This window comes from Brevundimonas aurifodinae (assembly GCF_040195595.1).
GTDB lineage: Bacteria > Pseudomonadota > Alphaproteobacteria > Caulobacterales > Caulobacteraceae > Brevundimonas > Brevundimonas aurifodinae.
Window position 1 is genome coordinate 1 of record NZ_JBEGDD010000011.1, and the last position, 54,891, is coordinate 54,891.

Consider the following 54,891-nt stretch of genomic DNA (forward strand, 5'->3'; position numbering starts at 1 on the left):
CTGCATCACCAGCCGTCCCCACCCGGTCTCCGCTCCGCGTCGACCACCCTCCCCCGAGGGGGAGGGAGAAGCGCCCGCCTCGCCCTCCGCCCCTTGACCCCACCCCCTCCCCGTCGTGATCTCCGTCCATGTTCACGCGCCTCGCCATGACCGCCGTCCTCCTCGCCGCCACCCCGGCCCTGGCCCAGGAGCCCGCGCGCGAATCCTCCGCCTTCACCCTGCGCAGCGACCAGCCGCGCGCGCCCGAACAGGAGGCCGTCACCTTCGACCTCGCCGACCTCGCGATCCGTGTCCTGCCCGAGACGAAGTCGATCGACGCCGTCGCCACCCTGACCTTCACCGCGACCGCCCCGGTCGAGCGGTTGGTCGTCGAGCTGGACGGACGTTTCACCATCTCGGGCGTCCAGGTCGACGGGGCCGAGGTGCCGCCCGACGCTTGGGCCAATCCCGACGGCCGTCTGTCGGTCGAGATCGGCCGTACGCTCGTCCCCGGACAGTCGGCCGTCCTGCGCGTCGCCTATTCCGGCCTGCCGCGCGTCGCGCCCCAGGCGCCGTGGGATGGCGGCTTCGTCTGGTCGACCGCCCCGTCGGGCGAGCCCTGGATCGCCACCGCCGTCCAGGGCGAGGGTTGCGACCTGTTCTGGCCCTGCATCGACAGCGCCCTGGCCGAGGTGAAGCGGGTCGATCTGCACATCACCGTCCCCTCCGCCCTGTCGGCCCCGTCGAACGGACGGTTCCTGGGCATTGTCGATCACGGCGATGGCTGGACCACCTGGAACTGGTCGGCGCGCGACATCAATCCCTATGCGATCGCGCTCAACATCGGGCCGTACGCCAAGGTCGAGGCGACCTATTCCAGCCGCTTCGGCAACGCCTTCCCCATGGAATACTGGCACCTGAAATCCGACGACCCGGCCAAGGTCGCGGCCCTGTTCGCCCAGTTCGCCCCGATGCTGGACTTCTTCGAAGCCACCGTCGGCCCCTATCCCTTCGCCGACGAGAAGATGGGCGTGGTCGAGACCCCGCACCTGGGCATGGAGCACCAGACCATCAACGCCTACGGCAATGGCTACCGCATCGACCTGCGCGGCTACGACTGGCTGCTCCAGCACGAACTGGCCCACGAGTGGTTCGGCAACCAGATGACCAACGCCAACGCCGACGACTTCTGGCTTCATGAGGGGCTGGGCACCTATATGCAGCCGCTCTACGCCGGCTGGCTGAACGGCGATCGCTACATGCAGGTCGAGTTGGGCAAGCTCCACGCCGACCTCGCCAACCGCTATCCGGTCGTCTCGGGCCAGCCCCGCTCGGCCGGCAGCTATCTGGACGACGCCGGCCCCGGCAACGACATCTATTTCAAGGGGGCCCTGACGGCCCACACCCTGCGGATGCTGATCGGCGACGAGGCCTTCTTCCGCTCGATCACGACCCTGGTCTACGGCCGCCCCGACCCCGCCCCCGGCAACTTCACGACCGTCCGCCGCTCGACGCAGGATTTCATCGACATCGTCGAGGCCGAGACCGGCCGCGAACTCGACTGGCTGTTCCGGGGTTATCTGATGAACGCCGCCCTGCCCGTCCTGAACCAGAGCCGCGAGGGCGATCGCCTGGCCCTGTCCTGGACCACCGGCGACGGCGCGCCCTTTCCCATGCCGATCGAGGTTTCGGTAGACGGCGTCGTCACCACCCTGCCGATGACCGATGGCCGGGGCGAGATCGCGGTGCGGCCCCACGCCCACGTCCTGATCGACCCGGACAACAAGGTGCTGCGCCGCCTCGACCTGATCGAGACATACCGCAACCGGTCGAACTGAGGCCTACGCCGCCTGGGCGGTCTCGTCCTCGGCCTCGGCCGTGATCGACTGGCGCACCAGCTCGCAGGTGCCCTGGGTGGACAGAAAGGCGATGTCGGCCGCGTCCCGCCCGCAGGCGATCCGCACCAGCCCCTCGATCGGGGCCAGCCCGGTCGGATCGACCAGCCACCAGCCGTTCGACAGCCAGATCTCGAAGATGGCGTGAAAATCCGGCGGGTTCAGCTGATGGGCATAGGCGCTGACTGCCCGCGCGGGAATGCCCGACGCCCGGCACAAGGTGATCCCCAGATGGGTGAAGTCGCGGCACACCCCGGCCCGATCGATGAAGGTCCGCGCCGCCGTCGTCTCGGAATCCGAAACCCCACGCTCATAGTCGATGTTGGCCGTGATCCAGTCCAGGATGGCCAGCACCCGCTCGCCGCCCGTCGTCTCGCCGAACTGACGCTCGACGAACCGCCCGAACTGGTCCGACGGGCAGTACCGGCTGGGCCACAGATAGGTCAGCACATCGGCCGGCAGGTCGTTCCAGTCATGCTGGGTCGCCCCGGGCGGCAGGCCCATCAGCCGACCGTTGTCCACCAGCGCCTCATAGGACACAGCGACCTCGCCGCCCAGACGCGCCCTCAGGGTCCGCGCCCCGAAGTCGGCGTCGACATCCTCGTGGAAGCTCAGTTCGGGCGTGACCTTCAGCCGTTCGCTCAGGATCGTCTGCCCCGGCCAGCGCGCAGCATGGATCTTGTAGATCGCATCCGTCGGCGGATCGAAACGATAGACGAGCTCGGCGCGGACGCGGATCTTCATGGACGGCCTTGTCTGGGAGAAGCGAGACCGCAACGCCGCGCATCGGGCGGCCGTTCCGGATGACGCCGTCTAGCAGCTTTCGACGGACGGAAAAGGGGCAGGGCGATCCGGGTTGTCCGCGCGGCACCGTGCGCCCATCGGTGGAAACGCGACGCTTCTCTGACCGTTGCTTGCAGCTTCCACGAAGCTGTGACGACGTTAAATTGAAATATCGGCGGCCTTTGTCTTCCACTGTTGAAGTGTGGCGAATGCATGACCTAGACGTCGGCCTTAAATCTGTCAGGTGGGGTCAGTACGATGACTGTTATGCACAAGTCTATCCGCACGCGGTCGATCCACTTCATTGCTTCGACGTCAGTACTCGCGCTGCTCGCCGGGCCGGCGCTGGCCCAGGAGCGACAGGAGGATCAACTCGACGAGATCGTGGTCACGGGCCAGGCCCGGGCCGTGCAACAGGCCATCGCCGCCAAGCGCGAGACCTTTCAGGTCTCGGACGGCGTCTCGTCCGACGACATCGGCCGCCTGCCCGATCACAACACCGCCGCCGCGCTCCGCCGCATCCCCGGCGTCTCGGTCCAGGAAGACCAGGGCGAGCCGCGCTTCCCGGTTCTGCGCGGTCTGCCCTCGACCTACAATCGCACGACGATCGACGGCGCCGTGGTCGCTTCGGTCGGCAACGGCGACCGCACCGTGCCGCTGGACATCGTGCCCTCGACCCTGGCCCGCCGCCTGGAAGTCGTGAAGACCGTCACCCCGGACATGGACGCCAACGCCATCGGCGGCACCATCAACATCCTGAGCCGCAGCGCCATCGACGAGGGCCGCCCCTTCTTCGCGGGCACGGCGGCGCTGGGCTTCTACGAGCAGTCGGGCGATCAGCGCGACGAGCAACAGTCCGGTCGCGCCAACTTCACCGCCGGCACCGTCTTCGGCGACACCGACCAATTCGGCGTGGTTCTGTCGGCAAGCTACTACCTGCGCGACTCCGACATCCCCCAGGTCGAGGTCGCCTCGCCCAGCTATCGCGAATACACCGCCGCCGGGGCCCCCGCGAACTTCGGAACGGGCAATGGCATTCTGGTGCCCATCCAGCGCAGGCTGTTCTACTACAACAACAACCGCGAACGGATCGGCGGCCGCATCGCCTTCGAATGGCGTCCGTTCGACGGCCTGACCCTGGTCGCGGCGGGCCTCTACAACGCCATGAAGGACGACGAGGAGCGGATCGAGAGCCGCTACGAGCAGGTGGGCGCGGTCACCGCCCAGACGGACACCACCGGCACCTTCGCCTCGGGCCGCAACATCCTGGGCCTGGGCCGCTTCCAGATCGACCGCTCGGTCTGGGCGGGCACGCTCGGCGCGGACTGGGATCTGTCCGACACCCTCACTTGGACCGGCGATTTCGTCTATTCGGGTGCCGAGCTCGACAATCCGGAATCCACCGAGGAGTTCCGCACCTCCGACGCCTTCGGCTTCCGCTATGACACCTCCGGCTTCTTCCCCCGGTTCGACGCGATCAATCCGGCGGCGCTCGGCGTCGCGGGCAACTACAACTTCACCAATCGGTCCGAGCTGCTGCGCTCGTCCCAGGAAGACATCTACGAGGCGCGCTCGGATCTGGCGTTCCGCACCGACGCGCTCGGCGACCGGCTCGACCTCAAGGTCGGCGGCGTCATCCGCTCGACCGAGCGGGTGTTCGACCAGAACACCGGCTCCTTCTCCCAGCAGGCCGGCCTGAACTACACCCTGGCCCCGGTGGCCCAGCCCGGACCGACGCCGCTGGTCCAGGGCATCTATCCCTTCGGCCTGCGGATCGACTCGGCCGCCGCCGAGGCCTTCTTCCAGGCCAACCGCGCCCGCTTCAACGGGACCTTCAACACCCTTTCGGCCGACTATGAGGTGACCGAGGACGTCTATGCCGCCTTTGCCCAGGCGACGCTCGGCCTCGGCACCCTGACCCTCGTCGGCGGCGTCCGCTACGAGGCGACCGAGGTCGAGAGCCAGTCCGTCCGCATCAACGGCGCGACCATCACCCCCATTTCGGCCGAGGGCGACTACGACCACTGGCTGCCCAGCCTGCACGCGACCTGGGAGATCGGCGAGGACCTGATCGTCCGGGGTGCCTGGACCAACACCATCGGCCGGCCGAACTTCTCCAGCATCACCGCGCGCGAGCAGATCAACCTGACCGGCACCGTTCCCTCGCTCAGCCGGGGCAATCCAAACCTGCAGCCGCGCGAGAGCGAGGGCTTCGATCTGTCGGTGGAATGGTACATCCCGCGCGGCGTGCTCGCCGCCGGTGTCTTCTCCAAGGACATCGAGAACGAAATCTTCTCGCTGAACACGGTCGAGCAACTGGACCTGGGCCTCGGTCGCGGCGTCGAGACCGTCAACGTGTCCCAACCCACCAATGCCGAGACGGCCACCATCCAGGGGCTGGAACTCAGCTATCAGCAGTCGCTGTTCTTCCTGCCCGGCTGGCTCGACGGCTTCGGCGTCGGGGCGAACGCCACCTTCCTGGACACCGAATTCCGCTTCCGCACGGCGGCGGGCGTCCGCACCACCGGGTTCGTGCTTCAGCCCGACCAGACCTACAACGCCCAGGTCTACTACCAGCGCGGACCGTTCGAGGGCCGCGTCAGCTATAACTACATCGGCCGCTTCCTGGAGGGTGCCAACGCCAGCCAGCCCGCGGCCGACCAGTACTGGAAGAGCCGGGGCACCTTCGACGCCCAGGTCAGCTGGCGCTTCAACGACGCCGTCACCGTCTTCGCCGAGGCCGAGAACCTGACTGACGAGGGCCGCCGCGAGGTCACCGGGCCCAACGCCGATCTGCTGCAGGAATCCGCCGAGTATGGCCGGGTGCTTTGGATCGGCGTGTCGGGGCGGTTCTAGGGTTCACTCGAACCGTCATCCTCGGGCTCGACCCGAGGATCGGATTTTCGGCCGCTCGTGCGGGTGGATGAGGCGCGATCTGGGGGCGCCTCCACCAATCGAGTGGCAGCCAGTCCGATCCTCGGATCAAGTCCGAGGATGACGGAGCAAGATAGGATGGAGTGGGTCATGCTCAGACGTTTCCTCGCTGGAATGGCGCTCGCCACCCTCGCGCTCGACTGCTCCACCGCCGCCCTCGCCCAGGAACGCCCCTCGGTCGCCGAGCCCGCCGAGGCCCGCGCCATCCCGCCTCTGGCCGACTATCCGAAGCGAGAGGAGCGACCTCTGCCGCAGCCGCCCTATCCGCCGACCTTCGCCTCGGTGGAGATGCGCCGCTACGCCGACATTCGCGAGGCCGGCCAGGGCGCGGCGGCCGCCGGCGACGATTTCTACGCCGTCGTCAACACCCGGCTCGGTCGCTACGCCAAGGCGGACGGTGCCAAGCTGGCCGAGTGGGCGGGTGATCCGACCCTGTTCGTGCACCTGAATGCCTGCCTGGTGCACGAGGCGCGGCTGATGTGCGCCCACTCCAACTTTCCGCATGTGCCGATGGTCTCCTCGATCGAGGTGTTCGATCCGGAGACCCTGGAGCACCTCGACTCCGTCAGTCTGGGCCACCAGATCGGCTCCCTGACCTGGATCGACTTCAAGGACGGCGCCTGGTGGGCCCTGTTCGCCCACTATGACGGCCGGGGCGGCGAGGACGGCCGCGATCACCGCCACACCACCCTGGTGCGTTTCGACGACCAATGGCGCCGGACCGAGAGCTGGGTCTTCCCGCCCTCGGTGCTGGAGCGGTTCGCGCCCACGTCCTCGTCCGGCGGCGGCTGGGGCGACGATGGCCTGCTGTACGTCTCGGGCCACGACGCCCCCGAACTTTATGTCCTGGCCCTGCCTGAAGCCGGTTCGGTGCTGCGCCATGTCGCCACCGTGAATGTCGGCATCGAGGGCCAGGGCTGGGCCTGGGACCGCACCGCCGACCGCGAGATCTGGGGCATCAGCCGCCAGGGGCGATCGGTCGTTCAAATCCATGTGCCGCCGTTGCCTCTGCAGCCCTGACAGGGCCACCAGGACCACCTCTCGTTGACGAGCCAGGGCGGGGGGCGCACTATTCTCCCATGGCTCGATACACCGTCACCGCCGTCTGGGACGCCGAAGCCGGGGTCTATTGGTCGCAGAGCAACATCGTCGGCCTGAATGTCGAGGCGGAGACGCTGGGCGAATTCGTGGACCTCGTCGAGACCTTGGCACCGAGCTTGATGCGCGACAACGACCAGCAACCCGGACCCATCACGATCACGGGCGAAACGGCGATGAAAGCCGCATCCTGACGGCGTGCCGAAAGACTTCTATCCCGAACTTGAACGCAGACTGCGCGACGCCGGCTGCCAGTTCGTTCGCGCCGGCAAAGGCAGTCATGAAATCTGGTTCAGCCCGGCCACCGGCAAGACCTTCGCCGTCCCCCGGACGAAAAGCCGGCATATGGCGAACGAGATCTTGAAGGATGCCGGACTGCCCAAAGCGTTCTGAGTGACAACAAGACGCCCGCCGGTCTCCCGGCGGGCGTTTCGATGATCAGCGTTTGAGCGGTCTTCAGGCCGCGGCGCTGACCGCCGCCGAGCCTTCGGATGGGTCTCGCAGGACATAGCCCCGGCCCCAGACGGTTTCGATGTAGTGCTTGCCGCCCGCCGCCGTCGCCAGCTTCTTGCGCAGCTTGCAGATGAAGACGTCGATGATCTTCAGCTCCGGCTCGTCCATGCCGCCGTAGAGGTGGTTGAGGAACATTTCTTTGGTGAGCGTCGTGCCCTTGCGGAGCGAGAGCAGCTCCAGCATCTGGTATTCCTTGCCCGTCAGGTGGACGCGGTGACCGTTCACCTCGACCGTCTTGCCGTCCAGGTTCACCGCGATCTCGCCGGTGTGGATGATGGCCTGGGCATGGCCCTTGGAGCGACGGACAACGGCGTGGGTGCGCGCGATCAGCTCGTCCTTGTGGAAGGGCTTGGTCATGTAGTCGTCGGCGCCGCCGCCGAAGGTCTTGACCTTGGTCTCGATCTCCGTGGAGCCCGACAGGATCATCACCGGCGTGTTGATCTTGCCGACTCGCAGCTGACGCAGAACCTCCAGGCCGCTCATGTCCGGAAGGTTCAGGTCCAGCATGATCATGTCGTAGTCATAGATCTTGCCCAGATCGATGCCTTCCTCGCCCAGGTCCGTGGTATAGACGTTGAAGCCCTCGGATTTGAGCATCAGCTCGATGCTTTGCGCCGTGGCGTGATCGTCTTCAATCAGCAGAACACGCATTGATGCCCCTCCAGGCAAAACTTGACCATATGACCCGATGCACACGCACGGGTAACCTTGTTCGAGAGTTAACCGGCCAAAACCTTAAGAACGGTTAATGGCACCCCGATGTCCGAATCGTAGGCTGATTTGCGAATCGACGTCGAGGGCCACGAGTCAACGATTCTAATTTTCTCGTCCGTTCATCCCTACGTCCGCTTCTGACGCACCTTAGGATTATCTTCCTGTCTCGGTTTGGACGGGAGGTGGACGGTGAGGGAGCCCTATCGGGTTGCGGTCAACGAACGGGATCGGCTGCACGCCGATCTGGTGATGCAGCTGGTGGCGGTCCGGCTGGGGGTGCCGACCGAGGTGATCCGGCGCACGAAACGGCTCGCCGCGCCGGCGCTCAGGGCCCGGCGGGTGTCGATGTATCTGGCCCACGTCGCCCTGGGCTGGCAGTTGGAGCGGGTCGGCCACGCCTTCGGGGTCAATCGCCAGACCGCCGCCAACGCCGCGACCCGCATCGAGGAGGCCCGCGATCACGAGGCCCTCAATCTGCTGCTCGAGGAACTCGAGGACGCGATCCACGCCATCGTCGACGCGCCGCCGCCCAATCTGTCGGACCTGGGAGAGGTGGCATGAACGCCCCCGTCGCTCGCGCGCGCCGGTTGATCGGTCGCCCCGGGGCCTGGATCGACGCCGTCGTCCCGGACCGGACCTATGCGCTCAGGCTCGGCCCCGGCCGCGCCCATCGCGCGATCACGACCGTGGACGAGGCCGTCTTTCGCGCCCTGGTCGAGACGCCGGGCCTGCGCCGCCGTCCGAACGGCGGGTGGGAGGCGCGCGACGCGCCCGGTCCCGAACGCCCGGTCACCGTGGGCGCGCCCGGCCGGATCGAGGGCGAGCGCGTTCTGATGGAGGCCGACGGCCGGCCCCGCCGCGTCCGCGTCAACCTGGGCCAGAGCCCGATCCAGCGCCTCGCCGTCCGCTGCGACGCCGAGGGCCGCCCGTTCCTGACCCCGGCCGAGGCCGCCGCCGGCCTCCGCCTGGGCCTGGACGCCGAAAAGGCCCTGTCCGGCCCTTCGCTCACCATGCGGTGGGATGCGCTGCCTCGTTCGGGCACAGGCTCGGCCGCCCGCGTCGAGCCCGGCGACCGCGCGCTCAACGCCGCCGACCGCGTCCGGCTCGCCCTCGCCGCCTGCCCACCCGACACCCGCGCCGTTCTGGACCACATCTGCATCCGGGGCGCGACACTCGGCTTAGCCGAGGAGGCGTTCGGGCTGCGGCGGACGGAGGGACGCGATGTGCTGAGGCGCGGACTGGCGGCCCTGGCGCGGTACTACGGGGTGGGGTGAAGCGACCTGTGAGCGGACGTTGCGGAGATCAGTGATCGGTGGACAGCGGACATTCAGGCGTCAGACCAATCGATCCAGCGGTATCGACAGGCTGACATGAAGCCCTTCAGCGAGCCATTCACGCTCGATAGTGCCTGATAGCTGCGCCCTAACCGTCCGGTTCAATAGCATCGTGCCAAAACCGGGTGTAGGATCGCCTGAGGGAGTGAGCGCCAGGCCGGTTTCAGTCCAGTCGATGATAAGGCGGTCAGCGGATTGGTTCAGGTGTATGACGAGTTCACCGGACGCGTCCTTGATCGCCCCATATTTTACAGCATTGGTCGCGAGTTCGTTCAGCACCAACGACAGGGAGGTGATCACGTCCTTGCCGATAACCGTGTCATCGCCGGTCAACGTGACGTTTGCGCCCGCATCCCGGTAAGGCACCAGTAGCGCGGTAATGAGCCCCTTGACCGTTTTCGGGGCGGTTTCCAGATCAGCATCATCCATCGGACAGATGAAGGAGATCGCCCGTCCCAACCCGTCGAGGCGCTGGCGGAGAGTTTGGACGAAGGGACGCACTTCAGGCTGTGACCGCGCCGACAGGTGGATCAAACTGTCCACGACCGCGAAGAGGTTCTTTATGCGGTGGGAAAGCTCTTTAGAAACCAGAGCGGTCTCTCGGCGGTCATGCTCGCGCCGGCTTATATCCTGCGAGATCGCTTGGAGGGCATAAACGTCGCCTAGAGTGTCGCGGATTGGTGTGACGCACACGTCCCACGTCTTCGTCACTCCTTTGGCGGTGGGGCACTCAGCAGTGAAGCGCGCAACTTTGCCGCTTGCCGCTTGGCGGATTGAACCTTCAACGAGGGACTGACTGACGGAGGGCCACAGGAGTTTCCAAGGCTGGCCAACCACCGACCCGAAGTCATCGATTTCAAGGAGGCACAGGCCATCTGGATCGATGTTCCGCAGTGTTCCGTCGAGACCAATCGTCTTGAGACAATCAGTGATGTCGACGACGGTTGCTGCCGTGCTGTCGGTCATTGATCCACCGGCGACCCCATCGCAGATGGGATGCCAAAATGGCGATTGGTCACGCCCTAACGTCCAAAGCGCAGTGTTGGGTCGCTAAGTCAACCACGACTCCTTCGGCCCGCCTAGGAGCGTGGTTTGACCGCTGTGTGCGGAGCCGACAGGCTAGATCTGCTTGTGAGGCGGGCGTCCGCTTTGGGTCGGAAGGAGTCCCCGCCTACCCCGCCGCCATCGCCTCCGCCCGGATCCGCCCCACCATGGCGTTCAGCCCGTTCGCTCTCTGACGCGTCAGGGCCTGCGGCAGGCCCAGCCGGTCCAGGGCCGCCCTGGCGTCGAAGGCCAGGATGTCGGCGGGCGCGCGCCCGGAATAGAGCTTCAGCAACAGCGCCACATTGCCCTTGGAGATCGCGCTGTCACTATCGGCGCGGAACATCAGCCGGTCGTCCTCGCGGCCGCTCGCCAGCCACACCTGGGCGGCGCAGCCGGGCACCTTGTTGGCCGGGGTCCGGTCCGCGTCGGGCAGCGGCGCCAGGTCCTTGCCCAGGTCGATCACATAGGCGATGCGCTGTTCCCAGTCCTCCAGCACCTCGAAATCCTCGATAAGTTCATCCAGGGTGCGGTCGATCGGAGTGGGCGCGTCGGTCATGGTCGCCAGATAGGCCCCGGGCCGATTAACGACAACCGCCCCGATCCTCCCCAGGGCGCGGCCCTTCGCCCACCGCTGCGAATCCCCATTGGCGGGAGCGGGCTTTTGGCGACTCGTGCACAAGGCTACCCTCCACTGTTGGGCGCTCCTCCTCAGCCAAGCCACCGCCCCGGCTTTTCGGACTTCGCTTGACGCAAGCTCCCGCACATTCGCCAGAGGACGCGGCCGGGCAGGTCCGGACCCCCGCGTTCGAAGGGCGTGGCGTCCTGATCGCCTGGCACGGAGGCTGGGCGGCGGCCATGGTCGCCGGCACGATCGTGGCCCTCTGGCTGGCCGGCCTTCGCGGTCCTGCGGCCTTCGGGGCCCTGGCGATGGTCGGCCCGGGGCTGGCGGGCCTGGCTCTGCTCCATCGCGACGGGCCCGGCGAGCGCGCCCTCGTTCTGGTCGGATGGACCCTGGCCAGCCTCGCCGCCCAGGTGCTGTCTGGCGGCCTGTCCGGCCCTCTGGTCGGGCTGGTGGTCATGCCCTTCGTGGCGGCCCTGGCCCTGGGCGGTCCCCGGCACGGCGTGCGCATCGCCCAGGCCGGAGCGGCGGGCTCGGCCCTGGCGGCCCTGGGCGGCCAGTTGTCCGCCTGGTGGATCGGTTCGCCCCGCGCCGAGATCGCCACCGCCGCGCTGTTCGCCCTGCTGGCGGCCGGCGCGGCCGTCCTCGCCGTGCACCTGTCCTGGCGGGTCCGCGAACGACGACTGACAGAGGCCGAGGACGAGACCGCGCGCGTTCGCGCCCTTCTGGCCAGCCTGCCGGGTCTGACCCTGGTGATCGAGCCCTCGGGCCGGATCGTCGCCGACTATGGCGCGCCTCACGACGCGCTGGATCTGGAGGCGCTGAAGCTTCAGGGCCTGATCGCCGCCGTCCATGCGCCCGACCGCCCCGCCGTCCTCGCCGCCATCGACGCCGCCCTGGCGGGTCAGGAAGCCCAGACCACCTTCGCCCCGCGACAGGCGCTGGACCGCCGGGTCAATCTGGTCCTGCGCCGTCTCGACACCCCCGCGACCACGCCCCTGCTGGTCGCCCAGGCCTTTGACGCCACACGCCAGTTCGCCGTCGAAGTCGGCCTGGAGGCCGCCCGCGCCGAGGCCGAGGCCCGCGACGTCGGCAAGACGCGCTTCCTGGCCAACATGTCCCACGAGCTGCGCACGCCGCTGAATGCCGTGATCGGCTTCTCCGACATCATGCGTCAGCGCCTGTTCGGTCCCCTGCCCGTCCGCTACGCCGAATACGCCGACAGCATCCACGAGGCGGGCAACCACCTGCTGGAACTCATCAACGACGTGCTGGACGTCTCCAAGATCGAGGCCGAACGCTACGAGCTGTCGCGCGAGGTCTTCGACGCGCGCGACGCCGTCTCGGCCGCCGTGGCCCTGGTCCGCGTCACGGCGGCCGAGAAGGGCGTCACCCTCAACAGCCTCCTGCCCGACGAGGCGCTGAGCGTCGACGCCGACCGCCGGGCGCTCAAGCAGATCACGCTGAACCTGCTGTCCAACGCCATCAAGTTCACCCCGGTCGGCGGCTCGGTGACCGTGACGCTTGAAGCCATCGGCCCCTATCTGGAACTGGTGGTCGCCGACACCGGCGTGGGCATCGCCAGGAAGGACCTGAAACGTCTGGGCCGCCCGTTCGAACAGGCCGGTGCCGCCGACCAGCGCGCCCAGGGGACCGGCCTCGGCCTGTCGCTGGTGCGTGCCCTGGCCGAACTGCACGGCGGCCGCATGAACCTGGAGTCCACGCTCGGCGAGGGCACGGCCGTCACAGTCCGCCTGCCCGTCGCCCAGGTCGCCCGCCCGGCCCCCGAAGGCGGCGCTGAGGTCGTGCCGCTGAACGTCCACTGACGCGCGGTGTTCTTTCCGCGCGAAACGCGAGGTCGAAATCGTGCGCGTGGCCAAGGCGACGCAATTCGATGCTATGCGTTACACCCGCTGATATGCTGAAGCTGGAGCGCTCCCCCGTATGCGTCGCTTTCTGATCTGGTCGGCCCTGGCGGTCGTCATCGGCCTGGCCATCGCCGGGATCGGCTATTGGTCCTACTGGAACTTCTACGCGCGATTCCAGCCGGTCACGGTGACCCGCAACCAGGCCGAGATCCAGCGCCTGCTGGACGAGGCCTCCTGGCTGTCCGGCGGCGGAGGCGGAGAGCCGCTTTACGTCATCGGCTATCGCGACTCGGCCTCGTTCCAGCGGTATCAGGCCCAGGAGGGCGACCGCCTGCGCGCAGGCGGCATCGAGATGCGCGTCATCGTCTTCGCCCGCCCCGACCGCGAGGGGGCCCCGCAGTCCACCCCGACCGAACGCTCGACCATCGCCGAGCTTTGGCTGACCCGCGACTGGAGCCTGTACGAACGCTGGACGGCGACGCCCTCGCGCAACTGGACGGCGGCGGGCATCCCCGTCGCGGACGGCAATCTGGCCCGCTCGGCGGTGGTCGAGGCCGGCCGCCAGTTCACGACCCGGCTGAATGATCTCTTGCGCGACGCCGGGGTGGCGACGGGCTACCCCCTGGTGATCTGGCGCGACCGCGAGGGCTTCCTGAAGGCCTGCGCCTGCTCGGACAGCCGGTCCTGGGCCTTCGTCCGCGACGACATCGGCGCGCCCGACACCCTGTCCGCGCCGACGCCGCCCGAGCCGATGGATACGGTGCCCGTCGCGCCCGGCAGCCTGCCCTATCCCAACCTGGGACCGATCCCCCCGGCGGACGGCACCGTCGCGCCCGCCGATCCGACGAGCCCGGGCGCGGCGACCCCGTCCACCCCGGCACGGCCGTCCCCGACGCCGCGGACCGAGCCCGGCCGTCCCTCCACGCCCCGCCCGCCGCCCGAGGCGACCAGGCAGGACGACACGACCTTCTTCTAAAGCGTCAGCCGAACCGTCGGCCGCAGACCGCGATCAACGTCTCGACGTCCTCGTCGTCCTGATAGAGGCCGAAGCCGAAGCGGATCACCTCGTCACGCACATCGGTGACGACGTTGGCGGCCAGCAAATCGGCCCGCCAGGCCTGGGCGTCCTTGTGCTTCAGCGCCAGGAACCGCGCGCGGGGCCGGTTGTCGCCCGACGGGGGGTTCAGCACCGCCGCCTCACCCAGTCGGCCGCATTCGCCGCCCTGCAAGGCCTCGAAGAAGCGCGACGACAACTGGTCGGCATGGGCCGAGACGTCCGCCGTCGTCAGGCCGTTCTCCTCCAGCATCCGCCGCACGCCGTTGAAGCGATACAGCGGCGTGGAATCGAACGTCGCCCCCCAGAACCGCCCGGCGTCGCCCCGGTACTGCACGCCCTCCGGCGGCCCCATCAGATTGCCGAACTCGGCGAACCAGCCCGTCACGACCGGCCGCGCGCAGAAGCCGTCGGGCGCGTGCAGGAAACCGGCCCCCTCGCCCGTCATGGCGTATTTGTAGCCGCCCGAGACGTAGAAGATCCGGTCCGCGACCGTCGACAGGTCCGTCGGCGTGGCCATGAAGCCGTGATAGCCGTCCACGACCACCCACGGGCCCTCGGGTCTGGCCAGCGCCGCCAGATCGTCGATGCACCCTATGGCCTGGCCCGTCTTGAAGAAGACCTGGCTGACAACGATGGCGTCGAAGCCGCCGCCCGCGGCCGCCGCCACGAAGCGCTGATCGAACGTGTCGAAGGGTTCGAGCGAGACGCGTGTGACGACCGCCTCGCCGGCCTCCTCCCACCGCTCGGCCTGGCGTCGGAAGGCGTGGAACTCTCCGTCCGTGGTCAGGATGTGGATCGGCCGGGTCTCAAAGCCCGAGAAGATGCGGATCAGAAAGTCGTGGGTGTTGGGCGCAAAAACCACCGTCTCCGGATCAGGCAGACCCAGCTCCTTGGCGACGTGCCGCTGCGCCTCCGGCACGACCTCGCCGAACACCAGGTCCCATTTGCGATCCGCGAAATGGTTCGCCTCGACCCAGGCCCGCACCTGCCCGTCGAACGAGGCGTCCGGCCACAGGTGATGGCTATGCGCCGCGAAATGCAAACGCTCGGGATCGAGCGCCAGGGCGCGGGAGAAGAGGGGTTTGTGAGAGGTTGTCATCGTTTGAACATCGCTGCCGAAATGTCTCGCGAAGCGTCCAGAACACGTTCGATCAAAACATGATCTCGCTGCACCGAATAGAATATGTAGTGGCGACCCAGCGTTCGCTGGCGCACCGGTGGATCCAACCTGTAGGCGATCGGAAATCGCTGCGGCATCCGGTTCAGCGCGCGGCAGCGTTGCTCGATCCGCAAGACATAGTCGAAAGCTGCCCGACGGCTGTCGCAGGCGATAAAGTCGGCGATGTCCTGAATGTCCGCGCGGGCTTCCGCCGACAGTTCGACCCTCACGCAGGATCCGAGTATCGCGCGCGGAGCTCTGCGAACACGACGTCTGCCGGAATGCTTGGTCGGGGATCCCGGCGGGACTCCTCGATCAAGGCCTTGGCATAGGCGATGAACTCCGGCGTTTCGACCGAACGTTCTTCGGCCCGGCGTTCTGCGGCCCATTCGCTGACGATCATCGTCAGCGCCGCGCCAACCGACGCGAACTCGCCCGCAGCCACGGCCGCCTCGACATCCGCGTAGATGTCTTCGCCGATCTCGGCCGTGATGGTCTCGTGCTTGCCCATTGCGTTCCTCGTCAGACGAAGACTACCACACGGCCGACTTGAGGCCAGCGCTCAAGCACCGAGCAACTGCGTCGCTCGGCGCAAGCCTCAGACCAGCGCGCCGTGGCAGTGCTTGAACTTGCGGCCCGATCCGCACGGGCAGTCGGCATTCCTCGGCGTCCGTTCCCAGCCGGCCGGCAGCATCTCGACGGGCAGCCGCGCCCGGGCGTCGCCCTGCAGTTGGCCTTCGGGGTTCTGCGCCATCGGGTCGGCCATCTCGTTCACGCCCGTGCCGGGGTTCAGGTGGATCTCCTGGAACTCGGGCAGGTCCATCGGCGGCGGGGCCTCGAAGCGGAACTCCACCGTCATCAGCCAGCGCGTCACATTGTGCCGCAGCTCGTGCAGCAGGGTCTCGAACAGGCTGAAGGCCTCGGTCTTGTATTCGTTCAGCGGATCGCGCTGACCGTAGCCGCGCAGGCCGATGACGCCGCGCAGATGGTCCAGGTGCATAAGGTGCTCGCGCCACTGCATGTCGATCATCTGCATCAGGAACTGCTTCTCCAGCCCCCGCATCTGACCTTCGCCCAGCTGTTCCAGACGCTCGGCGGCGCGGGCGTCGGCGGCGGCCTGCAGCCTCTCCTCGACCTCCTCGTTGGACACGCCCTCCTCGGCGGCCCAGTCGTGCAGCGGCAGCTCCAGCCCCAGGGTTGAGCGGACCTTCTCGTCCAGCCCGTCGATATCCCACTGCTCGGCATAGGCCTTGGGCGGCATGAAGCGGTCGACCAGGTCGGTCACCACGTCGTGGCGGAACTCTCCGACCAGTTCGGACAGGTCGTCGGAGTCCATGAATTCCTGGCGCTGCTCGAACACGGCCTTGCGCTGGTCGTTCACGACGTCGTCGTACTTCAGCAGGTTCTTGCGGATGTCGTAGTTGCGGGTCTCGACCCGCTTCTGCGCCGTCTCGACCGCCCGGTTCAGCCACGGGTGGCTGATGGCCTCGCCCTCGGCCACGCCGAAGTTCCTCATGATCGCGTCCAGCCGGTCGCCGGCAAAGATGCGCAAGAGGTCGTCCTCGCAGCACAGGAAGAATTTCGACGTGCCCGGGTCGCCCTGACGGCCGGTCCGGCCACGCAGCTGGTTGTCGATGCGGCGGCTTTCGTGGCGCTCGGTGCCGAGCACGAACAGGCCGCCGGCGGCCAGGGCCTTTTCCTTCTGCACGGCGATGTCGGCCTTCAGCCGCGCCTCTTCGGCGGCGAGCATCTCGGGCGTGACCTCGACGGCCAGATTGCGCTGGTCCTGCCGGTATTTCTCGAGCCGCATCTCCAGGTTGCCACCCAGCTGAATGTCGGTGCCCCGGCCGGCCATGTTGGTGGCGATGGTCACCGCCCCCGGCAGGCCCGCATCGGCGACGATATAGGCCTCCTGCTCGTGCTGGCGGGCGTTCAGGACGCTGTGCGGGATGCCCTTGCCCTTGACGGTCTGGATGTCATAGGCGGCGTCGCCGATCTTCTGGGCGTCCTTCTCGCGGCCCGCATACTCGGGCTTCAGCGTGCGCGAGACCTCGACCTCATAGGCATAGGTCCGCAGCATCTCGGACAGTTGCTCGGACTTCTCGATCGACACGGTGCCGACCAGGATCGGCTGGCCCTTCACATGGCATTCGGCGATCTGCATCGCGATCGCCTGGTTCTTTTCCTTGTAGGTCCGATAGACTTCGTCGTCATGGTCGATGCGCTGGACCGGACGATTGGTCGGCACCTCCAGGACGTCCATCTTGTAGATGTCCAGGAACTCCTGGGCCTCGGTCGCAGCCGTGCCGGTCATGCCCGACAGCTTGTCGTAGAGGCGGAAATAGTTCTGGATCGTCACCGAGGCCAGGGTCTGGTTCTCGGGCTGGATCTTGACGTCCTCCTTGGCCTCGATGGCCTGGTGCAGGCCCTCGGACAGGCGGCGGCCCTGCATCATCCGGCCGGTGAACTCGTCGATCAGGATGATCTCGCCACCCTTGATGATGTAGTCCTTGTCGCGCTGGTACAGGGTGTTGGCGCGCAGGGCCTGATTGGTGTGGTGCACCAGGCTGATGTTGGCGGCGTCGTACAGGCCGGTGGTGTCCTCGGCGAAGTGTCCGCCCTCTTCCAGCAGCTGCTCGATGCGTTCCGAGCCCTCCTCGGTCAGCAGGGCCTGGCGCTGCTTCTCGTCCAGATCGAACGTCGCCGGATCCTTGATCAGCTCCTTCACGATGCCGTCCAGCACCTTGTAGAGCTCGGAGCGGTCCTCGGTCGGACCCGAGATGATCAGGGGCGTCCGCGCCTCGTCGATCAGGATGGAGTCGACCTCGTCGACGATCGCGAAATGGTGGCCACGCTGGACCATCTCGCGCCGGTCATAGACCAGGTTGTCCCTCAGATAATCGAAGCCGAACTCGTTGTTGGTGCCATAGGTGATGTCGGCCCCGTAGGACGCCTGGCGCTGTCCGGACGACAGGCCGTTGACGATCACGCCCACTTCCAGACCCAGGAACCGATAGACCCGGCCCATCCACTCGGCGTCGCGTCGCGCCAGATAGTCGTTGACGGTGATGACGTGGACGCCCTTGCCGCTGAGGGCGTTCAGATAAACCGGGGCCACGGCGACCAGGGTCTTGCCCTCGCCGGTCCGCATCTCGGCGATGCCGCCCTCGTGCAGGATCATGCCGCCGGTCAGCTGCACGTCGTACTGCCGCTGGCCCAGCACCCGCTTGGAGGCCTCGCGCGCCACGGCGAAAGCGTCGTTCAACAGCTTGTCCAGGCCCTCGCCCTGGGCGACCCGGTCGCGGAAGGCGTCGGTCATCATCCGCAGCTCGTCGTCGGACAGGGCGGCGTATTTGGGCTCCAGCGCGTTGATCTTCTGGACCTGGCTCATGAAGTCCTTGACCTTGCGGTCGTTGGAAGAGCCGAAGAATTTCTTGGCGAAGCCGAGCATGGATGATCCGGAAACGGACGAGCGGTTCAGAGCTCAGGAATGCCCCGGGAGCGATCCCGGGGAGGGCGGCGATCAACGCCGCGAGAGGGGCCGCCGGACGGGGCGGCGCCGGGGCCGCGCGAACGCTCGAAAACCCCTCGACTTGGGCGCAGGCGGGACTTAAGCACCGGCCATACCCCTGTCAACGCGAGGGGCTTTTCCCGCCCTGCGTTTGGCCCCTCTTTCAAGCGGGACGGAGCGCGCCATGCGGCACTTTCGCCACCCCCTGACCCTCCTGGCCTTCGCGGGGCTCCTGGTCCTCGCCGCCTGCGGACGCGGCGGGGGCGACGAACGTCCGCCCGAACCCGGCGACCGCGCCGTCGCCCGCGTCCAGAACCAGACCATCTGGGCCTCCGACGTCAAGCGCGAGGCGGTGGCGCAGGGTCTGGTCGGCGAGGGCGAACCCCTGGACGTGACCTCGGACCTGTTCCGCCGCGTGCTGGACGAGGTCGTCGATCAGAAGCTTCTGGCCCGCGAGGCCGAACGGCGCGGTCTCGACAACTCCGCCCTGGCCCAGCGCCGGCTGGAGGCGACGCGCGAGCGTATCCTGGGCGACATGCTGGTCGAGAACGTCGTCAACGGCGCGATCTCGGATCAGGCCGTCCAGACCCTGTACCAGGAGCAGCTGCGCCTGGCCCGCACATCGGAGGAGATCCGCGTCCGCCTGATCCTGTCGCGCACCCGCCAGGAGGCCGACGCCGTCATCGGCATCCTGGGACAAGGCGCGACCTTCGAGGCCGTGGCCCAGGAACGGTCGATCGACGAGGCGACCCGCTATTCCGGCGGCGACCTGGGCTATTCCACCATCGACGTCATGCCCCAGGCCTATGCCAACGCTCTGCGCGACGCGCCCGCCGGCACCACCGTCGGCCCGTTCCAGACCGAGGGCGGCTGGGCGGTCCTGCGGGTCGAGGATCGCCGCCGCGAAAGCCCGCCGACGCTCGAACAGGCCCGGCCACAGATCGTGCGCTATCTGACCTACGAAGGCGTCCGGCAGTTACTGGAGGAGTTGCGCGGCAAGGCCGAGGTCGAGGTCCTTCTCGCCGCCGACGACCGTCAGGCCCAGGAACCGGCCTCCGCTCCGGCCGTCGCGGCACCGGCCCCGGCGGCGGCTCCGGCCACCCAGCCCGCCGCGCCCGCGCCCGCGTCGAAGGCGGCTCCGTGAGCCGCGCACCGCGCGCTCCGGGCGCCACCGGCAAGGCCATCGAACAGGCGGTCGGCAAGGCGCTGGACCCCTTCGCCACGGCGATCCGCAAGGCCACCCAGGGCCCGGCGACGCTCGCCACCCCCGCCGCGCCCGGCAAGCCCGGCCTGAAGGTCTCGCCCCTCGCCGTCCCCTTCCCGGCCATCCCCGGCGTCGGCGGCGTCGAGATGACCACCGCCCGCGCCGGCTTCTACAAGCACGAGCGCGACGACCTGGTGGTGTTCCGCTTCGCCCGGGGCACCAGCTGCGCCGGGGTCTTCACCCGGCACAAGGTCGGCTCGGCCCCCGTCGACTGGTGCCGCCGCCACCTCGACGCGGCGGGCGGCGGTCAGGACGTCCGCGCCCTGGTGGTCAACGCCGGCTGCGCCAACGCCTTCACGGGCAAGGCCGGGGCCGACGCCGCCCGACGCACCGCCTCCGAGGTCGCCAAGCGGTTCGGCTGCCGCCAGCGCGACGTCATGCTGGCCTCCACCGGGGTGATCGGCGTCCTGCTGGACGACCGCAAGATCGTGGCCCGCCTGGTCGAGGTCGAGCAGCGGCTGGACGGCGACACCCCCGCCTCCGAGCAATGGGCGGCCGCCGGTCGGGGCATCATGACCACCGACACCTTCCCCAAGGGATCGTTCGCCGAGTGCAAGGTCGACGGCTACACCGTCCGCATCGCCGGCATCGCCAAGGGCTCGGGCATGATCGCGCCGGACATGGCGACCATGCTGGCCTTCATCGTCACCGACGCCGACATCCACCCCACGGTGCTCAGAGCGCTTCTGGGCCTGCACGTCCGCACCACCTTCAACAGCGTGACGGTGGACGGCGACACCTCGACCAACGACACCTGCCTGCTGTTCGCCACCGGCACCTCGGGCGCGCCGCGCATTGGCCGGGTGGGCGACCGTCGCCTGAAGGCGTTCTCCGCCGCGCTCGACAAGGTCATGCTGGACCTGGCCCATCAGCTGGTCCGCGACGGCGAGGGCGCGTCCAAGTTCGTCAGGATCACCGTCGAAGGGGCCGCGTCGCCCGCCTCGGCCCGCAAACTGGCCAAGTCCATCGCCGACAGCCCCCTGGTCAAGACCGCCATCGCCGGTGAGGACGCCAACTGGGGCCGCATCGTCATGGCCGTCGGCAAGACCGAGGAGCCGGTTGACCGCGATCACCTGGCCATCCGCTTCGGCCCGCATCAGGCCGCCGTCGACGGGGCCGTCTCCTCGACCTACGACGAGGCGAAGATGACCGCCTATATGAAGAACGCCGAGATCGACATCGTCGTCGACGTCGGCATGGGCCGCGCCTCCGCCACCGTCTGGACCTGCGATCTGACCAAGGGCTACATCGAGATCAACGGGGATTATCGGTCGTGAGGCTAGGCCGGGCGTGGTGAAGTCTCCCGCCCGTCTCGCCCGTCAGATGGCCGCGCGTGGCTGGACGGCTGCACAGATCGAGGAGGCGGTTCGCGACGGGCAATCCGTCGCCACGGTCAATGTTGAGACAAGCGGCCCCGCAACGCGCTATACTCATCCTCGAACAGGTCGGTCCGTTGTGATCGACGATGTCACGGGAGACGTGATCCATGTCGGCGGCGACGGCTTCATCTACTGACCTCGCGACGGTCTTCGTCCGCCTGCTGGACGAGGGCACCGACGTCTGGCGGCCGGTGCAGGCGCATCGGCTTGGTGAAACGACCTACCGGCTCGCGGATGAGAGCGTGCCTGAGGATGAGGCCTGGAGCTTCCAGCCTGGTGACATCGTGGTCGTGGAGCAGCGTCAGGATGGTCAGTCGCTGATCGCCGTCGCCCGCGCCATGGACTTCGACGAGCGATCCTGGGCATCGCGTCGGATGGCGAGCTGAGCCTCGTGCACTCTAGAGTTCAGCGTTAGACAGTCGTCGCCTGACCCAAAGGACGGTCGGCACCACCAAGATCGAGAAAACCAAGGCGGACCCCAACAATCTGCCTCCAAATCGCCATGCAATGAAGGCACAAAAGGCCAACCAAACGACCCAGCTATACCAGTAGCGGGTGAACGATCGAAGCATCAGGCCGCCTCTACCGCCGCCTGCTCCGCTCGCCTGAGCGCGCTCGCCCGGACCTTCTCGCTCTCGCTCTTCAGCTGGCCGCAAGCCGCGAGGATATCGCGCCCCCGCGGCGTCCGGATGGGGCTGGCATACCCCGCCTTGTTCAGGATCGCCGCGAACCGTTCGATCGTCTTCCAGTCCGAGCATTCGTAGTCTGTGCCGGGCCAGGGGTTGAACGGGATCAGGTTGATCTTGGCCGGGATGCCCTTGATCAGGTTCAGCAGCGCGCGGGCCTCGTCGGGGCTGTCGTTGACGCCTTTCAGCATGACGTATTCGAACGTCACCCGGCGCGCGTTCGACAGGCCCGGATAGGCCCGGATGCCGTCCATCAACTCGGCCAGGTCGTATTTCTTGTTCAGCGGCACCAGCACGTCGCGCAGCGGATCGTTCGTCGCGTGCAGGCTGATCGCCAGCATGGCCTGGGTCCGTTCGCCCAGCGCCTGCAACTGCGGCACCACGCCACTGGTCGAGACCGTGATCCGGCGACGCGACAGGGCGATGCCCTCGTTGTCACTGATGATGTCGATGGCATCGGCGACGTGGTCCAGATTGTAGAGCGGTTCGCCCATGCCCATGAACACGATGTTCGACAGGCGGCGGTCCTCCTTGGGCGACGGCCATTCGCCCAGATCGTCGCGCGCCACCTGCACCTGGGCCACGATCTCCGCCGCCGTCAGGTTGCGGACCAGCTTCTGGGTGCCGGTGTGGCAGAAGGTGCAGTTCAGCGTGCAGCCCACCTGGCTGGACACGCACAGCGCCCCCGCCCGGCCCACGTCCGGGATATAGACCGTCTCGATCTCGATGCCCGGCGCGGTGCGGATCAGCCACTTCCTCGTGCCGTCGTTCGACACCTGCCGCTCGACGATCTCGGGCCGGGCCAGGGTGAAGGCCTCGGCCAGCCTGGCCCGCGTTTCCTTGGCGACGTTCGACATGGCGTCGAAATCGGTGACCCCATAGTGGTGGATCCAGCCCCATACCTGGCTGGCGCGCATCTTGGCCTTCTCCGGCGGACAGATGTCGGCGTCGATCAAGGCCTGGCGCAGGCCCTCGCGCGTCAGACCGGACAGGTTGACGGGGGCGGTCGGCGCGGGGCGCGAAAGATCGAGCGTCAGGCTCAAGGCAGGGGTCCTAGCAGGGGGTCCCGGGGGGCGGGAGGCGCGGCTTATAGCACGGATCGCGCTGGTTTTAAGGCGGGCGAGCAAGGCTTCTCCCTCCCCGGCACGGGGAGGGTGGTCGAAGCGAAGCGAAGGCCGGGTGGGGGCGGCCGATGGTCCAGACGACGAGCAGGAAAGGGCCGCCCCCACCCGGTCGCTTCGCGACCTGCCCTCCCCTGAAGTGGAGGGAGAACATCGCGGGTCAGAGGATGAACCGGCTCAGGTCCGCGTCCTTGGCCAGTTCGGCCACCCGCTCGCGAACCGCGTCCCCGTCGAACGACACCGTCTGGCCCGACAGGTCCGAGGCCTTGAACGAGGTCTCCTCCAGCACTCGCTCGATCACGGTCACCAGCCGCCGCGCGCCGATGTTCTCGACCGCCGAGTTCGCCGCCACCGCCGCGTCGGCCAGAGCCTCGACCGCGTCGGGCGTGAAGACCAGATCCACCTTCTCGGTCGCCAGCAGGGCCTGGTTCTGGCGGATCAGATTGGCCTCCGGCTCGGTCAGGATGCGCACGAAGTCATCCCGCGTCAGGGCCTTCAACTCCACCCGGATCGGCAGCCGCCCCTGCAGTTCGGGCAGCAGATCGCTCGGCTTGGCGACGTGAAAGGCGCCGGACGCGATGAACAGCACATGGTCGGTCGTCACCGGCCCGTATTTGGTCGAGACGGTGGTGCCTTCGATCAGCGGCAGCAGGTCGCGCTGCACGCCCTCGCGCGACACGTCGGCCCCACCCCGGTCCTGGCGCGCCGCGACCTTGTCGATCTCGTCGATGAAGACGATGCCTTCGTTCTCGGCCAGGGCCACGGCCTCACGCGCCAGGCTGTCCTGATCCAGCAGCTTGTCGCTCTCCTCGGTCATCAGGGGAGCCATCGCCGCCTTGACGGTGGTCTTGACCGCCTTCGTGCGCCCTCCGCCCAGCTTGCCCAGCATCTCCGACAGATTGATCAGCCCGACGTTCTGGCCGCCCAGGTCCATGCCCGGAATGGCCGGAGCGCTCTCGGCCATCTCGACCTCAATCTCCTTGTCGTCCATCTCTCCTGCGCGCAGCCTTTTCCTGAAGGCATCCCGCGTCGCCGGCTGCGAGCCCGGCCCGACCAGGGCGTCCAGGATGCGCTCCTCGGCCGCCGCCTCGGCCTTGGCGCGGACGCCCGCCCGACGCTGATCGCGCACCATCACCAGCGCCGCCTCGACCAGGTCGCGCACGATCTGGTCGACGTCGCGCCCGACATAGCCGACCTCGGTGAACTTGGTCGCCTCGACCTTCAGGAACGGACTGCCCGACAGCTTGGCCAGCCGCCGCGCGATCTCGGTCTTGCCGACGCCGGTCGGTCCGATCAGCAGGATGTTCTTGGGCGTGACCTCGTCCCTCAGGTCGTCGGGCACGCGCTTCCTGCGCCAACGGTTCCGCAGAGCCACGGCGACGGCGCGCTTGGCGTCATCCTGTCCGACGATGAAGCGATCGAGCTCGGAAACGATCTCGCGGGGGGAAAGGTCTGTCATGGGGCTCAAATGGGAAGTCGGTCAGGCTTTGGGAGAGGAGTTCATCACCAAGGTCACCAAGGATGCACCAAGGACACCAAGGCATCAGAGCACGATGCGCCGCAGGCCATCCTTCAGCAGGACCGAGTTGAAGTTGATGAGATAGCCGAGGCGCACGCCTGAAAACCGAAGGTAGGTCAGCACCTGAGCCGCATGGATCGACGCCAAGGCGTCGATCGCCTTGACCTCCACAATCACGACTCGTTCGACCAGCAGATCGAGGCGATAACCCACATCCACTCGCACTTCGCCGTATGTCACGGGAATCCCAACCTGACGCTCGACGCTCAGGCCGGACTTGCGCAGTTCTTCCGCGAGACAGGCCTCGTACACGGTCTCGAGTAGCCCAGGCCCCAGGGTCTTATGCACGGCGAACGCCGCATTGAGGACGGCCCGTCCGATCTGGTCCACGCTCTCGGGGACGGGCTCGGTCCCTTGGTGTCCTTGGTGCATCCTTGGTGCCCTTGGTGATGAACCTTGTCCCCGCGACCTAAACGAACCCTATCCCAGCGTCTCCACCGTCAGGTTCCCGTTCGTATAGACGCAGATCTCCGCCGCGATCGCCATCGCCCGGCGCGCCACGCCTTCCGCGTCCAGATCGGTGTTGTCCACCAGGGCCCGGGCCGCCGCCAGGGCGAAGTTGCCGCCCGATCCCACCGCCGCCACGCCGTGTTCGGGCTCCAGCACGTCGCCCACGCCGGTGACCGTGAAGATGCTGTGCCTGTCGGCCACCAGCAGCATCGCCTCCAGCCGCCGCAGGTAGCGATCGGTCCGCCAGTCCTTGGCCAGGTCGACACAGGCGCGCGCCAGCTGGTCCGGATACTGCTCCAGCTTGGCCTCCAGCCGCTCGATCAGGGTAAAGGCGTCCGCCGTCGCTCCCGCGAAACCCGCCAGCACCTTGCCGCCCGCCAGGGTCCGCACCTTGCGCGCCGCGCCCTTGACGATGGTCGGCCCCATTGAGACCTGGCCGTCGCCGGCGATGACGGTCCGGCCGTCCTTTCGCACCGCCAGAATGGTTGTGCCGTGCCAGTCGGGAAAGGTCGTCGTGCGCTCGCTCATGGGCCGCAGATGGCGACCGAAATGGGGCGCGGCAAGCCCCGCCGACACGAAACCATTGCAAATACAACGCCTCGCGAAAGACACAATAAAACCACTGTAACCCGTTACATTGACAATATCACACCGCTACGTCGCCAACTTGAGGTTATGTCGTGCTCTATAGGCTGATCTATGCCAGCGAGGCTGTCGGCTCCACCGGGGCATCGACCCTGTCCGTCGCCCAGATCCTGGGCGCGGCCATCACCAACAATCGGCGCGACAACCTGACCTCGGCGGTGATGTTTCACGAGGGCTGGTGCCTGCAGGGCATCGAGGGCTCGCGCCAGGACATCGACCGCCTGATGCGCCGCATCCGCGAGGATCGCCGCCACCAGAACGTCCGCGTCCTGTCCGACAAGCCCATCGCCAGCCGCAGCTTCCATGAGCCGATGGCCCTGTGCGACGATCCCGCCGCCATGCTGCGCGCCATCGGGGCCACCGACATGTCCCGCATCACCGCCCATGAGGCGGACCGCATCGTCGAGCTCAAAAAGGCCGCGTGACGCCCGGCTCGCCTGCGCCTAACTGAGGGCGCATGGAATTCTCTCCGGACGAAGTCGAACGCTACGCCCGCCATCTGGTCCTGTCCGAGATCGGAGGACCGGGACAGCAGCGGCTCGCGGCCTCCACCGTCGCCGTCATCGGCGCGGGCGGCGTCGGCTCACCGGCGGCGATGTATCTGGCGGCGGCGGGCGTCGGCGCGATCCGCGTCATCGACCCGGACACGGTCTCCCTGTCCAACCTCCAGCGCCAGATCCTGTTCGCCGCCACAGACGTCGGCCGACCCAAGGTCGCGGTGGCCGCCGGTCGCCTGACCGCCCTCAACTCCCATGTCCGCATCGAACCGGTCGCCCAGGCCCTGAGCCCGGCGAACGCCGCCGCCCTGATCGCCGGGGCCGACGTCGTCCTGGACGGCACCGACGACTTCACCGTCCGCCATGCCGTGAACGCCGCCAGCGTCGCCGCCGGCATTCCACTGGTCTCGGGCGCGCTCGGCCGCTGGAACGGACAGGTCGGCGTCTTCACCGGCCGCCCCTGCTACCGCTGCCTGGTGCCCGACCTGCCGCCCGACGCCGAGACCTGCGCCCGCGTCGGCGTGGTCGGAGCTCTTGCGGGCGTGATCGGCTCGATGGCGGCGCTGGAGGCGATCAAGCTGATCACCGGCGCGGGCGAGCCGCTGACCGGGCGTCTGCTGCTCTACGACGGCCTGTCCGCCACCAGCCGCACGGTGGCGGTCACGGCGGATTCGGCGTGTGCGGTCTGCGGCGAGTAGGTCTTTGGGCCTAGGTCTTTGGGCTTAGGTGTCGCACACCTGCCCAAGCCCTAAGCCCTAAGCCCCAAGCCCTATTCCGGCCGCTGGCGCTTCTTCCTGAAGCTCGGGTTCAGCGTCTGCTTCCTCAGCCGGATCGACTTGGGCGTCACCTCGACCAGTTCGTCGTCGGCGATATAGGCGATGGCCTGTTCCAGGCTCATGACCCGCGGCGGTGTCAGGCGCACGGCCTCGTCCTTGCCACTTGCGCGGACGTTGGTCAGCTGCTTGCCCTTGATCGGGTTGACGTCCAGGTCGTCCCAGCGGCTGTTCTCGCCGATGATCATGCCTTCATAGGTCTTCTCGCCGGCGCCCACGAACATCACGCCGCGATCCTCCAGGTTCCACAGGGCGAACGCCGCCGTCTCGCCGTCGGAGTTGGAGATCAGCACGCCCTTCAGGCGGCCCGCGATCTCGCCCTTGTAGGCTTCGTAGTGGCTGAACACGCGGTTCAGCACGCCCGAGCCGCGCGTGTCGGTCAGGAACTCGCCCTGATAGCCGATCAGCGACCGCGACGGGCACTTCAGCTGGATGCGGGTCTTGCCGGCGCCCGACGGGCCCATGTCGGTCATCTCGGCCTTACGCGCCGACAGCTTCTCGATGACGATGCCCGAGAACTCGTCGTCGACGTCGATCATGACGTCCTCGATGGGCTCCAGCTTCTCGCCGTTCTCGCCTTCCTGGAACACCACGCGCGGGCGGCTGATCGAGACCTCGAAGCCCTCGCGGCGCATGTTCTCGATCAGAACACCCAGCTGCAGTTCGCCTCGACCCGCGACCTCATAGGCGTCGCCGCCCTCGGTCGTGGTGACCCGGATGGCGACGTTGGCCTCGGCCTCCTTCAGCAGGCGATCGCGGATCACCCGCGACTGGACCTTGTCGCCCTCGCGACCGGCCAGGGGGCTGTCGTTGACCGATACGGTCATGCTGATGGTCGGCGGGTCGATCGGCTGGGCCGGCAGGGCGTCGGTCACTTCCATGGCGCACAGGGTGTCAGCCACGGTCGCCTTGGACATCCCGGCGATGGCGACGATGTCCCCGGCCTCGGAGCCCTCGTCCAGCGGTTGGCGCTTCAGGCCGCGGAAGGCCAGGACCTTGGTGATCCGGCCCCGCTCGATCTCCTTGCCGTTCCGGTCCAGGGCGTGGATCGCCATGCCGGGGACGGCCTTGCCGCTCTCGATGCGGCCGGTCAGGATGCGGCCCAGGAACGGATCGCTCTCGATCAGCACGTTCAGCATCTGGAACGGCTTGTCGCGGTTGTCCTGCACCTTGGGCGGCGGGACGTGGCGCACGATCAGGTCGAACAGGGGGTTCAGATTGTCGTTGGGCTGGTTCAGATCCAGCGTCGCCCAGCCGTTGCGGCCCGAGGCATAGATGTGCGGGAAGTCCAGCTGCTCGTCCGTCGCGCCGATGGCGGCGAACAGGTCGAAGGTCTCGTTGTGGACCCGGTCGGGATCGGCGTGGGCGCGGTCGACCTTGTTGATGCACAGGATGGGACGCAGGCCCATCTTCAGCGCCTTGGTCAGCACGAACTTGGTCTGGGGCATCACGCCCTCTTCGGCGTCCACCAGGATGACGCAGCCGTCCACCATGCCCAGGATCCGCTCCACCTCGCCGCCGAAGTCGGCGTGGCCGGGGGTGTCGATGATGTTGATGCGCGTCTCGCCCGCCTCGCCGTTCCAGAGCACCGAGGTGCACTTGGCCAGGATGGTGATGCCGCGTTCCTTCTCCTGGTCGTTGGAGTCCATGGCGCGCTCGGTCGTCGCCTCATTGGCTCGGAAGACGCCCGACTGGGCCAGGAGCTGGTCGACCAGCGTGGTCTTGCCGTGGTCGACGTGGGCGATGATGGCGACGTTGCGTAGGTTCATGGTGGGTTCTGGGTCGTTCAATGCGAAAAGGCGGCCGACAGGTTCGGAGGCCGCTGGATAAGGGGCGTCATTGCGGGGAGCGCGCGCCTCCTACACCGCGACCGCCGAAATGGCCATAGCCGCCCCGTTTGACAGCGTCACGGCACGGGCGCAGCCTCGTCTTCTATCCATCGGAGGCGGGTCGATGAAGCGGGTTCTGATCGCGGGGGCTCTGTCCCTGATGTGCGTGGCCGGTGTCGCCGGGGCGCAGGACGAGGTTCTGCCAGAGGACGCCGCCAAGATCGTGGCGGTGCGCCAGGCCTCCTTCGCCATGTCGGCGGCGACTTTCGGCGGCATCAAACAGGGTCTGGACGCCGGGGTTCCGCTCCAGCAGCTGGCTTTCGCTTCGAACGGCCTGTCCCGCTGGGCGGCGTCCATGACCGTCGCCTTCGTGCCCGGCACCGGCCCGTCGGCGGTTCCCTCGACCAAGGCGAAACCCGAGATCTGGACCGACTGGACCGGCTTCCAGGCCAAGGCCGCCGACTATCAGTCCGCGACCGCCCGCCTTCGCGACGCCATCGCCGCCGGTGACGCCGCCGCCGCGAATGAGGCCTGGGCCGCCACGCGGGCCACCTGCGGATCGTGCCACGACGCCTATCGGTCGTAGCGACCGCCACTCCGACCAGGTCGATCCTGATCAGGCCAGGGCCGTGCCCAGGGACGGTCGCGCCCGACGGCGGCGGCGCGCCCGTCGCGCCGCGACGGGGCAGTGGAGCATGAAGCGATGCAACAGGCAGAGAACCAGCGCGGTGATGGCCCATGACAGCACGATATCCGACAGGAAATGACCGCCGAACAACAGGCGGTTGAACGACAGGGCGGCGGCATAGGCGAAGACCGCCGGGATCAGGATGGCGCGCCACGGTTGCGGCGTCATGACAACCGCCACCGCCGCGATCCAGGCGGCGGAAGACGCCTCGCCCGAGACGAAGGAACAGTTCGAGGCGCACTGGTCGGTGATCGCCCAGGCCCGCGTGAACTCGGCCTCGCCGCCGAAGGCCTCGATCTGGATCGGACGTGCCCGGCCCCAGCTCGACTTGAACACGCCGTTGACCACCAGCCCCGACGCCAGCGCGAGGCCGGAGATCAGAAACAGCGCCTTGCGCGCCTCGCGCCAACCCGTCCACCACCCGCGCACGGCGATGACGATGAGAGCCAGCAGCGTCAGCCCCATGACCCAGCTCGACGACTTTCGCAGCGCCCTCAACGCCGGGTCCGTCGTCGCCACGAAGCCGAGGGCCGGATCGTGGAACAGGTCGCTCACCGTCAGATCGACGCCGGGCAGCAGGGCGAAATAGGCGGACAGCGCCAGCGCCAGGACCAGGGCAGCGGCGATCGGTGAGGCCGCGTCAATACCGGCCGCGAGCGATAGACGCAGTTTCAGGAAACCCCGACGCAGAGACCGCCCCGTCCCGGCCAAGCGGTCGCCTCTGCGGCTTCCCGCGAGCGTCTGCACGAACGTCATCGATTCCCCCAAACCGAGCGGCGTCTGGAAGGACGCATGCCCGACTCGTGCGTCGGCCACGTCACGGAAACATGGGTATCTGGCGGCGGTTCGGCGCCGTTTTCCGATGCGGTTCGTCCGGAACCGGAGATCCCCTGCCAGACCCGCTTTGCGCTACGTCGCGGCCGCCGCTAGACCCGCCTCATGCCCGAGCTTCCCGAGGTCGAGACCGTCCGGCGCGGCCTGGAGCCCGTCCTGGTCGGCGCGCGCCTGACCCGCGTGCGCCAGAACCGGCCGGACCTGCGCTTTCCCTTCCCCGACCGCTTCGTCGAGCGGCTGGACGGCGCGACCGTCCTTGGCGTCCAGCGCCGCGCCAAATACCTGCTGGCCCCCCTGTCGACCGGCGACACCTGGGTCACCCACCTGGGCATGACCGGCCGCTTCACGATCGACGGCGAACAGCTGGGCGAGTTCGAGGAGGCCGCCCCGATCGCCGGCAAGCACGAGCATATGAGCCTTTGCGCGATCCGGGACGCCGCCTCGACCCGCGTGGGCTTCGCCGACGCCCGCCGCTTCGGCTTCATGGGCCTGATCGCCTCTGACGCGGTCGAGACCCATCCCTGGTTCGCCGCCATCGGCCCCGAGCCGCTCGGCAACGCCTTCTCCGCCGCCCATCTCGCCGAGGCCTTCCGGGGCAAGGCGCAGAACATCAAGGTCAGCCTGCTGGACCAGCGCATCGTCGCCGGGCTGGGCAACATCTATGTCTGCGAAGCCCTGTGGCGGGCGAGGATCTCTCCCACCCTGCCCGCCGGCCGCGTCTCCCGCCCCCGGCTGGAGGCCCTGACGGTCGCCATCCGCGACGTCCTGACCGAAGCCATCGCGGCGGGCGGCTCGACGCTGCGCGACTTCGCGAACGCGGAAGGGGGGCAGGGCTATTTCCAGCACGCCTTCGACGTCTATGGCCGCGAGGGTCAGGATTGCCGCCGCGACCCCGCCCATCCCGTCATCCGCCGCATCGTCCAGGGCGGCCGCTCGACCTTCTACTGCCCGGCGTGCCAGAGGCGATGAAGGGGCCATCGGCTACGTCCGCTTCTGACGCAGCCATCCCCTAGACTGCGCCGACAGTCCCGAACCGGGCCAAGGCGGGAGGCCGATTTCGCACTATTCAGACGCTTCGCACCCATTTTTTGATGAACGGGCCACGCGCCCGGTCCTTTCGCCCCACCCGGGGCCTTGGTAAGCCCGCGCTGGAGGAGACCCCCATGGCCGATACCTACGACACCCTGCTGATCGAACGTCACGCCGACGGCTATGCGGTGGTCACCCTCAACCGGCCCGAGGCGCTGAACGCCCTGAACTCGGCCCTGTTCACCGACCTCGCCGCCTTCCTGGACGCGGTCGAACATGACGACACGGTCCGCTGCCTGATCCTGACCGGATCGGGCGACAAGGCCTTTGCCGCCGGCGCCGACATCAAGGAGATGGCCGACCAGACCTATGCCGAAATGTACCGGGGAAATTTCTTCGCCCACGGCCACGACCGGATCGTGCGGTTCCGGAAACCCATCATCGCCGCCGTCAATGGCTTCGCTCTGGGGGGCGGCTGCGAGCTGGCCATGCTGTGCGACTTCATCGTGGCCTCGGACAAGGCGAAGTTCGGCCAGCCCGAGATCAACCTGGGCGTCGCGCCGGGCATCGGCGGCTCCCAGCGCCTGACCCGTCTCGTTGGAAAGTCCAAGGCCATGGACATGGTGCTGACCGCCCGGATGATGGACGCCGCCGAGGCCGAGCGCGCCGGCCTGGCGTCGCGCGTCTTCCCCCATGACCAACTGCTGGACGAGACCCGCAAGATCGCCGCCAGGATCGCCGCCCAGAGCCCCCTGGCCGTCATGGCCAACAAGGAGATGGTCAACGCCGCCCTGGAGACGACCCTGACCCAGGGCGTCCAGTTCGAACGCCGCCTGTTCCACTCCCTGTTCGCCTTCGAGGACCAGAAGGAGGGCATGACGGCCTTCATCGAAAAGCGGAAACCGGATTTCAGGGGCAGGTAGACTCTTCGTTGACCCTCCCCGCCCCTTCCGCTATACGCCCCGGCTCTTGAAGATTTCCGCGCCGTGGACGGGGTGTCCGCGGCGTTTCCGTTGATAGGTTCTGACGAATGGCCAACAATGCCGGCGCCAAGAAAGCGATCCGCAAGATCGCCGCGCGCACCGAAGTGAACAAGTCGCGCCGCACCCGCGTCCGCACCTTCCTGAAGAAGTTTCAGGAAGCCGTGACCGGCGGCGACGCCGACGCCGCCAAGGGCGCCTTCGTCCAGGCCCAGTCCGAGCTGATGCGCGCCGTCACCAAGGGCGTGGTTCACAAGAACACTGGCTCGCGCAAGGTGTCGCGCCTGGCCGCCCAGCTGAAGAAAATGTCGGCGGCCTGACACGGCTTCCGATCGGCCGTCATCGGCCTGTCACGCGAAAATCAAATGATTTCAACGGCGAATAGGCACCTGCTTATTCGCCGTTTCGCCGTATGCGGATAAGTGATCACAGGGGAAACGGGGCTCGCCGAACAGGCGAAACGCTCATTTTCCCAAGCAGGATTTACACTTGGCGGAGTCAACGAATTTAGTTGCCGTCACGCCAACGAATCAGCGTTGACCCTCGCCGCCCCGGGCGTAAGTTTTGGCTCCTAACGCACTTCCATCCCTTCACGGATGAAGACGGAGCGGGGCCTCAAACCCCTGCGCCGGCGGGAGATGTCTGTTCGCCAGGTCGGCCCCCCTTTTCGAAGCGCACGCTTCGAGAGGCAGGTGAAGTCGTCCCTCGATCAGACCGTCCCGGCGAAGGTCCGGAACCGTACGGTTCCGGAGTGGCATGACATTTTTGAGGCGGGTGAGGAAACCATGGGGGGACTGGCGGCGGCGTCGACGAACATGACCGATCCGGAGCGGATCTGGACCGAAGCCTCGCTGCGACTTCGCGCCGAGATCGGCGAGGGTCCGTTCAGCTCCTACATCGCTCCCTCCGCCGTCCGCGCCGACGGCGCCGGCCAGCTGATCCTGGTCACCCCCACCGGCTATGCCCGGGACTGGGTCCGGAAGAACGCCCTGCGTCGTCTGAACGAGCTGTGGCTAGGGCTCGACGGCCTGTCGCGCCGGCTGGACGTCCGTTGCCGCGCCGAAGTCGCCTCGGTCACCCCGGCCTCCGCCGTCGCCGTCCAGGCGCTTTCGACGGCCGGGCTGGAGACACCGGTGGCACCGACCGTTCCGCCCGTCACGGACGGCGCCCGCGCGGTCCGCGCCGCCGGGCTGCAGGAGCGACTGACCTTCGACAGCTTCGTCGAGGGTCAGGGCAATGCCTTCGCCCTGGCCATCGCCCGCCAGACGGCCGCCTGGGCCGACGGCCATTTCAACCCGATCTTCTTCTGCGGCCCCTACGGCTACGGCAAGACCCACCTGCTGAATGCCATCGCCTGGGAGGCGCAGCGCCTGCGCCCCGACGCCAAGGTCGTCTATCTGACCGCCGAACGCTTTCTTTCGACCTTCGTCAAGGCGATGCAGGACCGCTCGACCGCCGCCTTCAAGGAGAGCCTGCGCTCGGCCGACATGCTGCTGCTGGACGACGTCCAGTTCGTCGGCGGCAAGGCCTCCACGCAGGAGGAGCTGCTTTCGACGCTGACCGCTCTGATCGAGGACGGCAAACGCATCGTCCTGTCGGCGGACCGCCCGCCCATGGCCCTGACGGAGGTGGAGCCGCGCCTGCGCAGCCACCTCGCCGCCGGCCTGACCTGTCCGGTCGAGCCCGCCGACCGGACGCTGAAGATCGCCGTGGCCCAGAACCGCATCGCCGCCTTCGCCCGCATGGGCTTGGTCTCGGGCGAGGCGCCGCGCGACGTGCTGGAACAGCTGGTCGACCGCACCCCCGGCTCGGTGCGCGAACTGGAAGGCGCCATCAACACCCTCGCCGCCGCCGCCGGTCCGCGCCTGACCACCCTCGGTGCCGACGAGGCCGTGGCCCTGCTCGGCTCGGCGCTCCGCGGCGGCCCCGAGCGCCGCATCACCGTCGACGAGATCCAGAAGACCGTCGCCGAGCACTTCAACATGAAGCAGGCCGACCTGCTGAGCGAACGCCGCACCCGCGCCGTCGCCCGCCCGCGCCAGATCGCCATGTGGCTGTGCAAGCAGCACACGACCCGGTCCTATCCCGACATCGGCCGTCGCTTCGGCGGGCGCGACCACACCACGGTCCTGCACGGCGTGCGCAAGATCGAGGAGCTCATGCCCCAGGACGACCAGATCGCCCGCGACGTCGAGGCCTTGACCCGCAAGCTGCGGGGCTAATCGGAAGGCGGGGGCGTTGCCCCCCGCCGCCAATCCGCTAGTGTCCGAAGTCCTTACCCGCGACCTCGTTTGAGTCGCCGCCGGACGCCCAAGAAGACCCCATGCAGCTGACCATCGAACGCTCCGCCCTTCTGAAGGCCCTCGGGCATGTGCAGAGCGTGGTGGAACGCCGAAACACCATTCCCATCCTGTCCAACGTCCTGCTGTCGGCGGGCCGCGACAAGCTGAGCTTCGCCGCGACCGATCTGGACATGGAGATGGTCGACGAGGCCGAGGCCACCGTCCAGGTCGAGGGCCAGATCACCGCCCCCGCCCACACCCTGTACGAGATCGTCAGGAAGCTGCCCGACGGGGCCGAGGTTGCCCTGATCTACAACGGCGACGATCCGCGTCTGACGGTCCAGGCGGGCCGGTCCAAGTTCAACCTGCCGGTCCTGCCGGCCGGCGACTTCCCGGTCATGTCGACCGATACCTCCGGCGTCCGCTTCACCCTGATGAAGGAGGATCTGGCCCGTCTGATCGACAAGACCCGCTTCGCCGTCTCGACCGAGGAGACGCGCTACTATCTGAACGGTCTGTACCTGCACACGGTGGCCGAAGCGGGCATCCCCCTGCTGCGCGCCGTCGCCACCGACGGCCACCGCCTGGCCCTCGCCGAGACCCCTGCGCCCGAAGGCGCCGCCGGGGGCCCCGGCGTGATCGTGCCGCGCAAGACCATCGACCAGGTCCGCCGCCTGCTGGACGACGGCACCGGACCGGTCGAGATCCAGGTCAGCCCCCAGAAGATCCGCTTCGAGTTCGGCCAGGCCAGCCTGACCTCCAAGGTCATCGACGGCGCCTTCCCCGACTACATGCGCGTCATCCCCAAGGGGAACGACAAACAGGCCGACATCGATAACTCGGTCTTCGCCTCGGCCGTCGACCGGGTCGCGACCATCTCGGCCGAGAAGAGCCGCTCGGTGAAACTGGCGTTCGAACTGGACCGCGTCACCCTGACGGTCCGCAACATGGAGGCCGGCCAGGGCGTCGAGGAGGTCGAGATCGGCTATTCCGAAGCCCCCTTCGAGATCGGCTTCAACGCCCGCTACCTGCTGGACGTCGCCGGCCAGATCACCGGCGAGAACGCCACCTTCATGTTCGCCGACCCCGCCAGCCCGACCCTGGTCCTCGATCCGGGCGACCCGGGCGTCCAGTATGTGCTGATGCCGCTGCGGGTGTGATGTCCGCGAACGGGCAGACCCAAACAGTCAGCGGAAGTCGAAGCAGTGCTTTGCTCTCACTCGGACTGGCCGCTGGCTTGTTGGCGCTCACCGTGCCGGTCGCATTTTCAGAGTTGGACTACGCTGGACGCCCGGTCACGGGAATTGCGCGCTTCGTGCTGCTTTTCATAGGCGGCACGATCCTCTTGGCGATGGGATTTGTCTTCCGAGAGGTGATTGCTCCCAACAACTTGGAGATGACAAGCGACGGATTTCGGCTGAGCCGCTGGAAACATCCGGTTCGCTGGAGCGACGTTCATGAGTTCAAGATCATCTACTGGAGGCCCCGCTTGGTCGGCGTCGGTATTCACTACAGCGATCGCGGCTTCGGTTTCCCGACCATAGCTTGGACTTTGAAAGCTGGCCCGGCCGCTGAGAAAGGCTCGGATCCGATTGGAACTTGGCATCGCAGGACCGCCGCCGGAACCGACGGAACACTCGGCGGACTACGATTATCGGCAAAAGACGCGGTGGCGCTGCTAGAGGGTTGGCGAATACGCTACAGCGCCTCGGGCAAACCAGATGACCTCTAGCGACAGGCTCGAACGGTTCGAGCGTGTTGAGGTCACCACCCGCGACGACTGGCGGGCCTGGCTGAGCGCCCACCATGGGCAAGCCGACAGCGTCTGGGTCGTCACATACAAGGTCGGCGCGTCCCAGCCCCGCGTCCCCTGACGACCTCGTCGAGGAGGCTCTGGCCTTCGGCTGGGTCGACAGCCTACCGAGGAAGCTGGACGACGAGCGGACCATGCTGCTTGTGTCGCCCCGAAAGCCCGGCTCCAACTGGTCGGCGGTCAACAAGGCACGGATCGACAAGATGGCGTCTGCGGGCCTGATGCATCCCGCTGGTGTCGCCAAGATCGAACAGGCCAAGGCGGACGGATCGTGGACCGCGCTGGACGCCGTCCATCGGCTGGAGGTGCCCGACGACCTCTCAGCCGCCTTCGACCGGCACCCCGGATCGGCCGAGGCCTTCGCCGCCTTCCCGCCCTCGACCCGGCGCGGCATCCTGGAGTGGATCGGCAACGCCAGACGGCCCGAGACCCGCGCCGCCCGGATCGCCGAAACCGCCGACAAGGCCGCACGCGGCGAACGCGCCAATCAATGGCGCGGCCGGGGATGATCCCTCAGTTCATCCGGTCCAGGCGCGCGGCCCGGGTGTCGTACATGATCTCCAGGCAGCGACGGCTGTCGCAGTCGTCGCGGCGGCGCAGCCATTCCAGCTGTTCGGCGCGCAGGTCCGCCGCCGCGCGCGGACCCAGCCCCGTCTGGGCCTCGGCATAGCGCCGGGCCATCCGCACATCGAGCCGCGCCAGCCGGTCGTCGCCGCAGATGGTGCGCTCGGCGGCGTTGCGGCTGAGGCGGCAGTCGAAGCTGGGGCCGGAGGGTGGCGGCGGTGGCGGACGGTCAGGCGCGCGCGACGAAACCGGCACCGGGTTGGCCTCTCGTCCCTCGGACCGGGCGACGGGTACGTTGAGGCGGTTGGTGGTCGAGACGCCGGTGTTCAGCTGACGGGTCGTCGACGACGGCGCACGGGTCACGGGCCGAGACGGCGCGGCCGGGCGGGCAACGGGAGCTGCAGGCGTGGCGACGCGGATCGGCTGGCGCGGGGCCGGCGCGGGTTCAGCCGGTCGGGCGGCGCGCCGGGGTTCGGCGACCTGGGTCGGGCGCGTCGGAACCACCGCAGGAGGCGGCGGGACCGTCGGCTCCGGCTTTGCCTCGACCGTCCCCTCGGAAGAGAGCCCCTCGACCGAAGCCTGGTCACCCTCGACATAATCGGCCCGGAGCAGGTCCGGCGGCGGCGGCGGCGCGGGCGGCGCGCCCAGCCAGTCGGCGATCCGGTCCCCGCCCCCGACCAAGGCCACCACCGTGCCCGATCCGCCCCGGCCCGGCTCGATCATGAAGCGCACGGGGTCCGACAGTTCCGACACCCCATCCAAGGCCGCGCGGCGATGCTCGGGCACGGCCCAGCGGGCCGTGCCGCCACAGACGGTCCGCTCGGCCACATAGTCCACGGATTCCAGCCGGGGCGTGTCCAGCGACAGGGCATAGCCGACATCGACCTCGCCTCCCTTGGCCGCGATCCGGGTCAGGATGGCGTCGCGCAGTCCCGCCCGCGCCGAGGCGCTGGTGCAGGCATCCAGCCCTTGCGGCCGCTTCGCCGCCATGGCCGCGCCGAGGGTGGCGACCCCGCCGACGCCCGCGACCGCCACCATGGCCGCCGCCACAACCCAAAGCCTGTTCATATCGCGCGCCCCGACGTGCGAACCGCCCCCACGGTCGGTCAAATGTGACCCTAATCCGGCGAGGGGTCCAGCGTAGCCATACGGAAGCTGACCACGGCCGGTCGCCCCACCCTTTCGACCCTCGGGCAAAGCGGGCTATCACCGGGCGGCCTTGATCCGTTCGCTGACCCTGACCGACTTCCGCTCCTACGCCTCCGCCCGGCTCGACGTCGGTCCGGGGCCGGTGGTGCTGCATGGGCCGAACGGCGCGGGCAAGACCAATGTGCTGGAGGCGCTCAGCCTGTTCACCCCCGGCAAGGGGCTGCGCGGGGCGACGGCGCAGGAGATGGGGCGGCGCGAGCCCGGCGAGGCCGGCGGCCGGGCCTGGGCCGTGGCCCTGACGCTGACCGGCCCAGACCCTCACAAGGATGGCGGCGACGAGATCCGGCTGGGCACGGGCGTCCAGGTCGCCGGGGCCGGGCGGCGCCTGGTCCGTATCGAGGGCGAGACGGCCCAGCCCGGCCGGCTGCTCGACCACCTGCGCCCTGTCTGGGCCACGCCAGAGCATGACCGGCTGTTTTCCGACGCCCGGGCCGATCGGCTGAAATTCTTCGACCGCCTCGTCTTCGCCGCCGACCCAGGCCACGCCGCGGCGGTCGCGGGATACGAGAAGGCCCTGCGCGAGCGACTGCGTCTGCTGGTCGACGGGGCGGAAGGGCGCGAGGCCGATCCGCTGTGGCTCGATGCGCTGGAAGTCCGGCTTGCCGAGACCGGCGCGCGCGCCACCGTCGCCCGAGCCCAGGCCCTGACGGTGCTTCAGGCCGCGATCGACGGGCGCTCCGACCGTCCCTTCCCCCAGGCCGATCTGGCCCTCGCCGGAGAGACGGAAACCTTGGCGAGCCAGGGGGCGGACGAGGCCACCCTGACGGCCTCCATTCGCGACGGCATGGTCCGGGCGCGGGGCCGGGACGCCGCCGCCGGACGGTCGTTGTTCGGTCCGCACCGCGCCGACCTGACCGCCCTTCACCGCGCCAAGAACCGCCCGGCGGCGGAGGGCTCGTCGGGCGAGCAGAAGGCCCTGGCGCTGAACCTGATCCTGGCCCAGGTCGGTCGTCTATCGACCGGCGGCGCCGCCCCCGTCCTGCTGCTGGACGAAGCGCCCGCTCATCTCGACGCCGACCGCCGCGCGGCCCTGTTCGACGAGATCACGGCCCTGGGCCTTCAGGCCTTCATGACGGGCACGGAGGCCGAGCTGTTTAGCCCGCTTCAGGGCCGGGCCGCCTTCGTCCGCGTCGAAGGCGGCGAACTGATCCCCGGCTAGGCCGTCGCCGGATTGATCTCGCCGTCCTGGCGCACGCCCGGCGGATTTCCGCCCAGCCGGTCCATGATCAGGAACACGAACGGGTTCAGCGAGATCGAGAGCAGGGCCGCCGCCAGGATCAGGGCGTGTGTGCCTTGCGTCAACGCCCCCAGCGACATGCCCAGCGCCGCCAGAATGAAGGAGAACTCTCCGACCTGCGCCAGACTGGCCCCGACCGTCAGGCTGGTCGCCCGGTCCAGCCTGAACGCCGAGGTGATGGCCAGCGCCGCCACCGTCTTGCCGACCAGCACGATCGCCAGTACGCCGAGCACCGCCAGCGGCTCGCGCCACAGGATGGTCGGGTCGAACAGCATGCCGACCGAGACGAAGAACAGCACGGCGAAGGCGTCCCTCAAGGGCAGCGACCGCTCGGCCGCATTGTGCCCCAGGGGCGTCCCGTTCAGCACCAGCCCGGCCAGAAAGGCCCCCAGCGCGAAGGAGTGGAACAGCTGATAGGCGATCCAGGCGATGCCCAAGGCGATGGCCAGCACACCCAGGGTGAACAGCTCCCGCGATCGGGTGTGGGCGATCCGCACCAGAACCCAGGGCAGCACCCGCCCGCCGACGAACAGCATGGCCGCCACGAAGGCGGCGACCTTGACCAGCGTCCAGCCGACGTTCAGCCCCAGCGCGCCCGGATCGATCACCGAACCGGCCGGCAGCACGATCATGGGCAGCATGACCAGCGCCAGGACGATCACCAGATCCTCGACGATCAGCCAGCCCACGGCGATGCGACCGACCTCGCCCTTGTTCTGACGCCGCTCCTCCAGAGCCTTCATCAGGACGACGGTCGAGGCCACCGACAGGGCGAACCCCATCAGCAGAGCCTCGACATCGCTCATGCCCAGGGCGAAGCGGCCGAGCAGCCAGCCCATGCCTGTCGCCGAGGCGATCTGCACCAGAGCGCCCGGAACGGCGACCTTCCTGACCTTCATCAGGTCGGCGGGCGAGAAATGCAGCCCGACCCCGAACATCAGCAGGATGACGCCGATCTCGGCCAGCTGGGGGGCCAGGGTCGTGTCGGCGACGAACCCGATCGTATAGGGCCCCACCAGGATACCGGCGATCAGATACCCCACCAGGGGCGATAGCTTCAGTCGATTGGCGATCATCCCGAAGGCGAACGCCAGCACGAAGGCCGCAACCAGGGTCGAAATCAGGTTGTCGGCATGCGGCATCGGCGCTCCTGGAGGCGGGCGGTCGTCCTTATCGGGGGGTGCTCCACGATATGGGACGAAAAGGGCGCACGGCAAGGCTGCAAGGGCCCGCCAAAGCTCGCTTTCGGCACGGAAAATCCTATATAAACGACGCATCCGGACGACAGGATTCGTTCGCCCGGATGAACAGCCCCTTCGGCGGGTCAGGCAGCGCGCGGCGTGGCCTTCGAACCTCGCCAACCCGGACGATTGAATGACCGACGAACCCCTGAACGACGCAGACTCCGGCCGCACCGCGGACACCGCCGAAGAGGCCGCCTACGGGGCCGATTCCATCAAGGTGCTGAAGGGTCTGGACGCGGTTCGCAAACGCCCCGGCATGTACATCGGCGACACCGACGACGGGTCGGGCCTGCACCACATGGTCTATGAGGTGGTCGACAACGCCATCGACGAGGCCCTGGCTGGTCACGCCGATCTGGTCGAGGTGATCCTGAACGCCGACGGCTCGGTCACCGTCACCGACAACGGCCGCGGCATCCCCGTCGACATCCACGAGGGCGAGGGCGTCTCGGCGGCCGAGGTCATCATGACCCAGCTGCACGCGGGCGGTAAGTTCGACCAGAACTCCTACAAGGTCTCCGGCGGCCTGCATGGCGTGGGCGTCTCGGTCGTCAACGCCCTGTCGGACTGGCTGAAGCTGGTGATCTTCCGGAACGGCAAGCGCCACGAGATGCGGTTCGAGCGCGGCGACACGGTCGAGAGCCTGAAGGTCACCGGCGACGCCCCGATGCGCGAGGACGGCCGCGTCCTGTCCGGCACCCAGGTGACCTTCTACCCGTCGGTCACGACCTTCAGCCACATCGACTTCGACCTGAAGACGCTGGAACACCGGCTGCGCGAGCTGGCCTTCCTGAACTCGGGCGTCGTGATCAAGCTGGCCGACCACCGCCATGCCGAGCCGTTCGAGGAGATCCTGCACTACGAAGGCGGGGTCGAGGCCTTCGTGCGCCATCTGGACAAGTCCAAGTCGCCGATCCTCAAGGACGTGATCGTCATCCGGGGCAGGAAGGAGAACATCGAGATCGATCTCGCCCTGTGGTGGAACGACAGCTACCACGAGACCATGCTGTGCTTCACCAACAACATCCCCCAGCGGGATGGAGGCACCCACCTGTCGGCTTTCCGCGCCAGCCTGACCCGGGTCATGAGCGCCTACATGGAGAGCTCGGGCGCCCTCAAGAAGGAGAAGGTCGCCCCCACCGGCGAGGACGCACGCGAGGGCCTGACCTGCGTCCTGTCGGTCAAGGTGCCGGACCCCAAGTTCAGCTCACAGACCAAGGACAAGCTGGTCTCCTCCGAGGTCCGCCCGGCGGTCGAGGGGCTATGCTCCGAAGGCCTGTCCCAGTGGTTCGAGGAACACCCGGTCGAGGCCAAACAGGTCGTCGCCAAGATCATCGAGGCCGCCTCGGCGCGTGAGGCCGCCAGGAAGGCTCGCGATCTGACGCGGCGCAAGTCGGCGATGGATATCTCCTCCCTGCCCGGCAAGCTGGCCGACTGTCAGGAACGCGATCCGGCCAAGTCCGAACTTTTCATCGTCGAGGGTGACTCGGCCGGCGGCTCGGCCAAACAGGCGAGGAACCGCGAGAACCAGGCGGTCCTTCCCCTGCGCGGCAAGATCCTGAACGTCGAGCGGGCCCGGTTCGACCGCATGCTGTCGTCCGAGCTGATCGGCACCCTGATCCTGGCGCTGGGCACCGGCATCGGCCGCGACGACTTCAACGCCGACAAGCTGCGCTATCACAAGATCATCCTGATGGCCGACGCCGACGTCGACGGGGCCCACATCCGGACGCTTCTGCTGACCTTCTTCTATCGCCAGATGCCCGAGCTGATCGAGCGTGGCCATGTCTTCATCGCCCAGCCGCCGCTGTACAAGGTCTCCAAGGGCAAGCAGTCGCGCTACCTCAAGGACCAGTCCGAGATGGACGCCTATCTGATCGAGGAAGGCTCGACCGACGCCGAGCTCGACTTCCAGTCCGGCGAGCGCCGCATCGGCAACGACCTGATGGCCCTGGTGCGCGAGGCCAAGGCCTTCAAGGCGGGCGTCGATCGTCTGTCCCAGCGTGCCCCCGCCTTCGCCATCGAACAGGCGGCCCTGGCCGGTCTGTTCGCCGAGGACGGCGATCCGGCCGCGCTCGCCCCGGCCGCCGCCGACCGCCTGAACCTCTATGCCGAAGAGGGCGACGGAGCCTGGACGGGCCAGCCGGGCCTCCAGGGCGCGGTGGTGTTCGAACGCAGCCGCCGCGCGGTCAAGGAGACCATCGTGCTGGAGGAACAGCTGATCCGCAGCCTGGACGCCCGGCGTCTGGCCGAGCGCGCTGCCGCCTTCGACAGGCTGTTCGACAGCCCGGCCACCTATCGGAGGAAGGACAAGTCCGTCCAGGTGCGCGGGCCCCTGGACCTGCTGACGGCCGTGCTGGACGCCGGCAAGAAGGGCCTGTCGATCCAGCGCTACAAGGGTCTTGGCGAGATGAACCCGGATCAGCTGTGGGAGACCACCCTGGACGCCAACGCCCGCACCCTGCTGCAGGTCAAGGTCGATCACGCCGACGACGCCGACGACCTGTTCGCCAAGCTGATGGGCGACGTCGTCGAACCCCGCCGCGAGTTCATCCAGGAAAACGCACTGGACGCGGCTGTGGACGTCTAGACCAATCGTCACATGAGTTGGCGCAAGACGATTGGTCTAGCTCTTTGTTTTTCGCATTCTTTGCCGCGAACCGGTGTCCACTTCGCTGGCGAATGCTCTAGGGCCGCCCCGCCGCGATGTAGTCCGTGATGGCGGCATAGGCGTCGCCACTCGGGACCATGTCCTCGCAGGCCAGTTCCTTGACCGTGGCGTCCAGCGAACCACCGCGCGGTTCCGACCACGGCTCGTCGGTCTGAAAGGTTTCGGCCGTCACACCGTCCTCCAGCAACTCGGTCGAGCTGATAACGTGGCTTTCGCCGGCCGAACAGCGCAGGCCGAAGGTATCGACGACATGGCTCAGGTCGGTGGCCTCGCCGGCGTTGGGTACACGCGCGATGCTGACCCGCAGTTCGTCGCCCTCGGGCCGGATGCTGGTCAAGTCGATCAGATAGTTGGATGTATTGCTGCGGGAGAAGACCTTCCACTGCGGCCCGGTCGGGGCCTCGGACGTCAGCGCCTCGACCGCAGGCGCGCCCCCCGTGGGCGGGATGTCCTGGGCCATAGCTCCGGCTGCCAGCCCCGTTATCGCCACCGCCGTGGTCAGCCTAGACACTGCACGCATAGACGTCCTCCCCAGGATGTTCACGACCCCGATGTTACACGCCCGTCACAGGCCAAGATCAAGAGCCGGATCACCGACCCACCGGTCAACCAAAGGCCGCGATCCTCGTTCATCCCTCCGCCATGACCCGACTGATCGCCCTCCTGCCCCTCCTCCTGTCTGCCCTGCTGGTCGCTCTGCCGGGTCTGGCCTCGGCGCAGGCGCGAGAACGGCCCTTCGCCTCCGAGCGGATCGTGGTCGAGACGCGCGGGTCGGGCCGGGACGTCATCCTGATCCCCGGTCTGGCCTCGACCGGCGACGTCTGGGCGCGGACGGCCGCGCGTCTGGACGATGACTACCGCGTCCACATCGTCTCGATCCGGGGCTTCGGCGCAGTGCCGCCGGGCCGCAATCAGGACGGTGCCCTGGTCGCGCCGGTGGCGGCCGAGCTGCGCCGCTACATCGCCGAGCGTCGGCTGGATCGACCCGCCGTCATCGGTCACTCCATGGGCGGGCTGGTCGCGCTACAGGCCGCCGCCGACGCCGGGCGGGATCGTCGCAATCCGATCGGCCGCGTCATGATCGTGGATGCCACGCCCTTCTTTCCCAGCCTGATCAGCCCCGGTGCCACGACCGGCGACGTCGAGCCCATCGCCCAGATCGCCTATCAGGCCCTGCTGCTGCTGGGCGACGCGGCGCTTCGGAACCAGCCGACCCTGATCGGGCGAGAGCTGGGCGGGGCGGCCGACAGCGTGTTCGGATCGCTGGGCTGGCAGGGCGGCGACCGCCAGGTGCTGGCCCAGGGGCTGTACGAGGTCCTGACCACCGACCTGCGCCACCGCCTGCCCGACATCGCCGCCCCCGTGACCGTCGTCTATGGCTGGAGCCCCGACGACACCAACCCTCGCGCCCGCCTCGACGCCCTGTTCCAGGCCGGCTACCGCAGCCTTCGCGCCCCCGCCCGGTTCGAGCGGATCGAGGGCGCCGAGCACATGGTCATGATCGACCAGCCGACGCGGTTCCTCGCGGCGGTGGGGCGGTTTTTGGGTTAGCGGACGGCTCAAGCGCGAGGCTGACGCCACGTCGATGTCGTCGAATGCCAAGGGCTCTGGCCAACATCGGCTCGGAGCGATTCAGCGAATGTAAAAGCGGGACTGAGATCGTAGGGGTCATCCCACTGGTCACTGAGGCCGTCGAGTATCCGGTAAGCAGCAGCCGCTGCCCAAGTGTAGTTGATTCCCGTCAGTCGCCAGACTGGCTCATCAAACCAAAATTCGTCCGCGTTCAGAACGGGAGTTTTGAGAACTTCGTCAAGCGCTGCTGCAACTTTGGGATCAACAACTGTCACATACCGGTTCAGCGTTGCAGCTGCCATACCTTTGATCTTGACGGAATCCTGCCTGAGCAGTTGGCGCCATTTCATTGCTATCAACGTCATCGTCGGCCTGTGCAAGAATGACAGCCGAGTGTTCCCATTCATGTCGATCCGCTCGTAAATTGGCTCCAGCACCTTGTCGCTTAGACGAGCATTTGGATATGCAATCAGGCTCAACTCGTCTTCTTGGATCGTAGACCTAAGCACTTCAGCGCAGTGAGAGAGTACCGCCCATGCGACGTCGCGAGCCTCGCGATGAGCTGGTATGAGCAACGGCCTCAATCGCTTCCGCTCGTTTCGAGCGTAGATTTCATCGACGGCGACCACTGTGAGAAACAACCCCACAGCTTCGGCCAGTAAGTTGAGGCCTAGCTCATACCAAATCCCGAGCAGCACCAACGCAAAGATGAAGAGTCCGACCAGGATCTGGGTCAGACCATCCAGAGTTTTCAATCGACGCCAGATTCGCACGCCTCAGATTAGCACGCCCTTCGGCTATCAGATCGGCCAGCTACAACCACCCCGCCATCGCCTCCCCCGCCAGCATCTCGTCGTAGCTCGGCCTCGCCCGCACCACGGCCCAGTCCGCGCCGTCCACCAGCACCTCGGGCACCAGGGGCCGGGTGTTGTACTCGCTGGACATCACCGCGCCATAGGCCCCCGCCCCGGTGAAGACGACCAGGTCTCCGGCCTCCAGCGGCGGCAGGGCGCGGCCCCGGGCGAAGGTGTCGCCGGTCTCGCAGACCGGGCCGACGATGTCGTAGGCGACCGGCTCCCCCGCCCGCGCCACAACCGGCTTCACCTCGTGGAAGGCGTCGTACATGGCGGGGCGGACCAGGTCGTTCATGGCGGCGTCCAGCACCAGGAAGCGGCGCCCATCCGCCCGTTCGGTGATCTGGATCACCCGGCTGACCAGCACCCCGGCGTTGGCGGCCAGCAGGCGCCCAGGCTCGAACGCTGCCTCCACGTCCAGCCCCTCCAGCACCCGCGCCGTCATGGCGGCATAGTCGGTCGGGCTCGCGGTCTCCGCCCCACCCGAATAGGGCACGCCCAGCCCCCCGCCGAGGTCCAGCCGCGTGACCGACAGCCCCTGCCCGCGCAGCGTCCGCGTAATCTCGGCCAGCAGCCGGAAGGCCGCCTCCAAGGGGCTCAGGTCGGTGATCTGGCTGCCGATGTGACAGGCCAGGCCCACCGGCGTCACATGCGGGCTGGCCGAGGCGCGGGCGTAGAGCGCCATGGCCTCGTCGGCCGGGACGCCGAACTTGTCGCCCTCTCCGCCCGTGGTGATCTTGGCGTGGCCGCCCGCGCCGATCCTGGGGTTCACGCGGATGGCGATCTCGGGCGACGCGGACTTGGAAGCCGCCACCGCGATCAGCCGGTCCAGCTCGGCCGGGCTCTCGACGTTGATCTGGCGCACGCCGGCCGAGAGGGCGAAGGCCAGTTCACGGTCGGTCTTGCCGACGCCGGAGAAGATGATGCGGTCGGCGGGCACGCCCGCCTTCAGCGCCCGGCGGATCTCGCCCTCCGACACGGTATCGGCACCGCAGCCCAGTTTCGCCAGGGTCGCCAGCACCGACAGGTTGGAGTTGGCCTTGACCGCGAAGGCGATCAGAGCGCCGTTCAGCGGCGCGCGGGCGTCCAGCGCCTGGCGCAGCACGCGATAGTGCCGGGTCAGGGTCGCGGTCGAATAGACATAGACCGGCGTGCCCACGGCCTCTGCCAGGTCGGCCAGGGGCACGTCCTCGGCATGGAGCGCGCCGTCGCGGTAATCGAAGTGGTCCAAGCGTGGCCGTCCTTTTGCGACAATCCTCCCACGCAAAGCGGGGGAGGGGGACCAGCCGGAGGCTGGTGGAGGGGGCGGACGCGCACGCCGGTGTCTGGGGCCGCCCCCTCCACCGCTTCGCGGTCCCCCTCCCCCGTTCGCTTCGCTCCGGGGGAGGATCGATAGCGACTACTGCGGCTCCCGCCCGGCGGCGGAGGAGCCGAAGGGGTTCGACGGGCCGCCGTCGACCGGTACCTGGCTGGACGGACGGTTGACCGTGGCCGGATCCGGCAGGGCGCGGGCGTTGGCGTCGCGCGGGGCGCGTTCGGTCTCGCGCGGCGCCGGCGCTTCCAGATCGGCCATGCGGCCGCACGCCGAAAGCGCAAGGGCGAGGGCGACGGTGCCCAGGACGGGGAGGGTCTTCATGGCTTGATCCTTCACGCGAGACGCGTCTTCCAGTCGGCGATGCGCGCGCGGACCTGTTCCGGCGCCGTGCCCCCGAAACTCTGGCGGCTGGCGCAGGAAGCCTCAGGGGTGAGCACCTTGTAAACATCCTCGGTGACGCGGGGGTGGAGCGCCTGCAATTCGGCCAGCGCCAGTTGCTCCAGTCCCACGCCCAGCGCCTCCGCCCGCTTCACCGCCGCCCCGGTCACATGGTGCGCCTGGCGGAACGGCAGCCCGGCCTCGCGCACCAGCCAGTCGGCCAGGTCTGTCGCGGTCGAATAGCCCCAGCCCGCCGCCTCGGCCATGCGCGCGGTATTCGGCCTCAGCGCCGCGACCATCGCCGTCATGGCGGTGAGCGCCAGGTCCAGCGCATCCATGGCCTCGAACACCGGCGGCTTGTCCTCCTGCATGTCCTTGGAATAGGCGAGCGGCAGGCCCTTCATCACGGTCGACAGGGCGACGAACGATCCCATGATTCGCCCCGTCTTGGCCCGCACCAGCTCGGCCGCGTCGGGGTTCCTCTTCTGCGGCATGATCGAGGAGCCGGTCGTCAGGTCGTCGGGCAGGGTGACGAAGCCGAACATCGGCGTCATCCACACCACGATCTCCTCGGCCAGCCGCGACAGATGCCCGGCGCAGATCGAGGCCGCCGCCAGGGTCTCCAATGCGAAGTCCCGGTCCGACACCGCGTCCAGGCTGTTGCCCATCGGTCGGTCGAAGCCGAGGTCCGTCGCCGTCGCATGGCGGTCGATCGGGAAGGGCGACCCGGCGAGCGCCGCCGCACCCAGCGGGCTCTCGTTCATGCGGGCGCGCGCATCGGCGAAGCGACCGGCGTCGCGCCCGTACATCTCGACATAGGCCATCAGGTGGTGGCCCAGGGTCACCGGCTGGGCGGTCTGCAGATGAGTGAAGCCGGGCATCAGGTCGCCCGCATGCTGCTCCGCGCGGGTCAAAAGCGCGCGTTGCAAGGCCTTCAGCTGCTCGCCCGTTCGGTCGCAGGCGTCCCGGACCCACAGACGGAAATCGACCGCGACCTGGTCATTGCGGCTACGCGCCGTGTGCAGCCGCCCCGACGCCTCGCCGATCAGTTCCGACAGCCGCGCCTCGACGTTCAGGTGGATGTCCTCGAACTCGTCGCGGAAGGGGAAGGTCCCGGCCTCGATCTCGGCCTGGATGGTGTCCAGCCCGGACAGGATCGCCGCCCCGTCCTCGGCGCCCACGATCCCCTGGGCGATCAGCATGCGGCAATGGGCGCGCGATCCGGCCAGATCCTGAGCCCACAGACGCCGGTCCACGCCGATGGAGACGTTGATCGCCTGCATGATGTCGGCCGGGCGCGACGAAAAGCGGCCGCCCCACATGCCTTGACCTTCGGGCGACGGCGCGGCCTTAGTCTCGGCCGGGTCTTTGGAGTGGGGCATGAGCGGCTCGAAAAAGGGCGTCTGGATCGGCGGGGCGCTGGCGCTGGCCGTCCTCGCCGGAGGAACGGTCGGCACCCTATACGCCATGGGGGCCGGTCCTTTCAAAGCCGCGACGCCGGCCGAGGCCGAACAGAGCGAACTGGCCCGCTTCGCCGTCGGCCCGCTGGCCGCTCTGGAGGCCCCGGCGGCTCTGGTGCCCGCGCCCGACTACGTCTTCAAGACCCGCGATGGAGCCGACACTCGCTTCGCCGATTTCCGGGGAAAGGTCGTGCTGGTCAATCTGTGGGCCATGTGGTGCGCGCCGTGCCGCACCGAGATGCCCACCATCGCGACCCTGGCCAGCGCCTATGAGGGGCGCGACCTGGTGGTGTTGCCGATCAACGTCGACACGGGCGAGGACGCGGTGGCCGACGCCCGGTCCTTCATCGACGTGCACAATCCCCTGCCCTTCTATTCCGACACCCGCTTCCAGCTGCCGTTCGAGTTTCCGGGCAAGGGCAAGATGCCCCAGACGATCCTGCTGGACCGTCAGGGGAATATCCGCGCGGCCTTCTCGGGCGAAGCGGACTGGTCGAGCGCACAGGCCCGCGCCCTCATCGACGCGGTTTTGGCCGAAGGGGCCTGAGCCCTAACCCGCTCATCCCGGCGAAAGCCGGGACCCAGTGCTTTCGTAAGGCACTGCCTGCTGGACTGGCCTTCACGACCCTCTCATCCGCTCATCGCCCAAAGAACTGGGTCCCGGCTTTCGCCGGGATGAGCGGGAGGGGATGAGACCTTATTGCTCGGCCGGTGGGGTCGCGCCCGGACGGCCTTCGGCAGCGGCCTCGGCTTGGTTTTCTTCCAGCTTGTCGGCGAGGTTGCCCGCGCCTTCCTCGACGGCCTGGGCCGCCTTCATGGCACCGGACTCCAGCACCTCGCCGGCGGCGGCGGCGCCTTCCTGAAGCTCTTCGCCCGCTTCGGAGGCGGCGGCTTCCGCGTTGTCACCGGCGGCGTCGGCCTCGGCGGCGGTCTGGTCCTGTTCGGCCTCGGTGCAGGCGACGACGCCCGCCGACAGGGCCGCGATGGCGGACAGGGCGAGGACGGACGGAAGACGGATGCGCATGGGAAACCCCCGGTGAAGCTGTGGAACCTTAGCCGTGAACGCGGACCGATCCATTCGGTTGCGAGCGGGCGATCGCCGGGCGTAGTGGCCCATTAAGGTTTACGGGGCATCCTGCCGGCTGAACCTGCGGAGCCCTCCGTTTCCATGCCCATGCCCGTCGAAACGCTGCACGCCTGCCTGGCCGAGGCCTTTCCCGACGCCGAGATCGTGATCGACGACCTGGCGGGCGACGGCGACCACTATCGCGCGCGCATCGTCTCGGCGGCGTTCCAGGGCCTGCCCCGTATCCGGCAACACCAGCTGGTCTATGCGGCGCTCAAGGGCCGGATGGGTGGCGAACTCCATGCCCTGGCGCTGGAAACCTCCGCCCCGGCCAAGGGAGACTGACGATGCGATACCGCCCCTTCGGCGCCTCTGGCGGCGCCGTTTCCAGCCTGACGCTCAGCCTGGGGACCGACGGTCTCGCGCGCGGCGTCGAGGCGGCCAGCGGCCTGATCTATTCGGCGCTGGAGGCGGGCATCAACTCCTACCGGCTGGAGACCGCCGACCCGGTTCTGGCCGAGGTGGTCGGCCAGGCGCTGTCGAACGTGGACCGCAAGCTGCTGCACGTCAGCCTGCAACTGGGCGCCGGCGATGGCCGCAAGGGCTCGGCGCGCGACTTCTCGGCAGAGGGGATGACGGGCGCGATCGATCGCTGCCTGCACGTCTCGGGGCTGGGCTGGTTCGACCTCGCGCTCCTGGAAGAGCCCGGCGAGCATGAACTGCCCCAGGACTCTCTGACGGCGCTCAAGGCCCTGCGCGCCACCGAACGGGTCCGCTATCTGGGCGTGGCTGGGGATGGCGAGGTCATGGACGCCTATGTCTCGACCGGCGCCTTCGACGTTCTGGCGACGCCCTTCCATGTCAATGTCGACTGGCGGGTCCGCAGCCGCATGCGGGCGGCGCGCGAACAGGACATGGTCATCCTGGCCTACGACTATTTCCCCGAGGCCCTGAACACCGACAAGAAGGCCGCGACCGCCCATCAGCCGGTCAAGAAGGGCCTGTTCGGCTTCGGCGGTGGCAAGCCCGACCGGTCCAGGGAGGACCCCCTGTCCGGCGCGGGCACCTTCGCCTTCCTGCACCGCACCCCCAACTGGACGGCCGAGGCCATCTGCCTGGCGCACGCCATGACCGACCCGGCCGTCGCCAGCGTCCTGATCCGCGCCGACAGCGAGGACCGGCTGGCGGTCCTGGCCGCCGTGCCCGAGCGGGACATGCCCCCCGGCCTCTCCGCCCAGATCGAGATGGCAAGGGTCGCGGCCTGAAACACGGCTCGACTCGCGACGGCGTGATCGCCCGCGACCTTGACCCGCCTGCCTGCGGTGCATAGCTGACGGCCGCACACGAAAGGCGTCTCCCGTGACCGACACCGCCACCTCCGCCGATCCCATCCATGCCTTCATCGCCCAGGCGGTGGCCGACCATCCGGTGGTGCTGTTCATGAAGGGCACGCCGGACGCGCCGCGCTGCGGCTTCTCCTCGCTGGCGGTGCAGATCCTGGATCATGTCGGGGTCGAGTTCGTCGGCGTCGACGTGCTTCAGGACGACGGATTGCGCGACGGCATCAAGGCCTTCACCGACTGGCCGACCATCCCCCAGCTCTACATCAAGGGCGAGTTCGTCGGCGGATCGGACATCGTGCGCGAGATGTTCCAGGCCGGAGAGCTCCAGGCCCTGTTGACTGAAAAGGGCGTCCCGACCGGCCAGGGCTGATCGCCATGGCCCGCAAGACGCTGGAGCCGCGCCCGGATCGCGAGGTCTTCGCGATGCCGCTGACGATCCGGCCCGAGCACATCGACGACAACGGCCACGTCAACAACGTCGTCTATGTCGGCTGGCTGCAGGACGCAGGCACCGCCCACTGGAACGCCCGCTTCGACGCCGAGACCCGGACGAAGTGGTCGTGGGTCGCCCTGCGCCACGAGATCGACTACCTGCGCGCCCTGATGCCGGATTCGACCGTCGTCGCCCGCACCTGGGTCGGCGACCCCCAAGGTCCCCGCTTCGCCCGCTATGTCCGCATCGAGGACGGCGAAGGCCGGCTGTGCGCGCAAGGGGTGTCGGAGTGGTGCCTGGTCGAGGCGACGACGATGCGACCCACCCGCATCCCCGCCGACATGCTGGCGACCTTCGAGCGAAGGTAATCGTCAGAAGCGGCCGTCCGTCTGCTTAAGCGTTGCCATAACCGGGCCGGAAAATCTCGGCCGACGACAGTTTAGGGGTTGCGCGTAGTGCGCCCTGCCGCAAAAGGTTCCAGCACGCTTTCATTCGGCCCCCTAAAGTCGGCCGCTGATCTTTTCCGCACATCTCGGCCGGGTATGGCTTTCGCTTCGCGAGTCTCCGGATCACCTGAAGGGTCAGCCATGGCTGCCCACCCGCCACTGCATCCCGATGGTCCGCTGAGCCTGGCTCTGGCTGTCATCGAAGGCTCCGCCGCCCCGCTTTTGCTGCTGGACGAGTCGATGAGGGTCGTGGGGGCCAGCAGCTCTTTTTGCCGAGCGTTCGACGTGGATCCTGACAGGATCGTGGGCCGGTTCCTGGGCGAGATCGGCACCGGAGAGTGGAATCGCCCCCAGTTGAGAGCTCTGCTCGAAGCCACGGCGGGGGGGAACGCCGACATCGACGCCTATGAGATGGACCTCAAGGGTCCGCGCCAGGGCATGCGCAAGCTGGTCATCAAGGCCCAACGCCTGGTGCTGGCGTCCGACCAGCCGGTCCGCCTTCTGGTGACAGTCGTGGACGTCACCGACCGGCGCGCCGATGACAAGCTGCGCGACGACCTGTTGCGCGAGAAGGGCATCCTTTTGCAGGAGCTTCAGCACCGCGTCGCCAACAGCCTGCAGATCATCGCCAGCGTCATCCTGCAGAGCGCGCGCAAGGCCCAATCCGACGAGACGCGCCTGCATCTGAGGGATGCCCACAGCCGGGTCATGTCGGTCGCCGCCCTGCAACAGCAACTGGCTGCGTCCCGTCTGGGCGAGGTCGAACTGGCCCCCTATTTCACGCAGCTTTGCAAGAGCATCGCCGCCTCGATGATCCACGACCCGACGCGGCTGACGCTTAGGGTCGAGGCGGACGACAGCGCCACCGCCGCCGACGTCTCGGTCAGCCTGGGGTTGATCGTGACCGAACTGGTGATCAACGCGCTCAAGCACGCCTTTCCCGGGGGACGCTCCGGCACGATCATCGTCTGCTATGAGGCCCACGGGCCCAACTGGACCCTGTCGGTCCGTGACGACGGCGTGGGCATGCCCAAGGACGCCGTCAGCGCCGCCCCCGGCCTGGGCACCAGCATCGTCGAGGCTCTGTCGCGCCAGCTGCATGCCCGCATCCAGGTCGAGAGCCAGCACCCGGGCACCCTGGTCTCGGTCATCCACAGCCAGCTGGTTGCGGTCGAGAACCCGGCGCTCGGCGCCAGCGATCCAGCCTAGATCGAGGGCGGCAGCTGATAGGGGTTGTTGACCTGGACGCGCGATCCGGGGGGCAGGCCCAATTCCTCGAACGACCAGATGATTTCGACACCGTCGGCCATGGGCCGGTCGCAGGTGTCCTCGTCGATGCGACGCAGGGTGATGGTCGAGCCGTCGCCGGCGCGATCGATGATCGGCGTCAGGTCGTCCTTGTCCGTGCAGCCGTTCGAGCTGACCCAGAAGACCGCCAGATCGCGGGTGATGGCGGCCGCGTGGATGGGCTCCAGCTGGCCCGGCATGGCGGCGGTGCGCACGGTCGCGTCGCCGCGCGGGAACAGGGCGCAGGCGGATGTCGCCAGGGCGGCGGCGACGATCAGGGAGAGGGCGCGGATGGAAGCCATGCCGCCGATCCTTCTGAGAACAGCCACGGACCGATAGTCCCCCAATTCGGCGACGGGCGCATCTGATATTCTGTTAATGTCGCAGGCTGAAACGAAAGGGCCCCGGATCGCTCCGGGGCCCTTGCTTGTGGCGCTACCGCTCGCGGCGCGGCCGCTCGCTGCTTGAGCGCAGACTGATCAGGACGAGTAGTATTCCACGACCAGGTTCGGCTCCATCTTCACCGGATAGGGCACGTCGGCCAGTTCCGGTACGCGGACGTAGCGAACCGAGAAGCCGCGGTCTCCCAGTTCCAGATAGTCGGGAACGTCGCGTTCCGACGACTGCTGGGCCTCGAGCACCAGCGCCATGGCGCGGGACTTCTCCTTGACTTCGATGACCTGGCCCGGCTTGACCCGGTAGGAGCCGATGTCGACCTTCTTGCCGTCGACGGTGACGTGGCCGTGGCTGACGAACTGGCGGGCGGCCCAGACCGTCGGGACGAACTTGGCGCGATAGACGATGGCGTCCAGGCGCGACTCCAGCAGGCCGATCAGGTTCTCGGAGCTGTTGCCCTTGCGGCGCGTGGCTTCGTCATAGATCGACGAGAACTGCTTTTCGGTGATGTTGCCGTAGTAGCCCTTCAGCTTCTGCTTGGCCTTCAGCTGCAGGCCGAAGTCCGAGACTTTCGACTTGCGGCGCTGGCCGTGCTGGCCGGGGCCGTAGCTGCGCTTGTTGACGGGGGACTTGGAGCGACCCCACAGGTTTTCACCCATGGCGCGGTCGATCTTGTACTTGGCGCTGTGGCGCTTGGACATTCGGTTCTCTTCAACTTGATGCGGCCCGGTCCCTCCCCAGATGGAGAGACGATCTCAACGGCGGTCCACGCATCGTCCGTAGTAGATTTCACGCGACGGACAGGGCCCGGCGCGGGAAAGCGGGCCTTATGACGGCCCGCCCCCCTCAGGTCAAGTCGCCGGGGTTGATCAGGACGCCGGCGTTTCCGGCACCCAGACGAAGGTGTCCTCGCGCCGCTGGATGCGACCCACGCCCGGATAGGGGAAGTGGACGGCATAGATCAGCAGGTTCTCGGACGCCGCGCGGCTGAGCAGCGCC

General features: G+C 68.0%; 57 protein-coding genes and 1 pseudogene (1 of these 58 only partly in view). 33 read left to right on the forward strand and 25 right to left on the reverse strand.

Annotation, left to right across the window (positions count from 1 at the left end):
• Positions 1-128 precede the first annotated feature (128 nt).
• Positions 129-1,817: a M1 family metallopeptidase gene (locus tag ABN401_RS12705; RefSeq protein ID WP_349685228.1), complete on the forward strand. Its 1,689-nt coding sequence runs from the start codon at positions 129-131 to the stop codon at positions 1,815-1,817.
• A gap of 3 nt (positions 1,818-1,820) precedes the next feature.
• Here ABN401_RS12705 and ABN401_RS12710 read toward each other — a convergent pair whose 3' ends face one another.
• Positions 1,821-2,618: a transglutaminase-like domain-containing protein gene (locus ABN401_RS12710; RefSeq protein ID WP_349685229.1), complete on the reverse strand. Its 798-nt coding sequence runs from the start codon at positions 2,616-2,618 to the stop codon at positions 1,821-1,823.
• 306 nt (positions 2,619-2,924) lie between these two features.
• On the opposite strand from ABN401_RS12710, the gene ABN401_RS12715 reads away from it, so the two are divergent.
• From ABN401_RS12715 to ABN401_RS12730, 4 genes are all read left to right on the forward strand, one after another.
• Complete coding sequence (locus ABN401_RS12715) at positions 2,925-5,513, forward strand: TonB-dependent receptor (protein WP_349685230.1); 2,589 nt, start codon at positions 2,925-2,927, stop codon at positions 5,511-5,513.
• Between the two features lie 168 nt (positions 5,514-5,681).
• Positions 5,682-6,611, forward strand: a complete 930-nt coding sequence (locus ABN401_RS12720; protein WP_349685231.1) for a hypothetical protein — start codon at positions 5,682-5,684, stop codon at positions 6,609-6,611.
• A 59-nt stretch (positions 6,612-6,670) separates the two neighbouring features.
• Entirely contained in the window at positions 6,671-6,883 is a 213-nt protein-coding gene (locus tag ABN401_RS12725; RefSeq protein ID WP_349685232.1) for a DUF1902 domain-containing protein, read from the forward strand.
• 4 nt (positions 6,884-6,887) lie between these two features.
• Positions 6,888-7,082 (forward strand): type II toxin-antitoxin system HicA family toxin, encoded by a 195-nt coding sequence (locus tag ABN401_RS12730; RefSeq protein ID WP_349685233.1) that lies wholly within the window; start codon positions 6,888-6,890, stop codon positions 7,080-7,082.
• A 63-nt stretch (positions 7,083-7,145) separates the two neighbouring features.
• Here the strand turns inward: ABN401_RS12730 and ctrA are convergent, their stop codons facing one another.
• Positions 7,146-7,853, reverse strand: coding sequence for a response regulator transcription factor CtrA (gene ctrA / locus ABN401_RS12735; RefSeq protein ID WP_349685234.1), 708 nt, complete (start codon positions 7,851-7,853; stop codon positions 7,146-7,148).
• Between the two features lie 252 nt (positions 7,854-8,105).
• On the opposite strand from ctrA, the gene ABN401_RS12740 reads away from it, so the two are divergent.
• Both ABN401_RS12740 and ABN401_RS12745 read left to right on the forward strand, forming a co-directional pair.
• Positions 8,106-8,477, forward strand: a complete 372-nt coding sequence (locus ABN401_RS12740; RefSeq protein WP_349685235.1) for a chromosomal replication initiator DnaA — start codon at positions 8,106-8,108, stop codon at positions 8,475-8,477.
• Positions 8,474-9,190: a DUF6456 domain-containing protein gene (locus ABN401_RS12745; protein WP_349685236.1), complete on the forward strand. Its 717-nt coding sequence runs from the start codon at positions 8,474-8,476 to the stop codon at positions 9,188-9,190. The genes ABN401_RS12740 and ABN401_RS12745 overlap by 4 nt, the downstream gene beginning before the upstream one ends.
• Before the next feature lie 60 nt (positions 9,191-9,250).
• Here the strand turns inward: ABN401_RS12745 and ABN401_RS12750 are convergent, their stop codons facing one another.
• The gene (locus ABN401_RS12750; RefSeq protein ID WP_349685237.1) at positions 9,251-10,216 is read right to left on the reverse strand and encodes an HWE histidine kinase domain-containing protein; all 966 of its coding nucleotides are present in this window, start codon (positions 10,214-10,216) and stop codon (positions 9,251-9,253) included.
• A 205-nt stretch (positions 10,217-10,421) separates the two neighbouring features.
• Complete coding sequence (locus tag ABN401_RS12755) at positions 10,422-10,850, reverse strand: SufE family protein (protein WP_349685238.1); 429 nt, start codon at positions 10,848-10,850, stop codon at positions 10,422-10,424.
• Between the two features lie 188 nt (positions 10,851-11,038).
• Between ABN401_RS12755 and ABN401_RS12760 the strand changes: the two genes are divergently transcribed.
• Both ABN401_RS12760 and ABN401_RS12765 read left to right on the forward strand, forming a co-directional pair.
• Positions 11,039-12,739, forward strand: coding sequence for a sensor histidine kinase (locus ABN401_RS12760; RefSeq protein WP_349685239.1), 1,701 nt, complete (start codon positions 11,039-11,041; stop codon positions 12,737-12,739).
• Positions 12,740-12,857: 118 nt separating this feature from the next.
• A complete protein-coding gene (locus tag ABN401_RS12765; RefSeq protein ID WP_349685240.1) occupies positions 12,858-13,757 on the forward strand; it encodes a hypothetical protein in 900 nt (299 codons plus the stop codon).
• A gap of 4 nt (positions 13,758-13,761) precedes the next feature.
• Here the strand turns inward: ABN401_RS12765 and ABN401_RS12770 are convergent, their stop codons facing one another.
• From ABN401_RS12770 to secA, 4 genes are all read right to left on the reverse strand, one after another.
• Positions 13,762-14,937: an aminotransferase class V-fold PLP-dependent enzyme gene (locus tag ABN401_RS12770; RefSeq protein ID WP_349685241.1), complete on the reverse strand. Its 1,176-nt coding sequence runs from the start codon at positions 14,935-14,937 to the stop codon at positions 13,762-13,764.
• Entirely contained in the window at positions 14,934-15,227 is a 294-nt protein-coding gene (locus ABN401_RS12775; RefSeq protein ID WP_349685242.1) for a type II toxin-antitoxin system RelE/ParE family toxin, read from the reverse strand. Before ABN401_RS12775 ends, ABN401_RS12770 begins: the two co-directional genes overlap by 4 nt.
• On the reverse strand, positions 15,224-15,508 hold the full coding sequence (locus tag ABN401_RS12780; protein WP_349685243.1) for a hypothetical protein: 285 nt from the start codon (positions 15,506-15,508) through the stop codon (positions 15,224-15,226). Before ABN401_RS12780 ends, ABN401_RS12775 begins: the two co-directional genes overlap by 4 nt.
• A gap of 87 nt (positions 15,509-15,595) precedes the next feature.
• On the reverse strand, positions 15,596-18,448 hold the full coding sequence (secA, locus tag ABN401_RS12785; protein ID WP_349685244.1) for a preprotein translocase subunit SecA: 2,853 nt from the start codon (positions 18,446-18,448) through the stop codon (positions 15,596-15,598).
• Between the two features lie 244 nt (positions 18,449-18,692).
• Here secA and ABN401_RS12790 point away from each other — a divergent pair, with 244 nt between their 5' ends.
• The 4 genes from ABN401_RS12790 to ABN401_RS12805 are packed head-to-tail and all read left to right on the forward strand — an operon-like array spanning position 18,693 to position 21,537.
• Positions 18,693-19,652 (forward strand): peptidylprolyl isomerase, encoded by a 960-nt coding sequence (locus ABN401_RS12790; protein ID WP_349685245.1) that lies wholly within the window; start codon positions 18,693-18,695, stop codon positions 19,650-19,652.
• Positions 19,649-21,049 carry a bifunctional glutamate N-acetyltransferase/amino-acid acetyltransferase ArgJ gene (gene argJ / locus ABN401_RS12795; protein ID WP_349685246.1) on the forward strand — a complete coding sequence of 467 codons (1,401 nt, stop codon included), beginning with the start codon at positions 19,649-19,651 and terminating at the stop codon, positions 21,047-21,049. The genes ABN401_RS12790 and argJ overlap by 4 nt, the downstream gene beginning before the upstream one ends.
• Positions 21,050-21,065: 16 nt before the next feature.
• Positions 21,066-21,287: a colicin E5-related ribonuclease gene (locus tag ABN401_RS12800; protein WP_349685247.1), complete on the forward strand. Its 222-nt coding sequence runs from the start codon at positions 21,066-21,068 to the stop codon at positions 21,285-21,287.
• Positions 21,259-21,537: a hypothetical protein gene (locus ABN401_RS12805; protein ID WP_349685248.1), complete on the forward strand. Its 279-nt coding sequence runs from the start codon at positions 21,259-21,261 to the stop codon at positions 21,535-21,537. Before ABN401_RS12800 ends, ABN401_RS12805 begins: the two co-directional genes overlap by 29 nt.
• A gap of 185 nt (positions 21,538-21,722) precedes the next feature.
• On the opposite strand, the gene rlmN is transcribed toward ABN401_RS12805, so the two are convergent.
• The 4 genes from rlmN to hslV all read right to left on the reverse strand — a co-directional run bounded on the left by rlmN (position 21,723) and on the right by hslV (position 25,515).
• Entirely contained in the window at positions 21,723-22,880 is a 1,158-nt protein-coding gene (gene rlmN / locus ABN401_RS12810) for a dual-specificity RNA methyltransferase RlmN (protein ID WP_349685249.1), read from the reverse strand.
• A gap of 238 nt (positions 22,881-23,118) precedes the next feature.
• On the reverse strand, positions 23,119-24,417 hold the full coding sequence (gene hslU, locus ABN401_RS12815) for an ATP-dependent protease ATPase subunit HslU (protein WP_349685250.1): 1,299 nt from the start codon (positions 24,415-24,417) through the stop codon (positions 23,119-23,121).
• Between the two features lie 84 nt (positions 24,418-24,501).
• Positions 24,502-24,867, reverse strand: coding sequence for a GxxExxY protein (locus ABN401_RS12820; RefSeq protein WP_349685251.1), 366 nt, complete (start codon positions 24,865-24,867; stop codon positions 24,502-24,504).
• 90 nt (positions 24,868-24,957) lie between these two features.
• A complete protein-coding gene (gene hslV, locus ABN401_RS12825) occupies positions 24,958-25,515 on the reverse strand; it encodes an ATP-dependent protease subunit HslV (RefSeq protein ID WP_349685252.1) in 558 nt (185 codons plus the stop codon).
• A gap of 152 nt (positions 25,516-25,667) precedes the next feature.
• On the opposite strand from hslV, the gene ABN401_RS12830 reads away from it, so the two are divergent.
• On the forward strand, positions 25,668-26,057 hold the full coding sequence (locus ABN401_RS12830) for a BLUF domain-containing protein (protein WP_349685253.1): 390 nt from the start codon (positions 25,668-25,670) through the stop codon (positions 26,055-26,057).
• Positions 26,058-26,089: 32 nt separating this feature from the next.
• Positions 26,090-26,827, forward strand: coding sequence for a HesA/MoeB/ThiF family protein (locus tag ABN401_RS12835; protein ID WP_349685254.1), 738 nt, complete (start codon positions 26,090-26,092; stop codon positions 26,825-26,827).
• A 71-nt stretch (positions 26,828-26,898) separates the two neighbouring features.
• On the opposite strand, the gene typA is transcribed toward ABN401_RS12835, so the two are convergent.
• Positions 26,899-28,731 (reverse strand): translational GTPase TypA, encoded by a 1,833-nt coding sequence (gene typA, locus ABN401_RS12840; RefSeq protein ID WP_349685255.1) that lies wholly within the window; start codon positions 28,729-28,731, stop codon positions 26,899-26,901.
• A 184-nt stretch (positions 28,732-28,915) separates the two neighbouring features.
• Here typA and ABN401_RS12845 point away from each other — a divergent pair, with 184 nt between their 5' ends.
• Positions 28,916-29,377 carry a c-type cytochrome gene (locus ABN401_RS12845; protein ID WP_349685256.1) on the forward strand — a complete coding sequence of 154 codons (462 nt, stop codon included), beginning with the start codon at positions 28,916-28,918 and terminating at the stop codon, positions 29,375-29,377.
• 30 nt (positions 29,378-29,407) lie between these two features.
• Here ABN401_RS12845 and ABN401_RS12850 read toward each other — a convergent pair whose 3' ends face one another.
• The gene (locus ABN401_RS12850) at positions 29,408-30,235 is read right to left on the reverse strand and encodes a phosphatase PAP2 family protein (RefSeq protein ID WP_349685257.1); all 828 of its coding nucleotides are present in this window, start codon (positions 30,233-30,235) and stop codon (positions 29,408-29,410) included.
• Positions 30,236-30,418: 183 nt separating this feature from the next.
• Here ABN401_RS12850 and mutM point away from each other — a divergent pair, with 183 nt between their 5' ends.
• The 8 genes and pseudogenes from mutM (at position 30,419) to ABN401_RS12890 (ending at position 36,926) form a co-directional block, all read left to right on the forward strand.
• Positions 30,419-31,282 carry a bifunctional DNA-formamidopyrimidine glycosylase/DNA-(apurinic or apyrimidinic site) lyase gene (gene mutM / locus ABN401_RS12855; RefSeq protein ID WP_349685258.1) on the forward strand — a complete coding sequence of 288 codons (864 nt, stop codon included), beginning with the start codon at positions 30,419-30,421 and terminating at the stop codon, positions 31,280-31,282.
• Between the two features lie 194 nt (positions 31,283-31,476).
• Positions 31,477-32,265 (forward strand): enoyl-CoA hydratase-related protein, encoded by a 789-nt coding sequence (locus ABN401_RS12860; protein ID WP_349685259.1) that lies wholly within the window; start codon positions 31,477-31,479, stop codon positions 32,263-32,265.
• 107 nt (positions 32,266-32,372) lie between these two features.
• Positions 32,373-32,642: a 30S ribosomal protein S20 gene (gene rpsT / locus ABN401_RS12865; RefSeq protein WP_349685260.1), complete on the forward strand. Its 270-nt coding sequence runs from the start codon at positions 32,373-32,375 to the stop codon at positions 32,640-32,642.
• A gap of 465 nt (positions 32,643-33,107) precedes the next feature.
• Positions 33,108-34,544, forward strand: coding sequence for a chromosomal replication initiator protein DnaA (dnaA, locus tag ABN401_RS12870; protein ID WP_349685367.1), 1,437 nt, complete (start codon positions 33,108-33,110; stop codon positions 34,542-34,544).
• Positions 34,545-34,645: 101 nt separating this feature from the next.
• On the forward strand, positions 34,646-35,764 hold the full coding sequence (gene dnaN, locus ABN401_RS12875; protein ID WP_349685261.1) for a DNA polymerase III subunit beta: 1,119 nt from the start codon (positions 34,646-34,648) through the stop codon (positions 35,762-35,764).
• An 80-nt stretch (positions 35,765-35,844) separates the two neighbouring features.
• Entirely contained in the window at positions 35,845-36,336 is a 492-nt protein-coding gene (locus ABN401_RS12880; RefSeq protein ID WP_349685262.1) for a hypothetical protein, read from the forward strand.
• Positions 36,326-36,599, forward strand: a pseudogene (locus ABN401_RS16415) (YdeI/OmpD-associated family protein); the annotation flags it as partial. The gene ABN401_RS12880 and the pseudogene ABN401_RS16415, both read left to right, overlap by 11 nt.
• Before the next feature lie 39 nt (positions 36,600-36,638).
• Positions 36,639-36,926: a YdeI/OmpD-associated family protein gene (locus tag ABN401_RS12890; RefSeq protein ID WP_490424187.1), complete on the forward strand. Its 288-nt coding sequence runs from the start codon at positions 36,639-36,641 to the stop codon at positions 36,924-36,926.
• 4 nt (positions 36,927-36,930) lie between these two features.
• On the opposite strand, the gene ABN401_RS12895 is transcribed toward ABN401_RS12890, so the two are convergent.
• Positions 36,931-38,049 carry a lysozyme inhibitor LprI family protein gene (locus ABN401_RS12895; RefSeq protein ID WP_349685265.1) on the reverse strand — a complete coding sequence of 373 codons (1,119 nt, stop codon included), beginning with the start codon at positions 38,047-38,049 and terminating at the stop codon, positions 36,931-36,933.
• A gap of 151 nt (positions 38,050-38,200) precedes the next feature.
• Here ABN401_RS12895 and recF point away from each other — a divergent pair, with 151 nt between their 5' ends.
• Complete coding sequence (recF, locus tag ABN401_RS12900; protein WP_349685266.1) at positions 38,201-39,349, forward strand: DNA replication/repair protein RecF; 1,149 nt, start codon at positions 38,201-38,203, stop codon at positions 39,347-39,349.
• On the opposite strand, the gene ABN401_RS12905 is transcribed toward recF, so the two are convergent.
• Positions 39,346-40,569, reverse strand: a complete 1,224-nt coding sequence (locus ABN401_RS12905; protein ID WP_349685267.1) for a cation:proton antiporter domain-containing protein — start codon at positions 40,567-40,569, stop codon at positions 39,346-39,348. The genes recF and ABN401_RS12905 overlap by 4 nt on opposite strands.
• A 232-nt stretch (positions 40,570-40,801) precedes the next feature.
• On the opposite strand from ABN401_RS12905, the gene gyrB reads away from it, so the two are divergent.
• The gene (gene gyrB, locus ABN401_RS12910; RefSeq protein ID WP_349685268.1) at positions 40,802-43,261 is read left to right on the forward strand and encodes a DNA topoisomerase (ATP-hydrolyzing) subunit B; all 2,460 of its coding nucleotides are present in this window, start codon (positions 40,802-40,804) and stop codon (positions 43,259-43,261) included.
• A 97-nt stretch (positions 43,262-43,358) separates the two neighbouring features.
• On the opposite strand, the gene ABN401_RS12915 is transcribed toward gyrB, so the two are convergent.
• Positions 43,359-43,862: a hypothetical protein gene (locus tag ABN401_RS12915; RefSeq protein ID WP_349685269.1), complete on the reverse strand. Its 504-nt coding sequence runs from the start codon at positions 43,860-43,862 to the stop codon at positions 43,359-43,361.
• 122 nt (positions 43,863-43,984) lie between these two features.
• On the opposite strand from ABN401_RS12915, the gene ABN401_RS12920 reads away from it, so the two are divergent.
• Positions 43,985-44,893: an alpha/beta fold hydrolase gene (locus tag ABN401_RS12920; RefSeq protein WP_349685270.1), complete on the forward strand. Its 909-nt coding sequence runs from the start codon at positions 43,985-43,987 to the stop codon at positions 44,891-44,893.
• 8 nt (positions 44,894-44,901) lie between these two features.
• Here the strand turns inward: ABN401_RS12920 and ABN401_RS12925 are convergent, their stop codons facing one another.
• From ABN401_RS12925 to argH, 4 genes are all read right to left on the reverse strand, one after another.
• A complete protein-coding gene (locus tag ABN401_RS12925; RefSeq protein WP_349685271.1) occupies positions 44,902-45,669 on the reverse strand; it encodes a hypothetical protein in 768 nt (255 codons plus the stop codon).
• A gap of 58 nt (positions 45,670-45,727) precedes the next feature.
• Positions 45,728-46,999 carry a diaminopimelate decarboxylase gene (gene lysA, locus ABN401_RS12930; protein WP_349685272.1) on the reverse strand — a complete coding sequence of 424 codons (1,272 nt, stop codon included), beginning with the start codon at positions 46,997-46,999 and terminating at the stop codon, positions 45,728-45,730.
• A 168-nt stretch (positions 47,000-47,167) separates the two neighbouring features.
• Complete coding sequence (locus ABN401_RS12935) at positions 47,168-47,404, reverse strand: hypothetical protein (protein ID WP_349685273.1); 237 nt, start codon at positions 47,402-47,404, stop codon at positions 47,168-47,170.
• Positions 47,405-47,415: 11 nt separating this feature from the next.
• Entirely contained in the window at positions 47,416-48,783 is a 1,368-nt protein-coding gene (gene argH, locus ABN401_RS12940; RefSeq protein WP_349685368.1) for an argininosuccinate lyase, read from the reverse strand.
• A gap of 58 nt (positions 48,784-48,841) precedes the next feature.
• On the opposite strand from argH, the gene ABN401_RS12945 reads away from it, so the two are divergent.
• On the forward strand, positions 48,842-49,468 hold the full coding sequence (locus tag ABN401_RS12945) for a TlpA family protein disulfide reductase (RefSeq protein WP_349685274.1): 627 nt from the start codon (positions 48,842-48,844) through the stop codon (positions 49,466-49,468).
• 150 nt (positions 49,469-49,618) lie between these two features.
• Here the strand turns inward: ABN401_RS12945 and ABN401_RS12950 are convergent, their stop codons facing one another.
• On the reverse strand, positions 49,619-49,945 hold the full coding sequence (locus ABN401_RS12950; protein ID WP_349685275.1) for a hypothetical protein: 327 nt from the start codon (positions 49,943-49,945) through the stop codon (positions 49,619-49,621).
• 144 nt (positions 49,946-50,089) lie between these two features.
• Here ABN401_RS12950 and ABN401_RS12955 point away from each other — a divergent pair, with 144 nt between their 5' ends.
• The 5 genes from ABN401_RS12955 to ABN401_RS12975 all read left to right on the forward strand — a co-directional run bounded on the left by ABN401_RS12955 (position 50,090) and on the right by ABN401_RS12975 (position 53,418).
• Positions 50,090-50,332: a BolA/IbaG family iron-sulfur metabolism protein gene (locus ABN401_RS12955; RefSeq protein ID WP_349685276.1), complete on the forward strand. Its 243-nt coding sequence runs from the start codon at positions 50,090-50,092 to the stop codon at positions 50,330-50,332.
• Positions 50,333-50,334: 2 nt separating this feature from the next.
• Positions 50,335-51,252: an aldo-keto reductase family protein gene (locus ABN401_RS12960; protein ID WP_349685277.1), complete on the forward strand. Its 918-nt coding sequence runs from the start codon at positions 50,335-50,337 to the stop codon at positions 51,250-51,252.
• Positions 51,253-51,346: 94 nt separating this feature from the next.
• Positions 51,347-51,700: a Grx4 family monothiol glutaredoxin gene (gene grxD, locus ABN401_RS12965; protein ID WP_349685278.1), complete on the forward strand. Its 354-nt coding sequence runs from the start codon at positions 51,347-51,349 to the stop codon at positions 51,698-51,700.
• A gap of 5 nt (positions 51,701-51,705) precedes the next feature.
• A complete protein-coding gene (locus ABN401_RS12970) occupies positions 51,706-52,131 on the forward strand; it encodes an acyl-CoA thioesterase (RefSeq protein WP_349685279.1) in 426 nt (141 codons plus the stop codon).
• Positions 52,132-52,350: 219 nt separating this feature from the next.
• On the forward strand, positions 52,351-53,418 hold the full coding sequence (locus ABN401_RS12975; protein WP_349685280.1) for a sensor histidine kinase: 1,068 nt from the start codon (positions 52,351-52,353) through the stop codon (positions 53,416-53,418).
• Here ABN401_RS12975 and ABN401_RS12980 read toward each other — a convergent pair.
• From ABN401_RS12980 to ABN401_RS12990, 3 genes are all read right to left on the reverse strand, one after another.
• Positions 53,415-53,798, reverse strand: a complete 384-nt coding sequence (locus ABN401_RS12980) for a hypothetical protein (RefSeq protein WP_349685281.1) — start codon at positions 53,796-53,798, stop codon at positions 53,415-53,417. The two genes, ABN401_RS12975 and ABN401_RS12980, sit on opposite strands and share 4 nt — an antisense overlap.
• A gap of 177 nt (positions 53,799-53,975) precedes the next feature.
• Positions 53,976-54,593: a 30S ribosomal protein S4 gene (rpsD, locus tag ABN401_RS12985; RefSeq protein WP_349685282.1), complete on the reverse strand. Its 618-nt coding sequence runs from the start codon at positions 54,591-54,593 to the stop codon at positions 53,976-53,978.
• Positions 54,594-54,761: 168 nt separating this feature from the next.
• Positions 54,762-54,891, reverse strand: partial view of an MBL fold metallo-hydrolase gene (locus ABN401_RS12990; protein ID WP_349685283.1) — the final stretch only. It continues 812 nt past the right edge of the window; 130 of the gene's 942 nt are visible here — the last part of the coding sequence; its start codon lies off the right edge, out of view — the gene reads right to left on this strand; its stop codon occupies positions 54,762-54,764.

Bases quoted from the DNA above. Each gene is read 5' to 3' on its own strand.
- ABN401_RS12705 (WP_349685228.1), top strand. From the start codon at position 129: ATGTTCACGCGCCTCGCCATGACCGCCGTCCTCCTCGCCGCCACCCCG.
- ABN401_RS12710 (WP_349685229.1), bottom strand. From the start codon at position 2,618: ATGAAGATCCGCGTCCGCGCCGAGCTCGTCTATCGTTTCGATCCGCCG.
- ABN401_RS12715 (WP_349685230.1), top strand. From the start codon at position 2,925: ATGCACAAGTCTATCCGCACGCGGTCGATCCACTTCATTGCTTCGACG.
- ABN401_RS12720 (WP_349685231.1), top strand. From the start codon at position 5,682: ATGCTCAGACGTTTCCTCGCTGGAATGGCGCTCGCCACCCTCGCGCTC.
- ABN401_RS12725 (WP_349685232.1), top strand. From the start codon at position 6,671: ATGGCTCGATACACCGTCACCGCCGTCTGGGACGCCGAAGCCGGGGTC.
- ctrA (WP_349685234.1), bottom strand. From the start codon at position 7,853: ATGCGTGTTCTGCTGATTGAAGACGATCACGCCACGGCGCAAAGCATC.
- ABN401_RS12745 (WP_349685236.1), top strand. From the start codon at position 8,474: ATGAACGCCCCCGTCGCTCGCGCGCGCCGGTTGATCGGTCGCCCCGGG.
- ABN401_RS12750 (WP_349685237.1), bottom strand. From the start codon at position 10,216: ATGACCGACAGCACGGCAGCAACCGTCGTCGACATCACTGATTGTCTC.
- ABN401_RS12755 (WP_349685238.1), bottom strand. From the start codon at position 10,850: ATGACCGACGCGCCCACTCCGATCGACCGCACCCTGGATGAACTTATC.
- ABN401_RS12765 (WP_349685240.1), top strand. From the start codon at position 12,858: ATGCGTCGCTTTCTGATCTGGTCGGCCCTGGCGGTCGTCATCGGCCTG.
- ABN401_RS12770 (WP_349685241.1), bottom strand. From the start codon at position 14,937: ATGACAACCTCTCACAAACCCCTCTTCTCCCGCGCCCTGGCGCTCGAT.
- ABN401_RS12780 (WP_349685243.1), bottom strand. From the start codon at position 15,508: ATGGGCAAGCACGAGACCATCACGGCCGAGATCGGCGAAGACATCTAC.
- secA (WP_349685244.1), bottom strand. From the start codon at position 18,448: ATGCTCGGCTTCGCCAAGAAATTCTTCGGCTCTTCCAACGACCGCAAG.
- ABN401_RS12790 (WP_349685245.1), top strand. From the start codon at position 18,693: ATGCGGCACTTTCGCCACCCCCTGACCCTCCTGGCCTTCGCGGGGCTC.
- ABN401_RS12805 (WP_349685248.1), top strand. From the start codon at position 21,259: ATGTCGGCGGCGACGGCTTCATCTACTGACCTCGCGACGGTCTTCGTC.
- hslU (WP_349685250.1), bottom strand. From the start codon at position 24,417: ATGACAGACCTTTCCCCCCGCGAGATCGTTTCCGAGCTCGATCGCTTC.
- hslV (WP_349685252.1), bottom strand. From the start codon at position 25,515: ATGAGCGAGCGCACGACGACCTTTCCCGACTGGCACGGCACAACCATT.
- ABN401_RS12835 (WP_349685254.1), top strand. From the start codon at position 26,090: ATGGAATTCTCTCCGGACGAAGTCGAACGCTACGCCCGCCATCTGGTC.
- typA (WP_349685255.1), bottom strand. From the start codon at position 28,731: ATGAACCTACGCAACGTCGCCATCATCGCCCACGTCGACCACGGCAAG.
- ABN401_RS12845 (WP_349685256.1), top strand. From the start codon at position 28,916: ATGAAGCGGGTTCTGATCGCGGGGGCTCTGTCCCTGATGTGCGTGGCC.
- ABN401_RS12850 (WP_349685257.1), bottom strand. From the start codon at position 30,235: ATGACGTTCGTGCAGACGCTCGCGGGAAGCCGCAGAGGCGACCGCTTG.
- mutM (WP_349685258.1), top strand. From the start codon at position 30,419: ATGCCCGAGCTTCCCGAGGTCGAGACCGTCCGGCGCGGCCTGGAGCCC.
- ABN401_RS12860 (WP_349685259.1), top strand. From the start codon at position 31,477: ATGGCCGATACCTACGACACCCTGCTGATCGAACGTCACGCCGACGGC.
- rpsT (WP_349685260.1), top strand. From the start codon at position 32,373: ATGGCCAACAATGCCGGCGCCAAGAAAGCGATCCGCAAGATCGCCGCG.
- dnaA (WP_349685367.1), top strand. From the start codon at position 33,108: ATGGGGGGACTGGCGGCGGCGTCGACGAACATGACCGATCCGGAGCGG.
- dnaN (WP_349685261.1), top strand. From the start codon at position 34,646: ATGCAGCTGACCATCGAACGCTCCGCCCTTCTGAAGGCCCTCGGGCAT.
- ABN401_RS12890 (WP_490424187.1), top strand. From the start codon at position 36,639: ATGCATCCCGCTGGTGTCGCCAAGATCGAACAGGCCAAGGCGGACGGA.
- ABN401_RS12895 (WP_349685265.1), bottom strand. From the start codon at position 38,049: ATGAACAGGCTTTGGGTTGTGGCGGCGGCCATGGTGGCGGTCGCGGGC.
- ABN401_RS12905 (WP_349685267.1), bottom strand. From the start codon at position 40,569: ATGCCGCATGCCGACAACCTGATTTCGACCCTGGTTGCGGCCTTCGTG.
- gyrB (WP_349685268.1), top strand. From the start codon at position 40,802: ATGACCGACGAACCCCTGAACGACGCAGACTCCGGCCGCACCGCGGAC.
- ABN401_RS12915 (WP_349685269.1), bottom strand. From the start codon at position 43,862: ATGCGTGCAGTGTCTAGGCTGACCACGGCGGTGGCGATAACGGGGCTG.
- ABN401_RS12920 (WP_349685270.1), top strand. From the start codon at position 43,985: ATGACCCGACTGATCGCCCTCCTGCCCCTCCTCCTGTCTGCCCTGCTG.
- ABN401_RS12935 (WP_349685273.1), bottom strand. From the start codon at position 47,404: ATGAAGACCCTCCCCGTCCTGGGCACCGTCGCCCTCGCCCTTGCGCTT.
- argH (WP_349685368.1), bottom strand. From the start codon at position 48,783: ATGTGGGGCGGCCGCTTTTCGTCGCGCCCGGCCGACATCATGCAGGCG.
- ABN401_RS12945 (WP_349685274.1), top strand. From the start codon at position 48,842: ATGAGCGGCTCGAAAAAGGGCGTCTGGATCGGCGGGGCGCTGGCGCTG.
- ABN401_RS12950 (WP_349685275.1), bottom strand. From the start codon at position 49,945: ATGCGCATCCGTCTTCCGTCCGTCCTCGCCCTGTCCGCCATCGCGGCC.
- ABN401_RS12955 (WP_349685276.1), top strand. From the start codon at position 50,090: ATGCCCATGCCCGTCGAAACGCTGCACGCCTGCCTGGCCGAGGCCTTT.
- ABN401_RS12960 (WP_349685277.1), top strand. From the start codon at position 50,335: ATGCGATACCGCCCCTTCGGCGCCTCTGGCGGCGCCGTTTCCAGCCTG.
- ABN401_RS12970 (WP_349685279.1), top strand. From the start codon at position 51,706: ATGGCCCGCAAGACGCTGGAGCCGCGCCCGGATCGCGAGGTCTTCGCG.
- ABN401_RS12975 (WP_349685280.1), top strand. From the start codon at position 52,351: ATGGCTGCCCACCCGCCACTGCATCCCGATGGTCCGCTGAGCCTGGCT.
- ABN401_RS12980 (WP_349685281.1), bottom strand. From the start codon at position 53,798: ATGGCTTCCATCCGCGCCCTCTCCCTGATCGTCGCCGCCGCCCTGGCG.
- rpsD (WP_349685282.1), bottom strand. From the start codon at position 54,593: ATGTCCAAGCGCCACAGCGCCAAGTACAAGATCGACCGCGCCATGGGT.